A 57671-nucleotide genomic window follows, 5' to 3' on the forward strand; every position below is an offset into this window, starting at 1 on the left:
ATCTCACCGGTATCAAAAACCCGTCAAAAAGGGAAGAAAAAGAAGAAAAACATAAATCTAAACCAGTCCAAGAAACAGAGCGTCAGCTTTGTTTGTTTAACGTGTCATGAAAAAGAGGAAATTCCTTTAAGTGTTGTAAGGGACTTTGACTTAATGGACGATGGAGATCCAACCACTCCCCCGATGTTTTCATGCGAAAAATGTGGTGGACGAATGTATCCGGAATATTATGAGGGAGTACATGGCATAAAGTACAGACTATCGGATATTCTCTAAACAAAAAAGGACCGGGCGGTTTTTGCCCGGTTTTTCTTATGGAAAAAAAGCTATTGCCTTTGCTTGCGGCTTGGCACTCGCCGGGCAATCCTTTATATACTCCAGGGAAAAAGTAGTTTAATATGGAGGGAGAAATGATTTTACAGAGGAGTTTTGGTTGATATGCACTGGCATTTTATATTGCTTCTTATCCTGACGGCTGCGACATACCAGCTTGGATTTGCCCGCCGGCTTCCGCTGCTTAAAACTGTCATTGTGTACTTTGCTCTGTTGATTGGCACGATCCCGTTAGCCATTCTTGATGCGCTGGGTCTCCCGATGATTCCTGCGCTTTCTGTGGCCATTGTTATCCTGCTTGTCGCCCGCTACCGGGCTAAAATGTCCGGCAGTGAATGGCAGAGAGAACAGTAACCCGTATGATTTGGTTAACTCCTGTTAACTGTGAAACCGGCGTCTGGCGTCTGGGCAAGGAACGGAAGTCATACAGTGAGGATTTTTTAGAGAAAGTAATAAAGAGGATGCGCGTGATTCATCCGCGGCTGCTCCCCTTTGTAAAGGGGAATACACTACCGGATGACCCGGATGAAGCCGGGGACACGTGTGGTGGAGCCGAAGCTTTTGCTTTATCACTTGAAGGTGATATTGTTTTTGATAGGAAGAAGAATAGGAGGGGTGCGGATGCCGATTGAAAACGCTTTGCTTAATTATTTGCAGATTAAAATAGTGGCCGATGCGCGTCCCGACGACACCGCGGCACGAAATACGAGCGATTTCTTTTACTCGATACTTGTCGAAGATCACAAATTGGAGGCGCTGGAGTATACCCGTGATGATACGATGTACCATGTAAGGTATACGGCTGGCGGGAAACAGAAGACCCGGTTTTTGGACCGTCTTGCTGTTGAACAGCTGTTGGCCTCGATTCAAGCTGAACCGCGCTACGGGGAATAAAGATAACGAGCATGCATACTATTCAAATGCCAGGAGGGGTTCTCATGTGGGTACGAAATTATATGACGCGCAACCCTATCGTTGTATATAGGCATCATACCATTCGCGAAGCTGCCTCCCTCTTGCTGGAGAAGCGTATTGACGGGCTGCCTGTTGTCGATGAATCCCATAAACTTATCGGTCTGATAACGAAGTCACACGTGTTTCGGGCGCTTAAAAATCACCTCCCGGAAAAGACACCGGTTGAACAGTTGATGCAGTCGCGACTTGTGACGTTGTATGACGACCAGCAGATTTATGAAGGGTGGGATGAAGAGCTCCAGGCCGGGCGGCTGCCTGTCACAGATCGGGCAGGCAAGCTTGTGGGAATTCTCACCCGGACGGACATACTGCGGGCGTTTGAGGATCAGACACAAAAGACGATCTCACAACTGGACGCCATTTTACAGTCCACGTATCATGGAATCGTCGCTGTTGATCTGAACGGACGATTCCTTTCCATTAATCAGGCGGCGGAGCGCTTGCTTGGGATTGACCAAAAAGAAATCATTCTTAAGCCAATTACCGAACTGGTTTCCGCCGGTCCACTGCTGTCTCTGCTGCTGTCTCCGGAAAAAAAACAGATGGTACGCCTCGATTACCTCGAACGCAAACTGCTGGTTAACCATACCCCGATCGTTACCGATGAAGGAGATAAAATCGGCATGGCCAGCGTCATGCAGGATATAACGGAACTTGAGGTGATTTCTACTGAGTTGAGCGCGGTTCAAAAACTGAACCGTGAACTTGACACAATTATTGAATCCTCTCATGACGGGATCGTTGTAACAGACCAGCATGGTATCATCCGTCATTTTAACCAGGCATTCAGCCGGATGACAGGCGTTCCTGCGGCCGAGGCCATCGGGCAAAAGGAAGAGGAGCTTGAGAAGAGAGGCATCATCTCACAGGCCGTAAGCAAAATGGTTATTCAGCAGCGCAAAAGAGTGAGCGTCATTCAGAATGTCTCAACCGGAAGTGTGCTGCTCTCAACCGGGACGCCTATTATCGACGATAAGACGGGTGAAATTCTGCAGGTTATTATGAATTGCCGCGATTTAAGCCAGCTCAACCGAATGAAAAGGGAGCTTGATGAAGCTAAGGAGCTTTCTGAGCGCTATCATTCGGAACTGGCAGTGCTGAGGGCGCAGCAGATGGGGCTTGATGGCATTATCGCCGAAAGCGAAGAAATGGGCAATATTATTCAGATGTGTATTCGAATTGCCCAGGTGGACACTTCCGTCCTCATTCTTGGTGAATCCGGCGTTGGAAAAGGTGTGCTGGCCAAAATGATTCACCAGCGGAGCTCACGCGCCACTGGACCTTTTATTTCCATTAACTGTGGGGCGATTCCGCCTAATTTGCTGGAGTCTGAGTTGTTTGGTTATGCACCGGGAGCTTTTACGGGTGCTCAGCAAAAAGGTAAACCAGGTTTAATCGAACTTGCGGATCAGGGGACCCTATTTCTCGATGAGATTGGGGAGCTGCCTTTTGACTTGCAGGTTAAATTCCTGTCGGTTCTACAGGAGAAATATGTCACGCGGATAGGAGACGTTAAAGAACGAAGCGTAGACTTCAGGCTGGTGGCGGCAACAAATGCCAACCTTGCGGAAAAAGTCAAACAAGGTACATTTCGAAGAGATTTGTACTACCGGATTAACGTCGTTCCGGTGGAAGTCCCTCCTTTGCGCAAGCGAAAAGAGGACCTGTTTCCGATGATTCAATTCTTTTTGGATAAATTTAATAAAAAACATCATTTACAAAAGCGAATGTCCTATAATGCGTTAGAGCTTATGCAGGATTATTCATGGCCCGGAAATGTCCGTGAATTAGAAAATATAATTGAGCGGTTGCTTGTGACGACATTAGATGAAGTCATTGCGGAACACCATTTGCCTCCATATATTTTGGAAGCGGGCGAAGCATCCGTCCTGGCCCCGGATTTCGACCAGAGAAAGGCTGGAGTAAGCGCTGAATGGGCGCACCACCCGGGTTCCATTGAAACAAAAGAAGAGGAAAAAGCGCGCCTCACCGAGCTGTATACGCGGTACAACAGCACAAGAAAAGTAGCCCGAATTCTTGGAGTTCATCAATCCACCGTGGTGCGGCGGCTAAAAAAATACGGAATTACTGCTCAATAACAAAAATCGAAAATCGATCCAACAGCGATCCGATATCGATGCAATATCGATGCGTTTTCGATGCGTTTTCGATGCAGTAATGATGCATGATGCATATAAAAAACATCTCTTTGAAGCCCGTACTGCTTTATTGGCGGCTTTTTGTTATGTTGGTGGCTCTGAACATCCCTCGAAATTCTGGCACGGTCTTTGCAAGGATAAAGAAGCAGAATAAAGAGAGAACTACCGCAGTGCATGTATATATAAAACAGAAATCATACATGTTATTTTAAAAAGAAAAAAGTTCGTGGTAAGAGTGGAGTCTAACCTAAAATGAGCGGACGTAAGAACGCTGCGGTAGTACATTACCCTTTATTCTCAAAATTAATGTTGTCGTTCACCCGGGTACATTGTAGAATAAGAGTATCCCAGCCCAGCATAAGGGAGGTTTGCTTATGGCAGAAGTTGTAGCACAATCTCTTAACCCAGAATTACTTTCTTTTCTGCAAAAAGAGCGGTTTGTTATGCTTTCTACCATTACCAGCCAAGGGGTGCCTTATGTCAGCGCCGTATCATGGGTGTATGCGCCGAATGCGTCCAGAATTGTGATTGCCGTGGACAGTAAATCGCATATTTTGGAAAATGTTGAGCGGAACAGCCATGTTGTCGTTACGGTTTTCGGCGCTGGTTCTGTGTATTCCGTTTTGGGAACAGGACATATTAAAGTCGCCCGCATGGAGAATATGCCTTTAAAATTATCGTTACTCGAAATTACAATTCATGAAGTACGCGACGTTATGTTTTACGGCTCACGTTTGTCTGTAGAGCCTCAGTATGAAAAGACATACAACGTTTTTGCCGCTGAAAAGCTCGATGCGCTTGTAATGGAAGCGTTAAAAAATGCCTAGTCGTTTGACCGGGCATTTTTTTGTTGTTTTCTTTATTTTGCGTTACATTCTATCAATTTCCATTACCTGCCGTTTTCCGGACGCAGCTGCTTTGAACGTGTGTCTTTCGGCATTTGGGGAACGATCCGGCCTGCGATATCAGCAAGCTCCTCAGCGAATCCAGCCAGCGGACGGCCGCGCCGTATGTCCGCGTTCATTTCTCTTATCCGCTGGACAATGTCGGCATCAGCTGTAACAAGGGCGCGCGCGCCCTGCGGATCATCTTTTAGGGCTTCGGCTACAGAGTACTTAATCGTACCGACACGGGATCTGTCCAGGTCGGCCGGTACATCGATGCCCACGATCGCAATTTTTCCATAGACGATCGCGGTTGCTCTTTTTACATTCGGAATTTTTGTCGCAAGAGAGGCCAGGCGGTTAGCGGTTGTTTGCGGGTCCTGTGGTTTTGGTTGTTGCGGAGCCGTTTGCTGAACTTTCTGGGTTTGGGCTTTTTTTCCGGGAGATGCCCCCTGTGAAGAAGACTTATTTCCCAGATTACACGCTGTCAGTGAGAAAATTAGCAGTAGCAGACAAATCCATTTCAACGTTAACACCATCCTTTTTCGGATATGGGAAAATACACATTTCCCACACATAGAAGTACAACTAATGCCAGCATGAAAGGCAAAAGCACCAGTCATGTTTTGTAAATAGTTTGTCTCAAGGCTGGCGCCATCATACCCAATTCTTTCTTCTAGATTCTTTTTTGTGACATACACTAACAACAAACATTCAACAACGTCATACAGTATAGTAACAGCTATACATACCAGGGGAGGCGAGACATTGAAAAAAATCTATGTCTTAGACACGAATGTATTATTACAGGATCCTCTAGCAATTTTTTCATTTCAGGATAATTACGTTGTAATTCCTGCTATTGTTCTGGAAGAAGTGGATTCGAAGAAAAGATTTATGGACGAGATTGGGCGTAATGCCCGCCATGTGGCCAGATTGCTGGATGGGCTGCGTGATAAAGGGCGCCTTCATGTTGGTGTACTGCTGGATAATGGCGGCGAGCTCAGAGTTGAGCTCAATCATCGTTCTTTTTCACAAATGCAGGATTTATTCCTTGATATGACAAATGACAATAGAATTTTGTCTGTTGCGATAAATTTGCACAGAGAAGAGCAGGCGAAAGAAACTCCGCGGGCTGTCGTGCTTGTAAGCAAGGATGCTCTGATGCGTGTCAAGGCGGATGCACTAGGTCTGCCTGCGGAAGATTTCCTCTCGGACCGTGTGGTTCACGAATTCTCAAACCTATATAAAGGATTTACAACGATAAAGGTGCCTGTGGATGTCATCCATGAATTTTATGGGCGAAACGAACTAATCGTCAGCCAGCACTTTCCCAATCAAGCCTATTTTCCGAACGAGTTTATCATTCTAAAGGATGAATTGGGCAGCTCATCTTCCGCGATCGGCAGGGTAAGCGGAAGCGGGAAGCATATTATTCCTCTGCATTTTGGCGATGAGATGATCTGGGGGGTAAAGCCGCGAAACGCCCAGCAGAAAATGGCGCTGGAGCTTTTGATGAGTAAGGACATATCGCTTGTCACGTTGACAGGTAAGGCGGGAACAGGAAAAACACTTCTATCGCTCGCCGCGGGGCTTATCCAGACCGAGGATGAACATGCCTATAAAAAGCTGCTGGTGGCGCGTCCGATTGTTCCACTGGGCAAAGATATCGGCTATCTCCCCGGGGAGAAAGAAGAGAAACTACGCCCGTGGATGCAGCCCATTTACGATAATCTGGAGTACCTGTTTAATACGAAAAAGTCGGGGGATCTCGGCAAGATACTGGCAGGTCTTGGAAGCATCCAAGTAGAGGCGCTTACTTATATCCGTGGGCGAAGTATTCCGGAACAGTTCATTATTATTGACGAAGCACAGAATTTAACGAAGCACGAAGTGAAAACGATTTTAACCCGGGTTGGCGAGAACAGTAAAATTGTGATGATGGGTGATCCGCAGCAAATTGACCACCCATACCTTGATGAAGTGAACAATGGGTTAACGTACGTAGTAGAATTATTTAAAAATCAAAAGATGGCGGGCCATGTGAATCTGGAAAAAGGCGAACGTTCTTCCCTTGCCCAACTTGCCGCCGATTTATTATAAGCAACAGGCACGTTTTTCGTGCCTGTTTTTCTTTTTCTTTTCATGGTAAAATAAAGAAAACTTGGCTAGTGCTAAGGAGGGTTCTTTTCTTTTGAATATCCATACTTTTCAACTGGGACCGCTTCAGACCAATTGCTACATAATTGCTAACTCTGAAACGAAGGAAGCTCTGATTATTGATGCCGGGATGAGTCCCGGTGAGCTTTTAGACGCGGCCGGACCATACACGGTGAAAGCGGTGCTGTTAACCCATGCACATTTTGACCATATGGGAGGGCTGGAGCAAATACGGAATAAAGTAAAAGCGCCCGTCTATATTCATCCAAATGAGCAGGAATGGTTGGGAAACGCCGATTTAAACGGTTCGTCGAGATGGCCGATGATAGGCGGAGCAATGACCGCTCAACCTGCCGAACATGAACTTCATGACGAGGACGTACTGGAACTCGCCGGCTTTACCATCCGGGTGATGGAAACGCCGGGGCACTCACCGGGAAGCCTTTCTTTTTTAATTGAAGATCATGTGTTCAGCGGGGATGCCCTGTTCAACCGCTCAATCGGGCGTACAGACCTGCCAGGCGGCAATTATGAACAGCTTATCACAAGCATCCACGATAAACTAATGGAATTGCCGGATGAAACTTCTGTGCACCCCGGACATGGGCCCGCAACAACGATTGGTGAAGAAAAATTATACAATCCTTTTGTTTCAGGAATCATGGGATAAAAAAGCAAAGAAAAACGTTGTCACATTTTTTTCACAAACAGGCAAATTAACTACTACATCCAACCTGTAAATATTGATAAAGTGGTGACTAGAAGAATATAGAAATACAGCAGGAATTGAATAAAAAGGAATGGTGAACAATGTTAATGGGCCTATCTCTAGGGACTTGGATGCTGATTACCGTTATGATTGCTTTCTCCGGTTCAGCTATTCTTATGTGGTTCGCTGCCAGAAACAATGGACAATTCGAAGATGTGGAAGGAATCAAGTATCGGATGCTGGAAGATGGAGAGTACGATATTCCGCCCTCACAACTAAAAGAATAGAAGAAGCATACTCCAATCGAGTATACTTTTTTTTCTAAGCAAAAGCGATATTAAATTTGTGACATTTTGCGACATAAAGTGTATGATTAGTAAGAGTACGATTATGAGATAACGCATGGAGTGAATACCAATGAACAGAGGCCATCATGTTAAACCGTTTGCCTGTGAAATGGGGGATTTAGATACGAACTCCAATGGACCCCCTGATAAAAAAAACGATCAGTATGCGCACCATGTTCATTTGCTGCGCGTGCTTAATCAATTAAATAACTCGATTGCGGAAATCAACGATTTAGAACAGGCTTTCCGGGAGATCGTGCGCACAATTAAAAGTGAAATTAATTTTGGTACATGTATTTCCCTGTTTGAAGTGGAAGAGAAAAATTTGCAGGTGTGGATTGATTCGGATCGCCACGAGAGCCGTTACTGCTATGTTCTTCCTGCCGATGCGATTGAGCGCCGCGTATTCGAGGCGGGAAGGGGAGAAATTTTTTATCCGAAACGCAGTTCTCTTAATGTGACGCTGCTGCCCCTGCAGGAATACCCTACCCTTTTAATTTTACCCATTAGTTATAAAAAAAAGGACTTAGGCATTTTGTATGTTTACCACACTCAAGAAATTGAGATTCCGGATTATATTGCCGAGTTTCTTACGCAGATTGCCAACAGAATCGGAATCGCTGTAAGCAATTGGTATCAGCTTCAGGAGTCGCTTTATAAAACGAAAAAATTAAAGGTTCTGCATAAGATTATGTCTGCAGCAACCGATGTTGATACGAGTACGGATGAAGTCATCCAGACCTCGGCGATTGAAATCGCTAAAAGTCTTGATTTTTCCCGTATTATTATCGGGCTTGTTGATGGAAAAAGCGGCTCTATCAGAATCGCCTGTGCAACGGCTGATTATCCGGAAAAATGGGCCGATTCTCTCACTTTAAACTCGCTTGATGATCTGCGGCATGTTGAGGCCTTTCATGCCGGGCGACCGATTGTCATTCATGATGGACAGCGCGACCCGCGCTGTGCGATGGTAGCCGGAGAAATTGGTTTGTACAGCAATGTAACCGTTCCGATTATGTATAAAGATGAGCCTCTTGGTGTGATTTATGCTGACAACTGTGACTATCGCAGATTTCAGGATATTCAGCTGGAATTCCTTATGGTTATTGCGAATCAACTCGGTATGGTGATAACAAACCACCGGCAGTTTGAGTATATCAAAATGCTTGCGATTACGGATGGTTTAACCGGTCTTCATACAAGACAATATTTTAACGAACGCTATAATGAAGAATATTCGTTGTGCGTTCGCCATCATCTTAACGCATGCCTCATTATGATCGATATTGATGACTTTAAAAAAATCAACGATACCTACGGGCATGTCATGGGGGATAAAGTTTTGGTAAGCGTTGCTCACATGCTGAAAAATCAGGTGCGCAGTTGCGATATTGTAGCCAGATACGGCGGAGAGGAACTCATCGTTTTGCTCCCGCAAACAGAGCTGGAATCTGGTCTCTTAATTGCGAACAGAATACGGGAAAGCTTTAACGATTTGCCCTTTGATTTTAAAGTTACAGCCAGCATCGGCGTGGCGGCCTTTCCAGACCACGCGAATGGACCGGAGGATTTCCTTATGGTAGCGGATGATGCCATGTACAGGGCCAAACATGAAGGGAAAAATCAAATTCGTATCGCGAATGGAACCCGGTAAAGCGGGTTTTTTTGTATATGAAGAAAGGGCGAGTGGCCTTTAGAATGTATGCAGATGAAAAAATAGCACCGCTCTCGGGGGAGAGAGCGGTGCTGGGGGGAGGTTTAGAAATTCAGAAATTAAGAACAAAATGGGTTGGGAGTTAACTCCCTGACCTATTGATATGGGATGGTTTAAATATATAATAAAATGATTTATATACTATGTCAATAGTGAAAAGAAGAATTTATGATAATTTTGAAATGCCTTCGCTAACTGCTTAACTTTATCGAGCGTTCTTCTATGACATCCTCTCTCCACTTGAATGGAGAAAGGATGTCATGAGGCGAAAAATCAGGTATAGTATAGAAAAATCAATGTACAGGAAGGGTGGAGGGGCTATGAATCAAGCGCATACGCTCATTAAACAAACGATCCGCCAATCGCAGGCTGGTTATATTCCATTTCGTCAATTTATGGAGTTGGCATTATACTCACCGGGTGGATATTATCAGCAGCAACGCGCGAAAGTAGGTAAGGCAGGCGATTTTTATACGAACGCTTCAGTCCATGCTGTGTTTGGCGCGACCATTGCTGAAGTAATCGCGAAAATGCTGTCTTCCTTAGAGGCCGGGAGTCCCCTGTATGTAGTAGAGATGGGAGGCGGCCCGGGAGAACTGAGCGGACAAATTTTACATAGCTGGCAGCAGAACGGCCTGCCCGTTAGCAAGTTGGAATATATTATGATCGAGACAAGCGGCTACCATAAAAAGCTCCAGCAGGCAAGGCTGGAAGCTTTCGCACAGTGGCTGCCCATTCACTGGTTTGAAAGTATTGCGGAGGCGCGAAAGCACCTGCCCTGCCTTACGGGAGTTTGCTTTTCTAATGAACTTCCTGATGCGTTTCCTGTCCATCTCATAGAACGGAAAAATGGACGGTGGATGGAGGTGTGTGTTACCATCGAAAATGATGCCTTCACGGAAGTAACCACTGAGATTATCAACCCCGAATTACTCGCCTATTGTGAGCGTGAACAAATTCCCGGGATCGAAGGATACAGGACGGAAGTAAATCTGGAAAGTATGAAGTGGATGAAAGAAGTGGCGGACTGGCTTTCCGAAGGATACAATATCATAATTGATTACGGATATACGCGGGAAGAATTATATGCGCCTTCAAGAAGGGGTGGAACGCTCCTCTGTTACCGCGAACACCAAATCAGCGAGGACTTGTATGAGCACGTCGGTGAACAGGATATGACTTCCCACGTTAATTTCTCTGCGCTTATGGAAGCCGGTGAAGAAAAAGGGCTGCGAACCCTGTCTCTGGATTCCCAGGGGGATTTTCTAGTGAAAGCAGGAATTTTGGAGCGTCTCCAGGCTCACGATGGCGGAGACCCCTTCCGCAACGAAGCGGCCAGACGAAACCGTGCGATTCGACAGTTGATTATGCAGGAAGGAATGGGTGGAACGTTTAAGGTGCTTGTTCAGCAGAAATAAAACATACGTGAGATGCGACGAGTCCGGGAAGCACGGGCTGTCCGTGCTTCCCTTCCGTTTGGAGGCGGCCCGAAACATCTGGATGGGTGCGAATTGAATGTTCCGTTTTTATTTTTTGTGGGGTTTCTGGCAGAACATCATTCTTATCTTCTCCCACTCCGATGCCGCTTGCCACAGGAAAAAAGAAACAACAAACAGATTTCGATGCATCTGCGAACGTTTTCTTTTATCTGCTAACCCGGTATTCAATTTGATTCCAGCCAATTTTTTGTTTCTACATACTTTTCCTGCCCGATTGTCTCCATCCTTGAACTACCCGGATGTTTCGGGCAGGTCTCCATTTTTTTGAAACACGGACAGTCCATACTTCTCCGCAAGGGAAGACCTCGCAAAAAATAAAAATGCTCCATTGCATTGCCCGCCATGGCTTGGGTTTACGTTCGTGCATGCTCATACGATGCCGGACAATGTAAGAAGGAGAAGGGTTCAAGGGATCAAAAAAAGGTGCCATGGGCACCTTTTTTCGTTATGTTATCTGTTAGTCTAAATGATGTTGTGGCTATCCCAGGTATGTAGATACATACTGGAGCGTTGACAAAGCACTTTCGTTCACACTCGTAGGATATTTTCCGAAGAATGCGTAGAACATAAAACCTGTAAAAGCAATTAATAAATAGGCCATGAAAAATGTCATATACGCTCTCTCGGAAAGCTCGATAAAGCTCAGTGCCAAAAACATGCCGGTTTGTGCAAAGAATAAAACGGCCATTACCTGAAGATTCCCCCATAATGCCATCAGAGCCGTAACCAGGCAGAAAAAAGCTAAAACGCGGTACATACGTGCCATTTCTGAACGTCCCCTCCTTCGTACTATATATTTATATATATCTAATAAATCTATGATTTATTATAGTTCAGTAGTCTGGACATGTAAACGCAATCGTTTGACTTAAAATTGAACGTTTTATACGGACTATTCCGGGAGCCGAAGCATTGTGTAGTCGCAAGAACGGCAGCCGGCCATGATGGAGTTCTCTTCGAGCAATTGGACGTCCGGGCCAAAATATGATTCAAACATTCCCATAAGTAAAGCATGGTGCATTTGACAAATCGCATCCGGGTTTTTATTGGCTGATTCCTTAAAGGTGCAGTTATGAACTTTAAAACGAAGGGTACGTTCATCCACATATTCGATTTGCGGGTTTAGCCCCTGGGCAACGATAAGCCGTTCGATTGATTCCACGCGATCCTCCATGGACATGCCGGATAGGTCGGTTCGTTCCTTATCCAAGGCCTGTTTAGCCGCTTCCTGGCCAAAACGGCGCCCCATTTTATTTAATCCCTTCTGTCCCGCATCTCCTAATGAAAGAAGTGTATCAATAGCGATCTCGGCCAACAGCTGGTAATCACGGGGTGGAAATTGTAAGCTGACAACCTGGTCGGACAGGGAATACAGGCGGGACGGCCGTCCTCCTTTCCCGGTCTTTTCTGAAGCCGAATCAAGTAAATCAACATCTTCCAACTTTGTTAAGTGGAGGCGTGCCACGTTAGGATGAATGTCGAATTCATCGGCAATCTCTTGCACGGTAACAGGACGATGCTTGGTCACAACGTATTGATAGATTGAAAAACGAGTGGGGTCGGCAAGGACGCTCGTTAATTTCAATGTTTCGTTTTCCATAAAAAACCACCCCTCAATTCTAAATATCTGGTGTTAATTATAGTACAAAAGAGGGAAACGGTAAATGAAACTTTTGTAAACACTATTGACATAGAAATAAGTACAATAATATACTTAAAGCAAAAGAATTCGTTCGCCTACATAAATGAACAAAAATTTGAGGAGATGAACGGGATGAGTTCTCATCTTACATTTTTTACGTACCCGAGTTGTACTTCATGTCGAAAAGCGAAGGCTTTCCTAAAAGAAAACGGGATTGATTATGAGGAGCGCCATTTGTTTAAAAATCCACCGTCTGTTAATGAGCTTTTGGATATTGTAAAAATGACTCATAACGGTATGGATGATATTCTCTCTACTCGGAGCCGCACATTTAAAGAGCTTGGCAAAGATATCGAAGACATGACGGTTTCTGAGCTGCTTGAAATGATCAGTGAAGAACCCCGGTTGCTGCGCCGTCCTATCATTTTTGACGGGGAGAAGCTCATTATCGGGTATAATCATTCGGCTATGAAAGAATTGCTAGCTTAAACGTATATATTAAGTTTTTAAGATAAGCCGACGGGTTTGAACCTGCCGGCTTTTTTCTTTAGTGCTACAATATTTGTGAAAATATTTTTACTGTACATTCATTTTCAATGTAATATATATGTAACCAGCATATAATGCCGTTTACTTGTTTACGTTAGTTTCGCCGGAGGGAGGTAATGTGGGTTGTTTCAGGAGCAACAAAACGAATTAAAGAATATAAACAGGAACAAAAAGGACCTTATGATAAGCAGATTAGCTTCTATCGGCCAAATATCAGCCGGGATTGCTCATGAGGTGAAAAATCCTTTAACATCGGTGAAAGGGTTTCTACAGATGCTAAAAGAGGAAGCACCGCATAGGTATTTAGATATTGCCGCCTCGGAATTAGAACAGGCGCTGTCTACTTTACATAATTTATTACAAGTATCAAAACCTGATCTCGATGATGAACCTTATGTCCGAATTAATCTTTGCTCGGAATTGGAGTCGCTCATTTATTTGTTTCAGGATCAATCGTATCGGATTCAGGTAAAAAAATTTTTTTCAGATACCCATGAATCGATTTTCGGAAAAAGAAGCCAATTAAAAAGGGCTTTTTTCAATGTACTTAAAAACGCTTTTGAAGCTATTCCTGAAACCGGAGTGATTACGCTGGAGCACTATCGTTCCGGCCCTTCTGTTTATATCACGATAAAAGACACGGGAACGGGCATTTCTGAGGAAAAACTTCACATGTTAGGAACCCCATTTTTTACGACAAAAAACGAAGGGACAGGCATGGGGCTAACCCAGGTTTTTTCCACCATTTATCAGCATGGAGGCAAAATTAATGTAGAAAGCAAAGAAGGGATGGGCACCACATTTGTAATTGAGTTTCCTATTAGTGTTCAACAACATAGAGGAGTGATCGATTTGAATCTACAATATGAAGGAACCCCGAATTTTAAGGAGTTTTATTCGTTAAATAAAGATCGCCTGAATAAGCTTATTGAGATGCAAGGCAAAGAAGTCTTTGGGAATTTAGAAGATTTTGATGAATCGTTTGTCCATGAAGCCGCCTACAGTATCGTTGAGGTTATGAATGAAATCAATGAAATCAATGAAATCAATGAACACGCGTTTATAGTACTCGCCAAAAAGCATGGGGAGAATTGGGCCAAGCATGATTTTACCCTTCTTCTAAAACTTGAGTGGTTTCAAATGTTGCGCAAACTATATTGGGATTTTCTTTACAACTACCACAAAAATACAGAATTCAGCATGCAAGATTTTTTTGAATTGGAGAGAAAGATTAATTTTAATTTTGACTCTTATATTAAACATTTCGCTTCCAGTTTTTCAGCTTATAAAAACAAAGTGATTGAATCTCAGCGCGAAGTCATTGAAGATCTGGCAGTGACCGTAATTCCGCTATCAAAATCGATGGCGATACTGCCGATCGTGGGTACGGTTGATACCTACCGGGCGAAAAAAATTCAAGAACATGCTATTTTACGCATTTCCTCTTTAAAGTTAAAAAGAATTATTATTGATTTATCCGGTGTGGCATTCATAGACACAAGCGTAGTCACACATCTGTTTCGTATTGTAGAAGGCATCAGTTTACTTGGGTGTAAAACCGTTCTATGCGGGATTCGTCCCGAAATCGTTAATACGCTTATTGAGTTAGGGATTTCCTTAACGGAAAAGATAGAAACGGTGGGAACTTTACAACAAGCCCTTGAGGAATACAGCCTTACGGGAGAACCGTTACATGAGAAATGATGTATGTGTGTGGTATAATGAGCCGTAAATAGACGGTAAGGGAGATTTAGATGTTGTATGCTGCTGGGACATGGGGGGTAAAACGTTTCGCACTGAGTCCTATCCTCTTTATAAGGCAACCCGGGCGCAGCCGCCCGATGAACTAATCTCACAGTAATATCAAACGATTGAAGGGATAGTGGCATGCCTGCAAGAGGTACCCGCCGGCATCCGAAAAAATTGGATCAGAGATGGACATGCTTCACCTTTCAAGAAGCCTTGCCACCATGAGGCTTATTGGCTAATAACAGGCAAATGTGCGCAGTACATTTGCCTGCCGAAGACGGAAAGAAAATAACCGACCGCGAAGGAGAAGTTCATGAATACGATTTTGCTGGAAAAAAATGCGGGCATTGCACTTGTCACATTGAACCGGCCCGAAGTAAGAAATGCAGTAAGCCTGGAGATGACGGAAGAACTCGATCGTTGTCTTGATCTGCTGGCGTCAGATCCGGAAGTGAAGGTTGTGATTTTTACAGGCGCCGGAGACAAGGCATTCGTATCAGGAGGCGACCTGGAGCAGTTTGGAACGGTCCGAACGAAAGATAAGTCTTACCCTATGCTTATGCGTGTGTCACGCTTGCTGAGCAAGATTGACCGTTTTCCCAAGCCTACCATTGCTATGATCAACGGCGTGGCCATAGGGGGAGGGTGTGAATTTGCGGCCTCCTGCCGCTTTCGGATGGCAAGTGAGGAGGCGCGTTTAGGCTTTGTGCAAATTGGCATGCATATTATTACGGGATGGGGCAGCGGCACCCGGTTAATGGAGAAGATAGGAACCAACAGGGCGTTACAGTTGTTGCTTACGGGAGAGATGATAGATGCGAATCGCGGTCAGGAAATCGGTTTTATTGATAGTGTCCATCCTCACAGCCGGTTAAAAGAAGAGGTTCTTCTCTTTGCCGGGAAGATAGCCGGGCAGCCTCTTTCCGGCATTGAAGCTTATATGAAAATAGCGAAAATGGTGGATGCAAAACTTCCCGTTGAAGTTTGTATCGAAGAGGAAGTTGATATGTGTTCAAACCTGTGGGGTTCGGACGCACATTATGGAATTGTCCAGAAGTTCCTCAATAAAAAGTAAGAAAACATTTATTTACTCCGTTTAAAGGTGATAGCGTGTGGCTATACTATTTTACTAGAAAATCATTCTATGAATTCTAGTAAGTGCATACCATATGGGATAACAGGTAAAATAGCATCGTTAAACGGAGGGATTTAAAATGACAGCAACGCGTCAGGATGCATGGACAGCCGATGATGATTTGCTGCTGGCAGAGGTAACACTGCGCTGCATCCGCGAGGGTAGCACGCAGCTTGCAGCATTTGAGGAAGTAGGACAGCGCCTGGGCCGGACAGCGGCCGCCTGCGGTTTTCGCTGGAACAGCGCGATTCGTAAAAAATATGAAGCGGCGATTCAGATTGCCAAGTCACAGCGCCAACAGCGGAAGAAAATAAAACCAAAAACCATGGAAAGTGTTACGATTGCGATTGAGGACCCGGATTTTACCAGACAAGACGAGAAGGAAGTGGACGTTTTCACCGCTCAATTTCCCTCTACCCGCAACCTGGATCTTGAAGAAGAATTATCTTTTGATGTGGTGATCCGATTCTTGCGCAGCCAGAAAGATGCGCATAAACGTCTGAAATCTTTCGAAAAAGAATTAGCCGACAAAACGCAGGAAATTGAGCTGTTGAAGCAGGAAAATGCAAGAATGAAAGCAGAATTATCCACGATCCAAAATGACTATCAAGTAGTAAATGACGACTATAAAGCTTTGATTCAAATTATGGATCGGGCTAGAAAAATGGCGTTTCTTGTTGATCAAGAAGAAATAGATGACAAGCCTCGTTTTAAAATGGATGCTAACGGCAACCTGGAACGCGTGGATAACCGGTAAAGAAAACCGGTAAAGAAAACAGAGTGGTGTTTTTGTGACCCGAAGACCCCGGCAGACGCATAGCTGCCGGGGTCTTTTGTTGGTTTAAAAGCGAAAAAGAGCGGCTCAAAATTAAAAATTTAAAGACAAAGGAATTTATAGAGCAGCGTAGAAATAAATTAAAGTAGTGTAAAAATAAATATGGATAAAAAACTAGCTTTCTTATACGCGCAAAGGAGGTTAACATGGAAATCAAAACCGTACTCATTGCGAACCGTGGAGAAATCGCACGAAGAGTGATACGAACATGCTGCCAGCTTGGTATCCGTACTGTTGCTGTCTATTCGGAAGCGGACGCTTCTATGCCTTATGTTCATGAAGCGGACAAGGCCGCATTGATTGGGCTTGCCCCCGTGTCACAGAGTTACTTAAATATCGATGCGATTATCAAGGCCGCTAAAGAACATAAGGCGGACGCTATTCATCCGGGGTACGGGCTTCTTTCGGAGAATGCCGGCTTTGCCAGACGCTGTCAGGAAGAAGGGATTATTTTTATCGGACCCGATGCGGCAGTTATGGAAGAAATGGGAGATAAAATACGGGCTCGAAAAAAAATGACGGATGCAGGTGTACCGGTTGTACCCGGATATAACGGGAACATTCCAACGGTAGAGGACGCGTGCAAAATTGCCGGGGAAATCGGGTATCCCGTGATGTTAAAAGCAAGCGCGGGCGGAGGCGGCATCGGCATGCAAATTTGCTATACTGATGAAGATATTGCAAAGGCTTTCCTGTCCGCCAAAAGCCGGGCTAAAGCATATTTTGGCAATGATGATATGTTTATAGAGAAATATATTGAAAATCCGCACCATATTGAGGTGCAAATTGCCGGCGATGTACACGGAACCATCGTTCATCTATACGAAAGAGAGTGCTCCATCCAACGCCGCCATCAGAAAGTGATTGAGGAAAGCCCGTCTCCTTTTTTGGATGCAGCGGTGCGGTTGTCCATTTGCAGCGCGGGAATTAAAGCTGCACAAGCTGTTAACTATACGGGAGTAGGTACCGTTGAATTTATAATGAACGGCGATAAGGAATACTTTTTCCTTGAGATGAATACCAGGCTTCAGGTAGAGCATCCGGTAACGGAAGGGATTACAGGAATCGACCTCGTTGCGCTTCAGTTAGCGATTGCAGAAGGGAAAGCGCTGCCATTTTCGCAGGAGGAAATAGCCGCATGGGGCCACGCGATGGAATTGCGCATTTACGCCGAGGATCCCGTTACGTTTATGCCTTCCCCGGGCAAAGTGACGGATTACCGCGTTCCGCAGGGAGCAGGAATTAGAGTCGATGACGCGATTAAAGCAGGGATAACAATCACACCGTTCTACGACCCGATGATTGGAAAGTTAATCGTGACCGGGGAAACGCGCGAGGACGTTATTAACCGGGCGTCCGCTGCGGTTAAAGAATACAAAGTGGAAGGAATTAAAACGAATCTTTCCATGCTTGGCAATGTGCTTGAAAATCAAAAGTTTAGAGATGGAATTTATACGACCCGGTTTGTGGAAGAAATGAAAAACCGATCAAACGCTTAGAAACGCTTAGAATAGAAAATTATCACGTTACAGGAGGAATACATGATGAAAAAAGTAGTGGCAAGTATGGCTGGGACGGTTATTAACGTGCTGGTTGGTAAAGGCGATAGCGTACAGGCAGGACAGGATGTGGTTATGCTTGAATCGATGAAGATGGAAGTTCCCATTTCAGCGGAAGCAGCAGGCCAAGTCGTATCTCTAAAAGTCGGTGCCGGGGATTTTGTTAATGAAGGGGATGTACTGCTTGAGATTGAATAGGAAGGAGGCGCGGGGATATGGCACAATGGAGGTAAGTCTGTATGAAGTCGGTCCGCGCGACGGCCTGCAAAATGAAAAGGAAATTATCCCCACTTCTCTTAAAACCGAACTGATTGAGCGATTAGTCAGCTCGGGTCTAAAGAAGATAGAAACAACTTCTTTCGTTCATCCAAAATGGATTCCGCAGCTTGCAGATGCATCGGATGTGCTGCACCAGATAAAGCGAAAAAACGGAATTGTTTATAGTGCGCTCGTTCCCAATATGAGAGGGCTGGAGAGGGCGCTTGAATCGGGACTTACCGAAATCGCCGTATTTATGTCTGCAAGTGAAACCCATAACAAAAAAAATATTAATAAGTCGATTGCAGAGACATATCCGGTGCTGCGTGAAGTAGTGGAAGCGGCGCTTGCAAAGAATATAAAGGTGAGAGGGTATGTTTCCACCGCTTTCGGTTGTCCGTATGAAGGAGAGGTTTCTCCTGCTGCCGTTATACAGGTGACGGAAGAGTTGCTCCGGATGGGCGTTTATGAAGTGTCGATTGGCGATACAATCGGCGTCGGTCATCCACGGCAGGTTAAAGAAGCCTTTACTGCGCTTATTGGGCAGTGCGGCGCAGAACGGATCGCCGGCCATTTTCATGATACGAGGGGAATGGGTCTTGCCAATGTGTATGCGGCACTCGAAGCAGGGGTCCGCACGTTTGACAGTTCGATTGGCGGACTGGGCGGCTGTCCGTATGCACCGGGAGCATCCGGAAATATATCAACGGAGGATGTCACCTATATGCTGCATGCGATGGGGATCACAACGGGTGTTAACCTGAACGAACTTGTAAAAACAGGCGAATTTATGGAACAGGTGCTCGGCCGGCCGCTTCCTTCCAAGGTGCTGGCTGCAATGAAATCCAAACAAAAGGGAGGAGAAAACGAAAATGAGTACACCGGATGTTAAAGCAAGCCTGGAGCAGCAGTTGCAGGAGAGAATCGAACACATTCATCAAGGCGGCGCGGGTAAATATCACGAGAAAAATGCGGAGCAAAATAAGCTGTTTGTTCGCGATAGGCTGAGGCTGTTGTTTGATGATGAATTCCAGCTGGAAGACGGAAAATTCGCCAATTTTATGGCGGGAGACCTCCCGGCGGACGGCGTAGTAACAGCAATCGGAAAGGTGAACGGCCAGACGGTATGCGTCATGGCAAACGACTCAACCGTAAAGGCGGGGTCGTGGGGTGCGCGAACCGTTGAAAAAATTATTCGAATTCAGGAAACGGCGGAAAAAATGCGTGTTCCGCTCATTTATCTTGTGGACTCGGCCGGCGCGCGCATTACAGACCAGATTGACATGTTTCCGGGCCGGCGGGGGGCGGGCCGCATTTTTTATAACCAGGTAAAATTGTCGGGCATGATTCCTCAGATATGCGTGCTGTTTGGCCCGTCCGCCGCAGGAGGAGCATATATTCCCGCGTTCTGCGATATTGTCATCATGGTGGAGGGCAACGCGAGCATGTACCTTGGTTCACCGCGGATGGCGGAGATGGTAATTGGCGAAAAAGTTTCGCTGGAGGAAATGGGCGGTGCCCGCATGCACTGCTCGGTTAGCGGATGCGGGGACGTACTGGCGGCTACCGAAGAAGAGGCCATTGAATCGGCCAGAAATTATCTCTCTTATTTCCCCGGTAATTATCAGGAAAAGCCGCCGGTGCGGGAAGCAAAACCAGCCAAAGCGGGGCGTTCTGTCGAAGAAATCATTCCGACGAACCAAAATGCGCCCTTTAATATGTATGAATTGATCGATGCCCTCGTGGATGAAGGTTCCTTCTACGAGATGAAGAAGCTGTTTGCTGCTGAGATCATAACGGGCTTTGCCCGAATGAGCGGCAAGCCGGTCGGGCTCATTGTAAATCAGCCGCGGGTGAAGGGTGGCGTGCTGTTTGTTGATTCGGCAGATAAATCCGCTCGCTTTATTACTTTGTGTGACGCGTTTGGCATACCGCTCATTTTCTTAGCCGATGTTCCAGGATTCATGATCGGGACAAAAGTAGAGAGAGCGGGGATTATCCGTCATGGGGCCAAAATGATTTCAGCGATGTCGCAGGCGACGGTTCCTAAAATTTCAATCATTGTACGCAAGGCGTACGGTGCGGGGCTCTATGCGATGGCCGGCCCGGCTTTTGAACCGGACTGCTGCCTGGCGCTGCCGACTGCCCAAATTGCAGTAATGGGGCCGGAAGCTGCAATAAACGCAGTATACAGCAATAAAATTAACGCGATCGAAGACCCGGAGCAGCGCCAGGCTTTTGTCGTGGAAAAGAGAAAAGAATACCAGGAGGATATCGATATTTATCGTCTGGCTTCTGAGCTCATTGTTGACGGAATCATTCCGGGCAGCGAATTGAGGGATGAGTTAATCGGACGGCTTCAAGTCTATGAGAATAAACAATTGATTTTCAGCCACCGTAAACACCCGGTATATCCGGTGTAACTCCTGTAGGCGTTTTCGATTTCCGACTAATATGTTATGATCAGGATATCGAATTGAACGAAGGAGTACACGTATGATCAATTCCTTTCAGAAGCGAATTCTAGCGGCAGCCAATAAAATTTTTATCGATAAAGGATACCAAAATGCGGATATGCGCTCCATTGCAAAGGAAGCCGGGATTGCCGTCGGAACGATTTACAACTATTATCCGAATAAAGCGGTGCTGTATCAGGATATTCTTAATGAAAAATGGCAGGATTTAAGCTCATCAATCATTGCCATTACGGAGGAACCGATTGAACCCATTGAAAAATTGAGCACGATTACCGGTCTTTTATTTCAATTTATCGGGCAGCAATTGAGTATATGGAATGAAATTGTGGAGGATCCGAACCGCTCGGAAATGTGCAAGGACGAAGGACGCCGCGCTTCTGAGCTTGCCCATCAGCAGTTAAACACTTATATGTGCAAGGTGTTTACGGAGTTAGGCCTTACCGGCGATCTGATGGAACGGCATATTCTGATGTACGAAGCTGCTGTCACGTATCTGGGAAAATACTTTTCGCACGAAATGGAGAAAAATCGCCAGTATATTATGCTGTTGATGGAAAAGATGATGCAGACTTCATGAAGGAACGGGCATACCCCGTTTTCTTTTTTTTTATTTAAAAGCTATACTGTATATAGTAAGTTAGTTACTAAATTTTATTAACTGGCAGTTTCAAGAATAAGAGGGGGAACGTTAGGTGCGCGTTGAACAGTTACAGCTTCCTTTAGCGCAAAAACTATCGCATGATTATGTGCATGATTTTTCTAAAGTCAAATCTTTTTATACATACTCTCCTTACGAGGAGGCAAGCTTTAAAAAACGTCTTGACTGGCTGGCCGGCCACCCGGTAGCCCATCGCACACAGCTCGTGGAAGGGCTGCGGGGCTACAATTTCGAGATCGGAAATGACCATCCGCGTGTAATGGAAAATATCGAGCGGCTGTACGGAAACGATACGTATGTTGTGATTGCCGGGCAGCAGGCGGGGATTCTCACCGGACCGCTTTATACCATATATAAAGCCATGACGATTTTGCAAACGGCGAAGGAACAGGAAAAGAATCTGGGCATTCCTGTCGTTCCCGTATTCTGGATCGCCGGAGAAGACCATGACTTTGATGAAGTGAACCATGTGTATACGCAAATAGGCGGAGAAGCAGAGAAAATAAAACTGAACATGGAACCGGTGGACCGGAAATCGGTTTCCCATTTGGACGTTCCACCTGAAACTTTGCGGAATTTTATTGAAACGTTCTTTAATGGACAAATTCAAACGGAACATACAGCAGAGTTAAAACGGCAATTATTCGGGCTGGCTGAAACGTCCCCAACGTTGACGGACTTCTTTGCGCGAATCATGGCCTGGTTTTTTGGAAACCAGGGCCTTATCCTCGTTGATTCGGCATCCGGTTTTATGCGTGAACTTGAAAAAAAGGGATTTTCCCGCGTTATTCGGTATAATGAAGAAATCAATACATGTATTTTTCAGCAGAGTGAGCGGCTTATAGGGGAAGGCTACCATAAGCAGGTGGAAACGACAACCGATAACGCCCAATTCTTTCTCTACCGTGAGGGAAAACGGATGGGCGTGGAACGTCTGCCGGATGGAACGTTTCAGACACGCGACGGCAAAGAGCGGTATTCACCCAAGCAATTGCTGGCCTTACTGAAAGAGAATCCTCAGCAGTTCAGCGCCAATGTTGTAACGCGTCCCCTGATGCAGGAACTGATTTTTCCTACGCTCGCCTTTGTCGGGGGACCGGGCGAAATTGGCTACTGGGGGATGTACCGGAATTATTTCGAACTTCTTGAACTGGAACTGCCCGTAATTTTGCCGCGCGCCACATTTAGTCTCATCGATAGAACCGTTCAGAAATATATGGATAAGTATAAGCTAACGGTAGAAGATGTATTCTTCTCGCTGGCTGAGAAGAAAGCAGATGCCCTGAAAGCGCGGGACACTCTGGGGATTGACGAAAGATTCGAGCAGGTGAAGAGTGAAATTGAGCACTTGTATAAACCTCTCATGGGAGAGCTTACACAGATTGAGAAGGGGTTAAGCCATCTTGGGGAGAAAAACCTGAAACGGATACTTGACCAGGTAAGCTATTACGAACGAAAGGCGCGTGAATCGTTCGCCAACAGGCATGATGTACTGCTTCGCCAGTTCGGCCTGATCGAAAACAGCCTGTTTCCAATGGACAAACCCCAGGAACGTGTTTACAATATATTTTGTTATCTCAATAAATATGGTATGGATTGGTTTACAGAGTTAATAGGGCATTCTTACAGAGTAAACGGGTATCATACCATTGTATGGATCGATTAATTCCAAGCAGGGAGGATAAAAAATTGAATACAGTGAATCAAAGTATCGTTCGGGACATGAACCTGGCGCCAAACGGACATTTAAAAATTGACTGGGTAAAAGAGCACATGCCGGTGTTAAACCGTATTCGTGAACAGTTTGAGAAAGAACAGCCGTTTAAAGGCTTAAAAGTGGCGATTTCCCTTCACCTGGAAGCGAAAACGGCTTATCTGGCGAAAGTGGTGCAAGCGGGTGGAGCCGAAGTAACCATTACAGGAAGCAACCCGCTCTCTACACAGGATGATGTGGCGGCTGCTCTTGTTGAAGACGGCATTACTGTATTTGCCAAATACAATCCGGATCCGCAGGAATACAAGGAACATCTTATCAAAACGCTTGAAACAAAACCTGACCTTATCATCGATGATGGAGGAGATCTTGTAACGATCCTCCACTCGGAAAGACCCGACCTTGCCAGGCAAGTGCGCGGTGGCTGTGAGGAGACAACGACAGGGGTTCTTCGCAATCGGGCGCTTGAAAAATCCGGGAATTTAACGTTCCCGATGATTGCGGTGAATGATGCGTATTGTAAATACCTGTTCGACAACCGATACGGCACAGGGCAATCCGTATGGGATGGCATCAACCGTACGACAAACCTTGTCGTCGCCGGTAAAACGGTCGTTGTTGTCGGATATGGCTGGTGTGGCCGCGGGGTGGCTCTCCGTGCGAAAGGGCTCGGTGCCAAAGTTATCGTTACCGAAATCGACGGCATTAAAGCGATTGAAGCGTATATGGACGGGTTTGAAGTGATGCCGATGATTGAAGCGGCAAAACACGGGGATTATTTTGTAACAGTGACAGGAAACCGCGATGTCATCCGCGGCGAACATATGGCTGTCATGAAAGACGGGGCCATTCTGTCTAATGCCGGCCACTTCGATATCGAAATTAACAAACCTGAACTGGAGGAACTTTCAACGTCGAAGCGGACCGTCCGCAAAGACATTGAAGAATTTGTCAGAAAAGACGGGCGCAAAATTTATCTGCTCGCTGAAGGACGGCTGGTGAATTTGGCGGCAGGGGACGGCCATCCGGCTGAAATCATGGATATGACGTTTGCGCTGCAGGCTGTTTCTCTTGCATATATCAATGAAAAGTACAAAGAGATTGGCAAGAAAGTTTTAAATGTACCTTATGAACTAGACGATAAGGTAGCGCGTTTGAAACTGGAAGCGCTCGGTATAGGGATAGACACATTGACGGAGGAACAGCAGGCATACTTAAACAGTTGGAAAGAAGAATAGGAGATTTTCAGGAGTGTCGAATGGGCATTAGTGCCCATTCGACATTTTTTTTAATCATGATTATTTTCTTCTTCGCAAAAAATCCTATTTTTTATTGAAGGATTTTTTTTTATAATCTAGAATAACCTAAACGTGGTGGAAAGTGGGGCAAAGTGGAGGCCAGGGGTAGAATGGTGGGGTGAAGCGAAATGTTTATGGGGGAATACCAGCATACTATCGATGAAAAAGGCCGCTTAACCATTCCCGCCCGATTTCGTGAAGAGCTTTCCGAGAAATTTGTAGTCACCCGTGGACTGGATAACTGTCTCTTTGTCTATCCGTATGAAGAGTGGAAAACGCTGGAGCGCAAATTAACATCGCTTCCGTTTACACGCTCCGACGTCAGGGCCTTTACACGGCTTCTCTTTTCCGGTGCCACTGAATGTGTGCTTGATAAGCAGGGAAGAGTAAATATACCCGCAACCCTGCGCAAACACGCCCGCTTGGAGAAGGAATGCATTGTGGTGGGGGTTTCAAGCCGTGTGGAGATATGGAGCGAAGAAGTATGGGAGACATACTGCGCTCAGTCCGGCGATTCTTTCAATGAAATTGCCGAGAAAATTGTCGATTTTGATCTATAGGTATTTTTAGTGGGAGGAAGAACGATGTTCCATCACATCACTGTATTGCATCAAGAAGCGGTAGATGGGTTAGCGATTAAGCCTGAAGGGATCTATGTTGACTGCACGCTCGGCGGAGCCGGTCACAGTTCATTAATTGCTTCCAAACTAACGGGAGGTGGACGTTTAATTTCGATCGACCAGGACGAGGTGGCTCTGGAGGCGGCGAAAGAAAAACTTGCTCCTTATATGAATGTTGTCACACTTGTGAAAAGTAATTTTCGACATATTAAACAAGTGTTGGAGAATTTACATATTGTAAAAGTTAATGGCGTTTTGTTCGATTTAGGTGTATCCTCGCCGCAGCTTGATGAAGCGGAACGCGGCTTCAGTTATAATGCAGATGCGCGGCTCGATATGCGAATGGACCAGGAACAGCCGCTGAGTGCATACGAGGTTATAAATGAGTGGCCGGAAGAAAAGATAGCCAACGTCATTTTTACTTATGGGGAAGAGAAATTTTCCCGCCGCATCGCGAGGCAAATTGTGAAACAGCGTGAAAGTGAGCCGATTCAAACGACAGGCGAACTGGTTGACGTAATTAAAAAAGCGATTCCGGCTGCTGCCAGAAGGACAGGTCCCCATCCGGCAAAGCGGACATTCCAGGCGATACGCATTGCGGTCAACGATGAATTAAACGCGTTTCAGGAGGCGTTAGAAGATAGTATAGCCCTGCTGGCACCGGGGGGAAGAGTTAGTGTGATTACATTCCACTCGCTTGAAGACCGGATTTGCAAGCAGACGTACCAGGACTACAGCCGCGGGTGTACATGCCCGCCCGATTTTCCAAAGTGTGTGTGCGGGAATCAGCCTATGATAAAAATTATAACGAGAAAACCGATGATGCCAGGTGAAAACGAACTTGCAGAAAACCCGAGAGCTCGGTCAGCAAAGCTTCGCATTGCTGAAAAGCTGCCATCGGACAGGGAGGGATAAGGTTTGAAATCATACAACCAAGGGAATCTTGCAACCAGCATCCAACAAAATCCAAAACGCAAACAGAAAATATCACAGAAGAAACGGGTGACTGTTCGTTACGGGATCAGCGGCGCGGAGAAATTGACGTACTTTTTTTCTATCCTGTTCCTGGTGGCACTATGTTTGCTGATAACTGCGCGTTATGCTCAAATTTCAAGCTATAATTTCCAAATGATAAAAATGCAAAAAGAGATAAAAACGCTCACGGAAGCAACGGGAGAACTAAGGGTACAAATTGATACATTGAGTCGGCCTGAACGAATTCAGCAGATTGCGGAAAAAATGGGATTGACAAGCAACGACAGTACCGTCCGTGTGGTCAAATAGAATCCCTCGTTTGTAGGAGGAAATAAGAGATGTTAAAGAAACGAATTGTCTGGCGCACGTTATTTTTGGGAGCGGGGTTTACGCTTCTCTTTTTTTTGCTTATTTTGCGTTCCTATTGGATTCAATCGGTCGATAGGCAATTTTACCTTGTGAAGGCAAAGGCTACTTGGGAGAGAAGTGACGCGATTATTCCGAAGCGCGGGGAAATACTGGATCGAAACGGGAAAGTGCTGGCTTACACTGCGAAAGCCTATACGGTGTTGGCCCGCTTGAAGCCCTATTCTAACGATAGCAAGAATGATCGCTACGTAAAGGATCCGGATGGAACAGCTGCAAAACTGGCGCCCATCCTTAACGTAACGAAACAATCTCTGCTGACAAGGCTTACGGATACGACACACGCTCAGGTTGAACTTCGGCCCGGTGGGTGGAAGATTTCAAAAGATGTAGCGGATAAAATTGAACAGCTTAAGCTGCCGGGAATCACGTTATATCCTGATTCCAAGCGCTATTATCCATTCGGTGAAGTCGCTTCGCATATTCTCGGCTATACAAATCTTGACGGCCAGCCGATGATGGGAATTGAAAAGGCGGAGGATAATATTCTAAAGGGCGAAAAAGGCAGCTTTACCATGAAAATCGATAAAAACGGAAACCAGCTGCCAGATGGTGTAGAATCGTATAAATCGGCTGTTGATGGAAAGGATGTCGTGCTTACCATCGACCAGCAGATTCAAAGCTATCTGGAAGAAGCATTGGATAACATCACGGCTCAATATAAGAGCACAGGCGGGATAACTGCTATCGTGGAAAATCCGCAAACCGGAGAGATTCTCGCCATGAGCAGTCGTCCTACCTACAACCCGAATTCGTACTGGAACGGCACAGGTGGGTTTAGCGATCTGGCGATAAATAAAAACTATGAACCCGGATCGACCTTTAAAATTGTGACGCTGTCGGCGGCGATTCAAGAAGGATTGTTTAATGCAAATGATACGTATATGTCAGGGACGTATGACAAAATAAAGGGAAGCGCACCGATTAAAGACCATAACGATGGCGCCGGTTGGGGGCGTATTACGTTTAGGGAAGGGGTCAAGCGCTCCAGTAACGTAGCGTTTGTCATTCTTGGTTATGAACGACTACAGAAACAAAGATTGTTCTCTTATATCCGCAAATTTGGCTTTGGCGCACAGACGGGAATTGAACTGCCAGGTGAAGAAAACGGAATTCTGAACTTTTCCCATCCGTACCCGCGCGATGTCGCATCGATGACGTTTGGGCAGGCGATCGATGTAACAGCGATGCAGATGGTCGCCGCGGGGGGAACGGTGGCAAACGGCGGAAATTTAATGCAGCCCTATTTGATTAAAGGAACACGTGACCCGAATACCGGTCAAATGATCAGCACCAAACAACCCCATGTCGTACGACGGGTCGTATCTGAGGATACCGCTAAGCAGGTGCGTGATCTCTTAGGTGCTGTCGTTAACGAAAAAAATGGTACGGGACAGGCCTATGCGATTCCTGGCTATGAGGTGGCGGGGAAAACCGGAACGGCACAAGTTATGGGGAAAGGAGGATATATGCCTGGCCAATATATTATCTCTTTTCTCGGGTTCGCACCGAAAGACAACCCCAAACTGTTAATGTATATCATGGTCGATCGTCCGCAGGTTGACAATCAGGAAACGGCAGCTAAATCCATTACCGCACCGGTCTTTAAATCCGTGATGGAGAAAAGCCTGCAGTATTTGAAAGAGACACCGGATGCGACGAGCGGCAAAACGATTACAGTAACAGACAATAAAGATGCAACGGTAACCATGCCACCGACGGTAGGGGAAAAGGTAGAGGATGTGAAAAAATCGCTGGGAGTGAGCGGCTTAACGATCGAAACACTTGGAAATGGTCCGACCGTTGTCGGGCAATATCCGAAAGAAGGGGAAGAGCTTTCAAAGGGTGATAAAGTCTATTTGCTTACCTCGAAAGGGGCAGTTAAAATACCTGATTTAACCGGGAAAACACTGCGGGATGTAATGGAAATTTCCAGCCTAATCGGCGTTACGGTTTCGGGTGTGCAAGGAGAAGGGTACGTTGTTTCGCAAAATCCTGCGCCTGGCGTGACGATCAGGCAGGGGGATAGCCTGGCGATTGTGCTGGCCCCTAAATCACAGGTGCCTCCCTCTTCTTCGCCGGCAGATACGAATGCACCTGCTGCACAACCGCAGCCGTCTGTAAAGAAAACCGGTAAAACGAGCAACCCGCAGGTGAATCAAACAAACTAAAGAAAGCCTGTTCTATCTCTTTCCTTGTGCGAATAGGGTTACATTGAGAATACTTTCGCATAAGGGGGAGACTGGAACTTGCGTGTATCAGGAGTCACGGTTAGACGCCGTATTTTCATCGCATTATTGATCGGTGTATTTTTATTTGCCCTTCTCATCGCCCGCCTTGGCTATGTTCAGATATGGAAAGGTAATACTCTGAGCGAAAAAGCGCAGAAATTGTGGAGCCGGGATATGCCTTTCGAAGCAAAGCGGGGCCGCATTTATGACCGGAACGGGACTGCTCTGGCTTATAACATAAGCGTCCCGTCTATTATGGGGATTCCTGTCCAGATTAAGGATCCGGCTGGCACCGCGAAAAAGCTGGCTCCTGTTCTAAAGGTCAGTGAACAGGATATCTATAAAGCCATTACAAAGCGTACTTCGTTAGTACGCGTACCGGGCGGGCGCAGAGTTTCCCAGGCAGTCGCGGACCAGGTACTCGCCCTGAATTTGCCTGGAATCCATGTGGTGGAAGACTCCCGGCGTTTTTATCCGCGGGGTGCGTTTGCTTCCCATATTCTCGGTTTTACCGGAGTGGACAATCAGGGTCTGACTGGCGTAGAAAAAGTGTATGATAAGAAACTGATGGGAACCGACGGCCATATTTCATTTTATACGAATGCCAAAGGCGAGATGATGCCCGGATTAAGTGAAGAATTTACACCACCGAAAGACGGACTTGATTTACACCTTACGATTGATGCCAACATTCAAACCATTCTCGAACGTGAACTTGACCAGGCGATGACTGTTTATCAGCCGGAAGATATTATTTCCATCGCCGTATCGCCAAAAACGGGTGAAGTTCTCGGAATGGCCAGCCGGCCTACGTATGACCCGGGACATTACAAAGACTATCCGTTTGAAACACTAAACCGGAACCTGCCTATTTGGAAAACGTACGAGCCCGGCTCTACATTCAAGATTATTACGCTGGCTGCAGCTCTGCAGGAGGGGAAGGTTAATCTCGATAAAGATACGTTTGACGATCCCGGTTATATAAACGTAGCCGGTGCCATTCTCAAGTGCTGGAAGCGCGGCGGCCACGGGCACCAGACGTTTCTCCAGGGCGTTGAGAATTCCTGCAACCCGGGATTTGTCATTCTCGGGCAGCGGGTGGGCAAGGAGCGCCTCTTTCACTATATTCGCCAATTTGGATTTGGCCAAAAAACAGGTATTGACCTAATGGGTGAAGAAAATGGATTGCTCTTCAATTTAAAAAGAGTAGGGCCTGTCGAACTGGCAACGACATCGTTCGGACAGGGTGTTTCCGTGACACCGATCCAGCAGGTGATGGCCGTATCCGCTGCGATAAATGGCGGAAACCTGATGAAGCCCTATCTTGCGAAATCGTGGATCGATCCGGAAACAGGCAAAACGGTCGAGGTGAACCAGCCAAAATTGGTTCGCCGCGTCATTTCTCCCCAGACATCGGCCGAGGTGCGGCGGGCGCTTGAGAGTGTTGTCGCCAATGGTTCGGGCAGGAATGCTTACATCGACGGCTACCGGGTCGGCGGAAAAACGGGGACTGCGCAGGTGGTGGAGAACGGCGTTTACTCCAGCAGCAAGCATATCGTATCGTTTATCGGGTTTGCACCGGCGGATGATCCGCAAATTATCGTTTATACAGCCGTTAACAATCCAAAAGGCATCCAGTTCGGGGGCGTTGTGGCTGCACCTATTGTCCGAAATATTTTGGAATCTGCGCTGCCATATCTGAAAGTTCCGAAGCGCACGGGCCAAATGGTAAAAAAATATCAGTATCCGGATAAAAAAGTCCTGCAAGTTCCTAATTTTGTAGGTCTGGACCGTAAAGAAATGGGAAATAGTGAGTACACTTTCCCACTGGACGTTGCCGGAAAGGGAGATAAAGTCATATACCAGTCACCGCAGCCGGGAGAACGGGTGGAGGAAGGAACAAAAATCCGCGTCTATCTGGGTGACAAATAAGGCAAAGAGCATTAAAATGAATGCGGGTGTTTATTCTATATAAGTAAGAGGCGGGAATGCCTGCCTCGTTACGGGAAGAAGGGAGAATCTACATGCAGCTAGATGCGTTGCTCGCATTTCTAATAAATTCCCGCTGCGTTGGAAATGCAAATATTGAAATCACCGGACTACAAATAGACTCCCGGAAAATAGAGCCCGGCAATTTATTTATTTGTTTGCCGGGTTTTGCCGTAGACGGTCATGATTATGCGGAGCAGGCGGTAGCGGCAGGTGCAAGCGCCGTTGTCGCCGAGCGCGGCATCAGCGTGAACGCCACGACTGTTTATGTCCCGGATACAAGAAGGGCGATGGCGATCCTTGCCGATCGTTTTTACGGACAGCCTACACACCGGATGAAGGTAATCGGTGTTACCGGGACCAACGGAAAAACGACAACGACACACCTTATCCAGAAAGTGTTGAATGATGCCGGTCATCCTGCCGGAATTATCGGAACGATTGAAATGCGAATGGGACAGGAAGGAAAGCCGGTAAAAAATACGACACCCGAAGCGGTGGATCTGCAGCAGGCGTTTCATTGGATGGCAGAACAGGGAGCGGAGTACGCGGCCATTGAGGTATCCTCCCACGCACTCGATATGGGAAGAGTGCGCGGAGTCCGCTTTACAACCGCCGTTTTTACAAACCTGACGCAGGATCATCTCGATTACCACGTCACGATGGAAAAATATCGCGATGCAAAAGGACTGCTATTTTCTCAGCTTGGCAATGAATATGATAAGGACCAAATGAAATACGCCGTGCTAAACAGCGATGATGAAGCGAGTGACACATACGCACGCATCACTTCAGCACAGGTGATTACATACGGGATTTCCTCCCGGGCGGACGTTATGGCGCGCAATATCTCCATATCACCGTCCGGGACCAGTTTCACCTTGGATACGTTTGCCGGTAGCGTTCCGCTTCATTTAAAGATGATCGGCAACTTTAACGTGTACAATGCCCTTGCCGCAGCGGCGGCCTGCCTGGCGGAAGGAATCTCTCTCGAACAGATTAAGCGAAGCTTAGAAGAAATGGAAGGCGTCCGCGGGCGTTTTGAGCGGGTTGACGGGGGACAGGAGTATACTGTCATCGTCGACTACGCGCATACGCCTGATAGCCTGGAAAGTGTGTTACAGACCGTCCGTGATTTTGCGAAGCGGGACGTATATTGTATCGTTGGCTGTGGTGGAGATCGCGACCGGACAAAACGGCCGATTATGGCGCGGGTAGCTGCGGCTTACGCCGACCTGGCTGTGCTGACTTCAGACAATCCGCGCTCAGAAGACCCGGAAGCGATCCTGGCAGATATGATGGCCGGGCTTGCGGATGTACCTGACCGGAAATATGTAACGATGGTGGACCGCAGGGAAGCGATCCGGTACGCCATCGGGCAGGCAAAGCCCGGAGACGTTATTATCATAGCGGGCAAAGGCCATGAAACGTATCAGATTATTAAAGACCGCGTACTTCACTTCGATGATAAAGAAGAGGCCATGCTCGCGATTAACGAAAGAGAAAAGTAGGGTGAGATAGAAAGGAGGCAGGGGAATGTTGGTCAGAATTTTATTCTTTTCCATTGCCGCGGCTTTTCTCATTGCTGTCGTGTTAGCACCTCTCTTCATCCCCATTCTTAGGCGCTTGAAGTTTGGCCAGGCAATTCGGGAAGAAGGTCCGAAAGGTCACCAGAAAAAAGCCGGGACACCGACAATGGGCGGAATCATTATTTTGCTCGCGCTTACGTTTACCGTAGTCAAATTTGCCAATCAGTCGGTGGAAGTATTCTTATTATTGTTTATTACGCTTGGGTACGGTCTTATCGGATTTTTAGACGATTTCATTAAAATCATGCGCAAGCGCAATTTAGGCCTTACAGCCAAACAAAAGCTCATCGGCCAATTGCTGATTGGCGGTATATTTTATTACGTGTATATCAGGAGCGGATTTCCTACAACGATTTCCATTCCAGGTACGAGAATTGGAATTGACCTCGGATTGATGTACCTGCCGCTTGTCATTATTATGACACTTGGTTCCTCGAACGCTGTCAACCTCACCGATGGCCTCGACGGGCTGCTGGCGGGTACGAGCGCCATTGCATTTAGCGCGTATGCCGTGATCGCCTGGGTGAACAGCCAGATGGACATTGCCATCTTCTCGGCGGCGATTGTCGGTGCGGTGTTAGGTTTTCTGGTGTTTAATGCCCATCCGGCGAAGGTATTTATGGGGGATACCGGGTCGCTTGCCCTTGGGGGTGCTCTGGCGGGTATCGCAATCCTCACGAAAACGGAAATTCTGCTTGTTATTATCGGCGGTGTATTTGTTGTCGAGACACTGTCCGTTATTATCCAGGTACTGTCTTTCAAAACACGAAAAAAACGGGTATTTCGCATGAGCCCGATTCACCACCACTACGAGCTTGGCGGCTGGTCCGAATGGCGGGTTGTTGTTACGTTCTGGCTGGCGGGATTGGTGTGTGCGGGTCTTGGGGTATATATTGAGGTGTTAAACTAATGTCCATAGAAAAAGGTAAAAAATATAGCGGAAAAAAAATAGTGATTCTTGGCCTGGCCAAAAGCGGCGCGGCTGTCGCAAAGCTTGTGCAGCGGTGCGGGGCAGAGGTCATTGTCAACGATAAAAAGAGCCGGGAAGAATCACCGGAAGCGGCGGAACTTGAAAAATTGGGTATTACGGTGATTTGCGGAGAACACCCGGAAGATTTGATCAATCAAACGATTGACCTCGTTATTAAAAATCCGGGAATTCCTTACTCAATTTTACCGGTTGAAAAGGCGATATCCCTTGGCATTCCGGTCGTGACGGAAATCGAAATAGCATATGAACTGTCCGATGCCCCGATTATTGGCATCACAGGGTCCAATGGAAAAACGACGACAACAACACTTGTCGGAGAGATTTTACATAATGGCGGCCTTTCCCCGGTTGTCGCGGGCAATATCGGTACGGTACTCAGCGAACAGGCAGTTTCTGTAAAATCTGACCAAATCCTTGTCGCTGAATTAAGCAGCTTCCAGTTAAAAGGAACCCGTGCGTTTCATCCGGCGATAGCCTGCCTTTTGAATGTATATGACGCCCATCTTGACTACCATAAAACGAAAGAAGACTATATACATAGCAAAATGAAGTTGTTTGCCAATCAGTGTCCGGAAGACGTTGCCGTGCTTAATTATGACAATAATGTATGCCGCATGGCTTCCAGGCAGATAAAATCCACGCTTCTCTGGTTCAGCCTCGGCGAGCCTGTTGAGCAGGGAAGTTATATCGACAACGGTTTTGTAATGTGGAAACGCCCTGAGGCCGGTTCACTCGCCGAACGTATGGCTCATACGCCTCTGATCGAGAAAATCATAGCGGTGGATGACATTGCACTGCCGGGGTCGCATAACCTGGAAAATGTGCTGGCATCCGTATGTATTGCGAAAGCCGCAGGAGTGGATGCAGAGAAAATCGCCGGTATACTCCGGACATTTACAGGGGTCGAGCACCGTCTTGAATTCGTGACGGAGGTGGAAGGCGTTAAATATTACAATGACTCAAAAGCGACGAACCCGGAGGCGGCCACCCGCGCGCTGCGCGCATTTTCGGCGCCAATTGTGCTGATTGCCGGGGGGCTTGACCGGGGCATTGACTTTAAAGAACTCGTTCCTGTTTTTTCGGAAAGGGTAAAGGGAATCATCGTATATGGTCAAACGGCGGAAAAATTATCCGCGCGAGCCCGTGAAGCAGGGATTAATAATATCAAGTGCGTCGATACTGTTACTGATGCGGTTGCGGCTGCTCACCTCATGGCTCAAGCAGGAGATATTGTTCTTTTGTCGCCGGCATGTGCAAGCTGGGACATGTACAAATCGTTTGAAGAGCGGGGAAGCATGTTTAAGCAATCTGTGCATAAGCTTAAAACAAGCCGGTAGTTCGTCCGCTTTGTCCTTGTTTTCTTTATCAGGTGATCACGGCGGAACCGGTTAATCCAGTTACGGTAGAGGTGTTCTCCTTGACAAAGACCCGTTCAACTCCTGATGTTATGATCATTGTTGTAACATTTATTCTATTAGCGGTTGGCGTCGTGATGGTTTATAGTTCCAGCGCCGTTGTCGCGGCACAGAAAGGCGACCCTTTCTTTTTCACCAAACGGCAGATGATTTTTGCCGGTCTGGGAATTATTACTATGTTTATAACGATGAACGTTGATTACTGGGTTTGGAAAAGATGGGCAAAGTCAGGGCTTATCATTTGCTTTGTTCTGCTTGTTGTGGTTTTGCTTATCGGACGGGAAGTCAACGGTGCGAAGAGCTGGCTCGGGGTCGGAGCTTTCGGCATTCAGCCGGCTGAGTTTACGAAGCTGGCCATGGCCGTTTTTCTTGCCAAGTGGCTTTCCGATAATCAAAAAGAAATCGTTTCTTTTACAAAAGGGCTCGTTCCGACTCTTGGCATCATCTGCCTTGCTTTCGGCATGATCATGCTGCAGCCGGATTTAGGAACGGGCACGGTGCTGCTTGGAACATCAGTGTTAATGATTTTTATTGCCGGGGCGAGAATGCAGCATCTCCTTGGACTGGGGTTGCTCGGAATTATCGGTTTTGCAGGCCTTATCCTGGCCGCCCCTTACCGAATGCAGCGAATTACCGCTTTTATCGACCCATGGCAGGATCCGCTAGGCAAAGGCTATCAGTTGATTCAGTCCCTCTATGCGATAGGTCCCGGAGGAATTATGGGGCTGGGGATCGGGATGAGCCGACAGAAATTCCTTTATCTTCCCGAACCTTATAATGATTTTATTTTTTCGATTCTTGCCGAAGAGCTGGGTCTGATCGGCGGTACAACTGTGCTTTTACTGTTCCTGCTTTTGCTTTGGCGGGGTATGAGGGTGGCTGTTACGGCACCCGATTTATTCGGCAGTTTGCTTGCCGCAGGCATTGTTGGAATGGTTGCAATTCAGGTGGTCATTAACGTAGGAGTTGTAACCGGGTTGTTTCCGGTGACCGGCATTACGCTCCCGTTTTTAAGCTATGGTGGCTCCTCTCTCACCTTAATGCTAACAGGAATCGGTGTTCTGCTTAACATTTCCCGCTATTCAAGAGCATAGCGGGAAATTTGCAGTTAAGAAGACTATGATTGGAGTGGTGGTAGATAGATGAAGATGGTAATCAGCGGGGGAGGAACCGGAGGGCATATTTATCCTGCGCTCGCTCTTGTGAAAGAAGTCATGAGCCGGGAACCCGATTCAAAGGTTTTGTACATCGGGACACAGGAAGGATTAGAGGCAGACCTTGTTCCAAAGGAAGGGATCCCTTTTCAGTCGGTTTATATTACCGGCTTTAAACGGAGCCTTTCCTTTGATAATGTAAAAACGATCTGGCGATTTATTAAGGCAACCCGCCGCGCTAAACAGTTGATTCGCGATTTTAATCCGGACGTCGTCGTCGGGACGGGCGGCTATGTTTGCGGCCCGGTTGTCTATGCTGCTCACTCGATAGGAATCCCGACTCTTATCCATGAACAAAACGTGATTCCCGGCTTAACCAATAAATTTTTATCCCGATATTCGAACTGCATTGCTGCCAGTTTCTCGGGTTCGTCTTCCTATTTTCCAAAAGAGAAAACGGTGGTAACGGGTAATCCGCGGGCTACAGAGGTAGCTCAGGCGGATGGCAGCAGAGGCCGTCAATCATTAGATTTGCCGACGGGCAAAAAATATATTCTCATTGTCGGCGGCAGCCGGGGGGCGAGGGCCATTAATGAAGCGGTAGCAGACATGATTCCGATGATGGCTGAACATCCGGACTACTTTTTTATCTATGTGACGGGCGAGATCCATTATGAGAAAGTCATAGAGGACATCCGCGCGTCAAAACCTGCCAATCTGCTGGTGCGGCCGTTTATTTATAACATGCCTGAAGTGCTGGCGGGGATCGATTTAATTGTCAATCGGGCGGGAGCTTCGTTTTTGGCTGAAATCACGTCGCTCGGCCTGCCTTCCATTTTGATCCCTTCCCCTTATGTAACGAACAATCACCAGGAAAAGAACGCGCGCTGGTTGGAAAGCCAGGGTGCAACTCGGGTGATTCTTGAATCTGAGCTGTCCGGCAGCAAACTGCTGTCTTCGATTGACGCAATCCTGCGGGACAGCGGTACGGAACGGCACATGCGCGAAGCATCCAAATCACTTGGCCTTCCTCATGCGGCCACACTTGTTTATAATCAATTAAAATCAATTGCGAAGGGTTAAATGTAACACTGTAGCGTTTAAGGGCATACGTTATTCTAGGCACGTGACCCATTGGCTTCAGTGTGAGGCATTCGAAAAGGAGGTTCTCGCTTGCAGAAACTGACCAAAGAGCTGATCGAGGCGAATATCGGAACAGTACTTACAAATGAACCGCTCGCTAACCATACAACCTGGAAAATTGGCGGTCCGGCGGATATCCTGATAGAACCTACAGATAAAGTGGCGCTTTCCCGCAGTATGAAAATCGTTCATAAGTATCAGGTACCGTGGCAAGTGCTTGGCAGAGGTTCCAATGTGCTTGTGCGCGATGGAGGAATACGCGGTGTAGTGTATAAGCTGGCAAACGGATTCAGTCATCTGTCTTTTCAAGATGATGAGGTGTACGCGGGTGCAGGTTATTCATTTATCCGATTGGCGGTGATGGCAGGGAAAGAAGGGCTAACGGGCCTTGAATTCGCCGGCGGTATTCCAGGTACTGTTGGAGGGGCTGTCTATATGAATGCCGGGGCGCATGGATCCGATGTATCACGTATTCTGAAATATGCTGAAGTGTTGCTTGACAATGGAGAGGTGATGCAGATGACACCTGAGTCTCTGGCCTTTAGTTATCGGACGTCTGTGCTTCAAAAAACAAGGGGAATTGTTACAGAAGCCGTGTTTAAGCTTGCACATGGGGATCGAAAGGAAATTGCGCGCCAAATGGCTACGCATAAAGATCGCAGACGCCTTACGCAGCCCTTAACGATGCCGTGCGCCGGAAGTGTGTTTCGCAATCCACCGGGGGATCATGCGGGCCGCTTAATTGAAAGTTCGGGACTAAAAGGCTTTACTTTGGGGGGGGCTCAAGTATCGGAAAAACATGCCAATTTCATCGTCAACCGCGGCAATGCTACCGCACAGGACGTCCTTAACCTGATGGAACACGTCATGGATGTCGTGGAAGAAAAGTTTCACGTGAGGCTTGTTCCGGAAGTACTGGTGGTGGGCGAGGGGTAAACGGAGGTGAAAAGTTGGATACATTCGCAATCAAAGGTGGTGTTCCTCTATACGGCGGGCTGCGCGTGCAAGGAGCCAAAAACGCGGCGCTGCCGATTCTTGCCGCAACGATACTAGCGGGAGGGAGCTATACCATCTATGATGTACCCCATCTCTTAGATATTAAAGTTATGCTCGAAATTCTATCTACGCTCGGGGCAACGTATGTTCATAAAGATTCAACGGTCCATGTGGACACAACAAATCTCACATCCGCCTATATACCACACGAACTAATGGGCCAGATGCGTTCATCGATTTTTCTGATGGGACCGCTGCTCGGACGCTGTGGTGAAATTGTATTGTCACGGCCGGGTGGGTGTGCGATAGGTGAGAGAAGAATTAATCTCCACTTTAAGGGATTAGAAGCACTTGGAGCGACCATTGTAGAGGAAGAAGGCTTTATTCATTGCAAGGCTGATAAATTAAAGGGCAACGCTGTTTTTTTAGATTATCCAAGCGTGGGAGCAACTGAGAATATAATGATGGCAGCGGTTCGCGCAGAAGGAGAAACCATTATTTACAACGCGGCTCGGGAGCCTGAAATTGTTGACCTGCAGAATTTCCTGAACCAGCTCGGTGCCCGGGTCCGCGGGGCCGGATCGGATACGATTGTCGTCAGCGGAACCAAACACCTTCATTCGATTGATTACAAGGTCATTCCTGATCGGATCGTAGCGGGAACCCTCTTGCTGGCTTCCGCGATTACGAAAGGTGAAATCGAATTGCACAATGTGAATCCGCAGCACATGATTTCACTTCTTGATATTACCGGGCAATGCGGTGTTGAAATCGAATATGCCCATGATATAATGAAAGTAAAGTCGAAGAAAGATTTTAAGGCAATTAATCGGATTGTTACAGCTCCCTATCCCGGTTTTCCTACAGATATGCAGGCTCAGACTATGGCATTCCTGTCTGTTGCTCAGGGCTGCAGCATTATAAAAGAGACTGTCTTTGAGGGAAGATTCAGGCATGTCACCGAGCTCAACCGTTTGGGAGCGGACATTTATGTGGATTTAAACACTGCGTTTATCCGTGGAGTACCAAGGCTGTCGGGCGCGACCGTGGAAGCAACGGATTTACGGGCGGGTGCGGCATTGATTATTGCCGCTCTGGCTGCCGAAGGAGAAACGAGGGTAACGGAAGCATACCATATAGATCGCGGATATGACACGATTGAAAAACAATTTTCCTGCCTGGGGGCTCGAATTACACGGATGGAAAACGACTCTTTTCATTCAACAGGTATATGATTTACATGGAGCGGCATATCTAGCGTATGCCGCTTTTCTAAGTTTTTGAAGGGTAATCCGGAGGATAACGGTATGGCACAAATAGAAAAAATCCCGCATTTACGTGAGGAAAAGCGAAAAAAAAATACAAATCGGGCACTGCTGACTCTGCTGTTTTTATTTTTTATCGTAATGCTGCTCATTCTCTTTTTTCGCTCGTCGATCAGCAAATTGCAGGAAATCACCGTGACGGGAAACCAATATGTGACCAAAGAAGAAGTTATTAAAAATTCGGGGCTTGCCTATCAGATGCAGTTCCTATTTATTGATAAAGAAAAAGTGGCCAAGTCGATTCTTGCTGCGCTGCCGGCCATAGAAAAGGTAGACGTAAGCAAACAGTTCCCGGGAAAAGTAGAACTGCTTGTAAAGGAACGCCGACAGGTGGCTCTTATTATGGAGAAGGATGGTCATTTATATCCGATTACCGATAACGGGGTTGAATTGAAAGGCCGTCAAATCTTTGCGGAAATGGGTGACAAGCCAATCGTTCGATCCTGGGATCAACCTGCGCTTCTGCCTCAGCTTGCAGAAGAACTGACAAAAGTAAATCCAGCCGTCGACCAGCTTATATCGGAAATTCGTCTCGCTTCGCAAAAAGACGAGATGGGGCGCCTCGTGCTCTACATGAAAGACGGATATGAGGTACATACGACCCTCCAGAACTTTTCGCAATATATGGAATGGTATCCTTCCTTTGTAGAAAGTTTAAAAAAGGAAGGAAAAACAGAAGGAATTATTAATCTATCAGAGGTGAAATATTTTGAACCCTACCCACAGCAGCCCGCACAGCCGCATGGAAAGCCGCAGCAACAAAGTGACAACCAAGCTAAAAGTCCGTAGGATTCACGTGTATTTTACCCTGGTGCTTCTCGTTTTTGGATTTATTGTTGCGTATTCGTTTCAATTTACGAGAAATGAATTGAAAGATTCATCTGTCAGCGTGGATAATGAATGGGACAAGAAGGTGGCTTTAAATGAGAGGATTATCCATGAAAAGGAAAAGAATGCGGAACTCGCGGACAGGCTGGAGAAGATAAGAGAACAAGTTAACAAAAAAGAAAAAGACTTATCGGCACGGCAGCTTGTTTCTCAACAAACGGTACGCCAATTGGATACGCTGCGGATGCGGGCCGGATTGGTGCCCGTTATAGGCCCGGGTGTGACGGTTACGCTTGCTGACAGCAAAAATGCCCGCACCATGACAGACGTCGCCAACGGAATTGTCCATGACAAGAACATCCGCGATGTAGTTAATGAATTGTTCGCGGCCGGAGCGGAAGGCGTTTCGGTAAACGACCAGAGACTCGTAACGAATTCTACCGTTCGCTGCGTGGGACCCACGATTATCGTGAACGACACCAAGCTGGCGCCGCCATTTGTCGTACGGGCGATTGGCAATAAAGATACGCTGATGACCGCTCTGGAAATGCCCGGCGGTGTCATTGATGTATTAAAACAGAGAACGGTTGATGTACAGGTCGTCAAATCGGATAAAATTGAACTTCCCGGTTTTATAGGCGAAACGAAAGACGCATCCTCCGCCGGAAATCCCGGGTAGAAAGGGGTAAACTCATGAAAAATAATCGGCAGGTCCCATTCATAATCACAATAATTAGTATTATCATTGGGTTCATGTTAGCCATTCAGTATCAGTCTAATAATACTACCCACGCTGCGGAAAATCAGGATGTGACCCAGTTGCGTCAGGGTCTGCAGAAAGAAATGGAACAGCACCAAAAGCTGTTGGGTGATATTGATAAATATGACCACTTACTCTATGAATATGATGCATCGATGAGTGAGGGTGATAGTTTAAAAGTTATTCAGGATGAACTGGATCGCATTAAAAAGGACAGTGGATTTTCGGAGATGAAAGGCCCGGGAATTGAGGCTTCCATCGATGAGGGGTCTGTCCGCACAGGCAATAACGACGGAATCCAGTCGCCGGTAAATGACGAGGATTTGCTCGATCTCTCAAGCATGCTGTTCTCAAACGGTGCGAAGGCAATATCCATTAATGGCCACCGTATCATCAACACCACCTCAATCCGCCTTGTAGGAGAGACGATTCAAATTGATACGCACCCGATTAGTATGCCCTATGTCGTTAAGGCGATTGGGGAGCCGCAAAGCCTTGAAGCTGCTTTAAAACTTCCTCTTGCAGACGGAGCGTCAATGGAAGATTGGTTCCAATTTTTAAATAAACGTTTTACTGTGAAAAAAATGGACGATGAGATTGTTCCGGCCTATGATGGGGAAATGAACGTACACTATATGAAGCCGGTCGAAAAAGGAGCATCGTAAGGTTATGTGGCTACCTATATTAGGTTTAATTATCGGGGTCGTACTTGGCTTATCCTTTGAGTTTCAAGTCCCTGAGGAATACCGTAATTATCTTTCTATTGCTGTGCTGGCTGCGCTTGACACCGTTTTTGGGGGAATTCGGGCGTATTTGCAAAATTTCTTCGATATCAAGGTGTTTATGTCAGGCTTTTTCTTCAATACATTGCTCGCAGCGGGTCTGGCTTTTCTCGGCGTATACATGGGAATCGATTTGTATCTTGCCGCTATTTTCGCGTTTGGTGTGAGGCTTTTTAACAACATTGCCGTCATCCGCCGCATCCTCATCGGTCGCTGGTTTGGGGATAAAGAAGACGATACAATATTGTAACACATTGAACTAAAAAATTTATTGCTGAAAAAAAGGGAAACCACATGTTGTGTGGAAATAGAAATGATAGAATACCTGTGCAGTTGCACAGTGTTTGAGGGAGGTGCCAGAAATTGAACAACAACGATTATATTATCAGCCTAGATATCGGTACATCCAAGGTTAGAGTAATCATTGGAGAAATCAATGGGGGAACCATTAATATTTTAGGTGTTGGGATCTCCGACTCGCATGGGATTAAAAAAGGTGCGATTGTAGATATTGATGAAACCGTTCAAGCCATTAGAGATGCAGTTAGCCAGGCAGAAAGAATGGTAGATATATCGATTAGCCAGGTGATTGTAGGAATATCTGGTAACCATATTCAATTGCAGCCGAGCCGGGGTGTTGTTGCCGTATCGAGTGAAAATCGTGAAATTGGCGATGACGATATTGAGCGGGTAATGAAAGCAGCCCAAGTAGTAGCGATACCTCCTGAGCGAGAAATTATTGACGTTGTTCCCATTCAATTTATTGTTGACGGCCTCGGCGAGATTAGTGATCCACGAGGGATGATAGGCGTGCGTCTTGAAATGGATGGGACGATTATAACGGGTTCTAAAACCGTCATACATAATCTTGTACGATGTATAGAACGAGCCGGTTTGTCCATTGCCGGAATGTTTCTCATGCCGCTGGCAGCCAGTGAAATTGCTCTTACGAAGGATGAAAAGAATCTAGGTGTAGTGCTGCTCGATATCGGTGCAGGGTCTACAACGGTTTCCGTCTTTGAAATGGGCACGCTCAGTGCGTTTTCCGTTCTCCCTATTGGCGGTGACTATATTACAAACGATATCGCGATCGGTTTTCGAACTACTTCCGAGGTGGCCAAGCAGGTCAAGACGAAGCATGGATGCGCGCTTGTTGATGATGCCAGTGAAGATGAACGCTTTAAAGTGAAGCGAATCGGCAGTGATGTTGAAAAGGAATTTTCTCAGGTTGATTTGGCAAATGTTATTGAGCCGCGGGCAGCGGAGATTTTTAACCTCGTAGAAGACGAATTACTGACACTTGGTTATGACACAAATATACCGAACGGGTTTGTGTTAACGGGGGGAGTTGCGAATATCCCGGGTTTGTTAGAGCTTGGGCGTGAGGAGTTGCGTGCTCCTGTGCGGATTGCCCTTCCCGACTATATTGGTGTTAGAGATCCTTCCTATACAACCGGAGTGGGATTAATTAAGTATGCGTCAAAGTACATGCAGCAGTCTTCACACCAGCTAGAAGCGAAAGCAGGTCCGGCGAAAAGTGTAAGAAAACAAGCGCCGGTGAAAGCAGCCCCGAAAGAACCGAAAGAAAATGGTGGAATGTTTGACAAAGTGAAGAACTGGTTCAGTGAGTTCATTTAGTACTGTTTGCATGATAAGTGAGGGGGACTTTAATACATGTTGGATTTTGATTTAGAAATGGACACGCTTGCGCAGATAAAAGTGATTGGTGTGGGAGGCGGTGGAAGCAACGCCGTGAATCGCATGATCGAAGGTGGGATTCAAGGCGTTGAATTCATCGCTGTTAATACTGATTATCAGGCGCTTAATCTTTCGAGAGCACAGCATAAATTACAAATTGGCGGTAAATTGACGCGCGGACTCGGAGCGGGTGCCAATCCGGAAGTCGGAAAGAAGGCTGCAGAAGAAAGCAGAGAGCAGATTGAAAATGCTCTGCGCGGTGCGGATATGGTTTTTGTGACAGCCGGAATGGGAGGCGGCACCGGAACAGGCGCTGCCCCTGTCATAGCGGAAATTGCGAAGGAAATCGGAGCGCTCACCGTTGGAGTCGTAACCCGCCCGTTCACGTTCGAAGGAAGAAAGCGAGCGCTCCAGGCGGAAAACGGAATTTCTTCCCTTAAAGAAAAGGTGGATACGCTCATTGTTATCCCGAATGACCGTTTACTGGAGATTGTGGACAAAAATACCCCGATGCTTGAGGCGTTCCGCGAAGCGGACAATGTGCTGCGCCAGGGAGTTCAGGGGATTTCCGACCTGATTGCCGTGCCTGGACTTATCAATCTGGACTTTGCGGATGTAAAAACCATAATGACCGAGAGAGGTTCCGCCCTCATGGGAATCGGAATTTCGACAGGGGAGAATAGAGCCTCAGAAGCTGCGAAGAGGGCGATCTGTAGCCCGCTGCTTGAAACTTCAATCGACGGGGCGCGCGGTGTGCTAATGAACATCACGGGCGGAGCAAACTTAAGTCTGTATGAAGTGAATGAAGCCGCAGATATTGTAGCATCGGCAGCCGATGCGGAAGTAAATATGATATTCGGTGCCGTTATTAATGAGAATTTGAAGGATGAAATTGTAGTCACCGTTATTGCGACGGGTTTTGAAGATGCGCAGCAGCAGGTGAACCGTCGCCCGCAGCTCCAACATGCAGGTTCAAAAAATGTACCAAGGCAGCAACCGCAGCAGCCGGTACCGCCGGATGATGTGCCTCGTATCGATCCCCGTCCCACTGTAACGGGAAGCAGCGAAAATAACCCTGATTTGTATAATCTCGATATTCCAACATTCCTGCGCAACCGTCGCCGCAAAAAGTAAATCATGCACAACATAAAAGCCAGTATCTTTAAACCAAGATGCTGGCTTTTATGTTGTGTCATGGCCGACGTAAAATCTCACTCGCAGACCTCCTGATGTTTCGGGCCGCCTTTAAGCGGAAGAATCAATTAAATTGGTTTATTCTCCGTGGTTTAGCTTTGCTTTATCCGCAGCGCCTTCTATTTGGCTGTGGTCCAAAGCAGCTTACGTTTGGGGTGCGGAAGCAGCAACCTATGCAGCCGTTATCATGCAAGCAATTGGTGTCATTCTGCCAGTTATGATTCCGAATGTCCTTTGCGCATTGATCGGCTCTATTTTATTTGGCGGAACCTTTATGGGAATTACTACGCTTTCTCTTTCTATCGGAAGACAATGCGCTCCAGAACGTGGAAGCAAAATTATTGGGAATATGACCGCGATGTTCAGTATCGGCCAAATTATTGGACCGATCGGGGGAGGGGCGTTAGCTGCTGTGCAGCATTCGTATTCTACTGCGCTGCTGCTTTCAGGAGGTTTGTTGGTTGTAGCGGTGGTAATGCTTTGGTTCAGCAATACTCGGTCCCAAAAATGATTGGTCCCAAAATAAAAAGGGTTATTCTTTTTACGATTGTTTATAAAAAGAATAACCTTTTTCATTTTGGAGGTAGCGCTCATTCTAAGGTTGATCGGCATGTGGCACTACCCCGTTATGAAAAACCAATAATCTAGATTAGTGGATAACTCTGAACATAACGCGGGTTAAAGTAATATGGTGGTCTAGGCCCTATTTTTGGCATTGGCCAGGTGTGATCAGAGTCATATAACATCACTACTTTTTCCTCTGAATAGTTCTGTAACAAAAGCATTACTTCTGGGTTAAATTCGAACTGCAAAAGGGTAGCCTCCTTAACATTTTTTTCAACACTTTACTTTATTCAAACCTCTTCAATATGGAGCCAGTACCGATTAGCGTATGAAAAGTGACACAACGCTTTGCAAATTTACATTCCTAAAATGGTTTTGCAGATTTAACCTTCTCTTTTTGGAAGCAGGCACTGCGGTAGCCTTTCAAACATAAGGTAAAAAGAAATTTATTTCTCCAGGAGGTTTACCATGAAACAAAACTATAAAATGCATCAGATGGATCAAATGTATCAAGCGTATCAATTAGACCAAATTCAGCAAATGCAACAAATGTTTGAAGCCCAAATAGCTCAACCATATCCGCTATACCCTAATTATGGGAAAATAACACGTTACAAGGAAATCCCGATTAATTTACCAGAACAACGTCAGCTCCGCCATCCCGGTGTGGAAGGACTAATGGTACCCCGGCCGATTATTGAAAATCCAAACTATAGAGGAAGCGGGAAATTAGTAGGAAAAGTTGCACTCATTACAGGCGGTGACAGCGGTATTGGGGCAGCTGTAGCGATTGCATTCGCTAAAGAAGGCGCTGATGTGGCCATTGCTTTTTTAGATGAGTATGAGGATGCAAATCGAACAAAAATGAGAATCGAACAACTCGGACAATGTTGTTTATTGATGCCGGGTGATTTGCGAGACAAGGGGCAATGCGTTGCGATTGTCGAACAGACATTGCAGACGTTCGGACGCCTCGATATTCTCTGTAACAACGTTGGTATCCAATTTCAACAATTAAGCTTGCTTGACATAACTGATGAACAATTCGACGATACATTTAAGGTAAACATATACTCTCATTTTTACACAACCAGAGCTGCGCTTCCTTATTTAAAGCCGGGCAGTTCCATCATTGGTACTTCCTCCGTGGTGACATATATAGGCGAGAAACAAATGATTGATTACACAGCCACAAAGGGCGCTATTGTAGGTTGGACACGTGCCCTGGCCAAAAACGTGGTAGATAAAGGCATCCGGGTCAATGCCGTCGCTCCGGGCCGAATCTGGACTCCGCTCATTGCGGCAAGTTTCTCCTCAGACCAAATCGCTGTATACGGAGCCTTTAATCCAATGGAACGGGTGGCTCAGCCATTTGAACTCGCGCCAACATTCGTCTACCTGGCTTCTGATGATTCACGCTTTGTTACTGGTCAAGTGCTTCACGTTGACGGCGGAGAATCCACACATTCATAACATAATGTTATTATACTTTTCTTGCTTCACAGTTCAACATGACAACCGAGAAGTCCCGAAATGTAAAAAAAGACCGAGTAAATATACTTCGGTCTTTTCGCTTTCGATACATCACGCGAAGTTTGTCTAAAAATATTCACATAAATTGTCTTTATTTTTCATACGATTTAGAGATCATGCTTTATCTTTATGTGTGATAATGGAAACGCGAGGGTATGAAGGGAGGCCTGTATGGAATGTGACGATCTACGCAGATGTTATTTTCGCCGTTAATCTATTGATTGACTATATGCTGCTTGCTGCCACGGCCTATATCCGCAGGGTACCCTATAAAAAATGGCGTATGGTGGCCTCTTCTACCTGCGGCGCTATGTATACAATTTTTATTTTTTTTCCGCCCTTATCATTCGCTTATACGATTCTCGCGAAATTTATTTTTTCATGCATGATGATCTGGCTGGTGTTCGGGCGAATCCGGGTGTGGGGATTTGTTCAATTGCTCGTTACCTTTTACTTCATTTCTTTTTTTATCGGGGGTGGCCTTTTTGCCCTTCATTTCTTTTTACAGGGGAAAAGCCAACTGGTTAATGAAATTATCGTGACTCATAGCGGATCCGCATCATCTGTAGCAGCCCCGACATTTCTTTTACTGGTCATCGGATTTCCTGCCATGTGGTGGTTGACAAAAAAGGGATATCGCTCAGTGGAAGCGTCCAGGCAGAAAGATGTGCAGTATGTTGAATTTACCGTCGAAATAAATGAATATACGTTTTCCTGCACGGGATTTATTGATACGGGCAATCAGCTGCATGACCCGCTATCACGTACACCCGTCAGTATTGTGGAGCTTTCCGTTCTGGAAAGTATACTGCCAGCGCAGGTAACTGCGGCGGTTAAGGCAGATGATTTATCTGCCTTCGATTTATCAATGGTTGATGAAGGTTGGCTGCCGCGTATGAGGCTCATTCCGTACCGTACCGTTTCGGCTCAGATGAGATTCTTGCTGGCCATACGTCCAGACCAGGTTATCGTGAAGACAGGGGAAGAGACATATCATACAAAAATGTTTATTGGCCTGCGAACAGGTTCACTAGCATCAGATGGAAGCTATCAGGCGGTCGTTCACCCGAAAGCGCTGATACACAAAAAAGCTTCGTGAAAAATAAACAGGGCCATTGGAGGGAAAACATGATAGTAAAACTAAAACTGACGTTCATGGTAATGTGGTATAAGTTCATGATGAAGATGGGTGTAAAGGCGGAAGAAATTCATTATATTGGAGGGAGTGAAGCTTTACCCCCGCCGTTAAACAGGGAAGAGGAAGAATTCCTGCTTGGCAAACTGCACACAGGTGATGCAGCTGTACGGGCAATGCTGATTGAGCGCAATCTCCGTCTCGTTGTGTATATAGCCCGAAAATTCGAAAACACAGGAATCAATATTGAGGATCTTGTGAGCATAGGAACGATCGGCTTAATTAAAGCGGTCAACACCTTTGACCCGGAGAAAAAAATCAAGCTTGCTACATATGCGTCCCGCTGCATTGAAAATGAAATTCTGATGTTTCTCCGGCGAAATAGCAAGGTAAAATCAGAAGTATCGTTTGATGAACCATTGAACATCGATTGGGACGGAAATGAATTGCTTTTATCCGACGTGCTTGGCACAGAAAACGATATTATTTATCGCGACCTTGAAGAGCAGGTCGATAAGAAGCTGCTGTATAAAGCGCTTGAAAAACTTGCCGACCGGGAGCGCGTAATTATGGAAATGCGCTTTGGCTTGAACGGGGAAGAAGAAAAGACGCAAAAAGACGTGGCAGATCTGCTTGGAATTTCGCAGTCGTATATCTCACGGCTTGAGAAGCGGATTATCAAGCGCCTGCAGAAGGAATTTAATAAAATGCTGTAATGTATCTATTGTCTGATGATTCTAAAGGGATTGACTGGAAGCTCCGCTGCATAATTTTCCCCTCCCAGGAGATACTTATCTGTAACGCTGGCTCCTTCAGGAGGGAAAGAAGTGACACGTAATAAGGTAGAAATCTGCGGAGTAGACACATCCAAATTACCCGTGTTAACCAATGCAAAGATGCGGGAGCTATTTGTTAAATTGCAAAGTGGGACATACGCAGCAAGAGAACAATTGGTAAACGGCAACCTGCGGCTGGTATTAAGCGTAATCCAGCGATTTAATAACCGCGGGGAATATGTGGACGATTTGTTCCAGGTTGGCTGTATCGGGCTGATGAAAGCCATTGACAACTTTGATTTAAGTCAGAATGTGAAGTTTTCTACGTATGCCGTTCCCATGATTATTGGAGAGATACGGCGGTATTTACGGGACAATAATCCAATCCGGGTGTCCCGCTCCTTGCGCGATATCGCGTACAAGGCATTGCAGGTTCGTGATTCATTAACGAATAAGAATTCACGCGAACCAACCATTTTTGAGATTTCCGAAGCGCTCAATGTGCCAAAGGAAGATGTCGTGTTCGCACTGGACGCCATTCAAGATCCGGTCTCCCTTTTTGAGCCGATTTACCAGGACGGCGGTGATCCTATTTTTGTTATGGATCAAATTAGTGATGACAGGCATAAAGACAGCCAGTGGACTGAAGAAATAGCGTTGAAGCAGGCGATGTACCGCCTCACTGATCGGGAAAAATTAATATTATCGATGCGATTTTTTGAAGGAAAAACACAGATGGAAGTTGCCGAGGAAATCGGGATTTCCCAGGCTCAGGTTTCACGTCTGGAAAAAGCAGCCATCGTACAAATGCAAAAATATGTGCAGTAAAGAAAACTTGGCTAGCGCCAAGCCACAGGCGCAGGCGATAGCCTTAATAGCACTTATGTGTGTAGGAAAGTATAACTTTCCTACACGCTAAGAAAAAACGGGTGTGAAAAAACGCGCTGGAGCCTTTTCTCACCCGTTTTTTTACTGATGAATTTATCACTTTCTCTTACTTGCCCATATATTGATTAAAAATGGCGTCATACTTACCGTTTTGCTTGACGGCAGTCAGACCTTTGTTAAGCTTGTTTAACAATTCGGTATTGCCTTTCTTGACGGCGATGCCGTACGTCTCCGGTTTTACAGAAGGGTCTTCCACAATTTTTACCTGTTTTAAATTTAGCTGATTCACAAATTTTTTAATAACGGCATTATCAGCAATAACGGCTTGAATGCGCCCGTTTTGTAGATCATCGATCGCTCCGGCAATCTCTTCATAAGCTTTGAGCCCGGCATACCCTTTGCCAAACGTATCTTCCACAAGGCTGGCCCCCGTTGTGCCGGATTGCACACCGATTAATTTTCCTTTTAAATCTGTGACTTTTTTAACGGAAGCGGCAGGGCCATTTTCTTTAACAAGAATCACCTGTTTAGCGGTAAAGTAAGGACTTGTAAAGTCAAACGATTTTTTTCGGTCATTTGTAACCGTAATACCGGCGATACCAATTTGAACCGAACCGTCTTTTAACCCGCTCATCATGCCGTCCCAGCCGGTGTTTTTTAGTTCAACGTGAATATGTTGGGATGCGGCAATTGCTTTAATCAGATCCATATCAAAACCAACAGGGTCACCTGTTGGCGACAAAGATTCGAACGGGGGGAAAGATGCATCGGTGCCGACTACCAGAGTATCCGCTTTGCTTGAGGACGCATCACCTGCGCTGCCAGCCGTGTTTTTTGCTCCGCCACAACCGGCAATTGTCAAAAGCAGTATAGCTATGAGTAAAAAGAGAGATATTTTTTTCATTTAAATCTTCCTCCTTAATTTAAGAGCAAACTATTAAATGTTTACATATAAAATTACTTGAATAAGTATACAGCGGTGTTTTTTGATTGACAAGCGGATTTTTTCTAAAATACTTTTAGGACATTTCTTAAAATTTATACATATACTAAGGGTAAGGCGGGCTAAAAAAGCGGGGTGTGAAGGGTGATTAAAATATCCGAATTCCAAACGAAGGATGTTGTTAATATACAGGATGGAAAAAAACTCGGGCAAATCTCTGACTTGGAAATCAATTTAAAAGTTGGCCGGATTGAAGGGATTGTTGTACCTGGAAAAGGGAACGGAAAGTTCTTTGGGCTGTTCGGCGGAGGAGAAGAGATTGTCATCCCCTGGCGTAATATCGTAAAAATCGGTACTGATGTGATCCTGGTGCGTCTCGATGAAACACTCGTTCAACTGAGGCCGGAGAAGGAAGGATAAGCGTTTGGCAGGCACGGAGAGGGCGGCAGTTTTTCTTTCCTTATAGATATGATAATGGTAAGATGCTAATAAGGAGGAGAGAGATGGAGCCGTTTACGTTACAAAAGGAAAGTTTGCACTTATCCCGCTGGGAGTCTGTGTGGCCTGAACTGACAGCCGGATTCTCGACTCGCCATCACGGGATAAGCGCCGGAGAATACGCAAGTTTAAATTGCGGGCTTCATGTAGGAGACCGTGCTGAAGACGTAATAGAGAACCGGAGAAGATTGGTCGAGTCCAATGGTTTTCTTTTTTCCTCATGGACGTGTGCCGACCAGGTACACGGGAACTGTGTAGTACAAGTTACGGAGCGTGAAGCCGGGGCCGGACGGGAGGCGCTGGAAGACACCATTACCGGCACGGACGGATTGGTAACGGATTGCCGCAATATTTTTCTTGCCGCCTTTTACGCGGATTGTGTCCCGTTGTTTTTTTATGCGCCGGCTCACCATGTGATCGGGGTGGCCCATGCAGGCTGGAAAGGAACCGCCGCAAACATAGCGCACAATATGGTAGGCGAAATGAAACGGATCTGGGGAATCTCAGCATCGGAGATTTATGCGGCGATTGGACCGTCCATCGGGCCCTGTTGTTATGAAGTAAACGATGTCGTTGCCGATAAAATTAAGGATATATTGGGAGAAAAAGCACAAAGTGTGCTTCAGCCTGTAAAAACGGATAAGTATATGCTAAATTTACAGGAAACCAATCGAATTTTGCTTCTTGAAGCAGGAATTTCAAATTCCCGCATCGAATTGAGTCAACTATGTACAAGTTGTCGCACCGATTTGTTCTTTTCCCATCGGAAAGAAGCAGGAAAAACAGGGCGCATGACAGCGTTTATCGCGTTGAAAGAGGGGTAAAAATACGTTGTCATATATTGATGAAAATTTTCAACTGGTTCAGGAAAATATAAAAAAAGCGTGTGAAAAAGTGCAGCGTTCACCTGACGTGCAGATTGTAGCGGTCACAAAATACGTGTCGCTGGAAACAACCCGGCTGGCGCTGGCTGCGGGAATTCAGCACCTCGGAGAAAGCAAGAGCCAGGATGCCATCGCTAAATGGAAGGCGCTTGGGGATCAGGCTGTCTGGCATTTTATCGGACACTTACAAACGAATAAAGTGCGGGATATTATTGGTAAATTCACGTATGTTCATTCGCTTGACCGCTATTCTTTAGCTGCTGAGCTGAGCAAGCGCGGCCAACAAATACAAGCTGTAACCCGGTGTTTTGTCCAGGTTAATATATCGGGGGAAGAGTCCAAACATGGGATAAAACCGGGGGACGCCGCTTCTTTTATTCGGGAAATCAACCATATGCCGGCTATCGAATTGGTTGGCTTGATGACGATGGCGCCTTATGTGTCGGACGCCGAGGAAACACGCTGGATTTTTCGTTCGCTGCGCGAACTTCGTGATGAGCTTCGACAAGAATTTCCGCAGATTCCTTTGACTCATTTAAGTATGGGAATGTCTAATGATTATCAGGTAGCTGTGGAAGAAGGAGCTACCTTCATTCGGCTGGGTTCCACACTTGTCGGTGATGAGCGAAACTAAATTCTGTGAAAAAGGAGAACGGGTAAAATGGGCGTAGTTACAAGGATCAAAGATTTTTTCGGGATCGGCAGTGACGAATATGTCGAAGAAATTATCGAAGAACATTACGAAGAAGAACCGGAAGAGTCGTATATCCGGCCCCGGAAAGGCAAACAGGATAATGTAGTGAGCCTGCATGCATTGAAGGAGCAAAATCCGCGTGTGATGTTAATCGAGCCGAAGTCTTACGATGAGGTCCAGGACATCGCCGACCATATTCGTTCAAGGCGTGCGGTCGTGGTCAATCTCCAGCGCGTGACACCCGAGCAGGCTAAAAGAATCGTTGACTTTTTGAGCGGAACCGTCTACGCGTTAAGCGGAGCTATGCAGAAAATCGGCTATGGGACCTTCCTTTGTGTGCCTGAGCATATGGAACTCCAAGGCCATATTACGGAATTAATGTACGAGGATAAAGGCTTATGAAAACCGAGGTGAAGAGATGGCACAATTCATTGGGTTGATCCAAATTTTGTTTGAAATATACAGCTATATGATTATTATTTATATTCTAATGTCCTGGGTTCCTCAGGTGCGTCAGACGTCTATCGGACAAATACTGGGACGTCTGGTTGAGCCTTACCTGTCGATATTCCGCAGAATCATTCCACCGCTTGGCATGATTGACATTTCGCCGATTCTTGCCTTTTTCGCCTTGCGATTTGCTGAGAACGGCCTGATTACTGTTATTTCGTATATTTATGGAATGGCTGGATAGCGATGAGTTTGTTTGATCATTTTAGGCAGGAAGAGCGCCCCTTTGTCGAACGTGTCCTGGAATGGACGGAGAGAGTGCGGAATCGGTACGAGCGTATTCAAACCGATTTTTTAGATCCGCGCCAGGCTTTTATCGTCCAATCATTGGCAGGCCGCGAAGCAGGGGTTTTTTTCATGCATTTTGGCGGATATGCGGAAGCTGAACGAACGAGAGGCATGCTTTACCCTGAATATATGGAGCCAACGGAAGAAGACGTTGGACTTGCGCTGCTGAACGTCACAGGCAGCAACCGGTTGCTGCCCCTGGAACATCGAGATTATCTTGGTTCGCTCCTCGGATTGGGCATTAAACGCGAGAAATTCGGGGATATTCTTGTTCACCCACAGTGCGGCCAGCTTATCGTTGCCGCAGAGATTGCGGATTATGTGCGGCTCCATATGCACCAGGTGCACCGCGTCAATGTTGTCGTTGAAAACATTCCACTCTGCGAAATTCAGGTTCCGGCTCAATCGTTTCGCCGCCTTTCTTTTACGGTCCAATCGCCCCGACTGGATGCGATAGTCAGCGATGTATACCGCATTTCCCGGGCGAAGGTGTTGTCACCCATCCGGAACGGGCGCGTGAAAGTCAATTGGCGGGAAGTGAGCGACCCATCTCTGTATCTCGCCGAAGGGGATGTTGTATCCTTTAAAGGGTTTGGCCGCTTTAAAGTGACCCTGCTGGGAGGGGAGACGAAAAAAGGCCGGGTCAGGCTTGAAGTTAGTGTGTACGATTGAACAATTTAAATGACTGGGGCGGCAGGAAATATGTTATCTTTTGTCGAACAATACTTCTTTAAAGAAAACTTGGGCTAGTCAGCCGCACGCAGGCACGGGCAGCCTTAGAAAACGGGAGGTGCATTTCGGTGTCCCTTACACCACTTGATATTCATAATAAAGAATTCAGCCGTTCATTCCGTGGATATGATGAGGATGACGTGAACGAATTTCTGGATCAGATTATTAAAGAATTCGATTTGCTGTTAAAGGAAAAGCGGGAACTGGAAGAACGTATAGCCGAGCGAGATAAGAAAATTGCTTCCTTTGAAAATATTGAAGACACGCTGAAAAAGGCGATGTTCGTAGCACAGGGGACGGCAGATGAAATGAAAAGCAATGCCCGTAAAGAGGCAGAGTTGATCATAAAAGAAGCCGAAAAAAATGCGGATCGCCTCATTAATGAAGCGCTCGCCAAATCACGCAAGTACGTGCGCGAAGTGGAAGAGTTAAAAAAACGTGCCGCGGTCTACCGTACCCGGTTCCGCTCCATGCTGGAAGCACAGCTTGAAATGCTGGACAATGGAGATTGGGAAAATTTCGAACGCCTCGAAGAAGGTTTTGCGACGAGTGTAGAAGATTAAAATACATAAGTAAAGGTATAAAAGATTGACGGTTCGTTAAAAATTGTTTTATACTTTTTGAGATACGAAAGATTTAAGGGATACGATATATACGTAGCCTTCTCGTCCCGTTTGGGTAGGGGAGGCTATTTTCTCATTTTATAACATCTGTAGGAGATGAAGGACACATGGACTATGGTAAGACATTAAACCTGCCAAAAACGGAATTCCCCATGCGGGGAAACCTGCCGAAGCGCGAGCCGGATATCCAAAAATGGTGGGATGAAACCGATATTTACTCGAAAGTCCAGGAGCGTACAAAGGGCCGCGAGAAATTCATTCTTCATGACGGGCCGCCGTATGCGAATGGCGATATTCATATCGGCCACGCTTTAAACAAAGTACTGAAAGATTTTATCGTGCGCTATAAATCGATGGCAGGCTTTGATGCACCTTATGTTCCCGGCTGGGATACACATGGGTTGCCGATTGAGCATGCGATTATTAAAAATGAAAAAATTGACCGCCATAAAGTCGGCGTTGTGGAATTCCGTGAACGCTGCAAAGAATATGCCCTTACGTTTGTAGAAAAACAAAAAGGCCAATTTAAACGGCTGGGTGTCCGCGGTGACTGGAATGACCCTTATATTACTTTAAAGCCGGAATATGAAGCCCGCCAGATTCAAATCTTCGGCGAAATGGCGAAAAAGGGTTATATCTACAAAGGCTTAAAAGCCGTCTACTGGTCTCCTTCTTCGGAAACGGCACTGGCGGAAGCCGAGATTGAGTACAAAGATAAGAAATCCGCATCGATTTATGTGGCGTTCCCCGTAGTGGACGGGATCGGGAAGCTAAACAAAGGGGATAAAGTGGTGATCTGGACGACCACCCCGTGGACCATTCCTGCTAACCTCGCCATTGCGATTCACCCTGAATTCGAGTATTCCCTCGTGCAGGTAGGCGACAGCAAATTTTTAGTTGCCTCCGGTTTATTAGAAAGTGTGGCCAAAGAAATTGGCTGGTCGGACTATCATGTAGTCTCGACGTTTAAAGGCGGGGACCTTGAAGGTGTCGTCTGCCGCCACCCGTTCTATGATCGCCCGTCTCCGCTGCTGCTTGGCGAGCATGTAACGTTGGATGCCGGTACAGGTTGTGTGCATACCGCTCCCGGACACGGAGAAGAAGACTTTAACCTCGGCCAGAAATACGGCCTTGATGTGCTGTGCCCTGTTGATGAAAAAGGGATGATGACCAAAGAGGCGCCCGGGTTTGAAGGGGTGTTTTACGATAAAGCTAACAAGCTTATTACGGAAAAGCTGGAGGAAGCAGGAGCCCTACTTCATCTCGGCTTTATCACCCACTCCTATCCGCATGACTGGCGATCCAAACAGCCGGTTATCTACCGTGCAACCGAGCAGTGGTTTGCCTCGATTGACGGGTTCCGTGAACAAATGCTTGAAGCGATTAAAGATGTGAAATGGGTACCGCAGTGGGGCGAACAGCGTCTTCATAACATGATAGCCGATCGCGGTGACTGGTGCATTTCCCGCCAGCGGGTGTGGGGGGTGCCGATCCCGATTTTCTACTGCCGCGATTGCAACGAGCCGCTGATTAATGATGCCACGATTGGGAAGGTATCGGACATTTTCCAGCGGGAAGGATCTTCCGCCTGGTTTGCCAAAGAGGTGGATGAACTGCTTCCTGAAGGCAGCATATGCCCGAAATGCGGCGGCAAAGAGTTCCGCAAAGAAACCGATATTATGGACGTATGGTTTGACTCCGGTTCAAGCCATGCAGCTGTTCTTCGTCAGCGGGAACAACTGGCTTGGCCGGCAGACCTTTACTTAGAAGGTTCGGACCAATACCGCGGGTGGTTTAACTCGTCGCTTTCAACGGGAGTGGCTGTATACGGCCAAGCGCCGTATAAAAGCGTATTAAGCCATGGCTTCACCCTTGACGGGGAAGGACGGAAAATGTCCAAGTCGATCGGAAATGTGGTCGTTCCGAAGGATATTATGGATAAATTGGGTGCAGACATTCTGCGCCTGTGGGTAGCTTCCGTTGATTACCAGTCCGATGTCCGCATTTCCGATAACATCCTGACACAAATTGCCGAAGTTTACCGTAAAATTCGCAACACGTTCCGCTTCCTGCTCGGAAATCTGGAAGGATTCGATCCGGCAGCGGACCAGGTACCGTTCGAACAGTTGGAGGAACTCGACCGCTACATGATGATTAAAATGCAGCACGTTATCGATAAAGTGCGTAAAGCGTATAACGAATACCAGTTTCATACCGTCTATCATACGATTCATAACTTCTGTACGATCGATTTAAGCTCGTTCTATCTTGATATTTCAAAAGACCGGTTGTATGCGGATGCCACGAAATCGGCGGCCCGCCGTTCCGCACAGACGGTTATGTACACGATTCTTAGCGATCTGGTTCGTCTCGTGTCGCCGATCGTTCCGCATACTGCGGATGAAGTATGGCAGTATGTGCCGGGCAGGCAGGCGGAAAGCGTGCAGCTGGTGGATATGCCTGAGTCCAAGCAGGATTATTTCAACGCCGGTTTGGAAGCAAAGTGGGATGCTCTCGTCGAGATTCGCGATGAGGTATTGAAAGCACTCGAAGAGGCGCGCCGCGAAAAAGTCATCGGGCAATCGCTAGCGGCTGCACTGGATCTATATCCGACGAAAGAAACAGAGGCAACCTTGCAGAACTGCGATAATCTTGAAGAGTTGTTTATTGTTTCCCATGTCACCATGCATACACCATCTGAACAGGCGCCTGCGGACGCCGTGCAGTTGGAAGGGCTGGCAGTGAAGGTTACTCCTGCGGAAGGGGAAAAATGTGAACGCTGCTGGATTATTACCCTGGAGGTAGGGAAAGATAAAGAACACCCAACCCTTTG

The 57671-nt window shown here is 46.5% G+C and carries 57 protein-coding genes and 1 pseudogene (1 of these 58 running past the window's edge); 54 read left to right on the top strand and 4 right to left on the bottom strand.

Annotated elements, in window-relative coordinates:
• The 6 genes from H525_RS27745 to H525_RS0100030 form a co-directional block, all read left to right on the top strand.
• A partial coding sequence (locus H525_RS27745; RefSeq protein WP_211236945.1) for a hypothetical protein occupies positions 1-276 on the top strand: 276 nt, incomplete at its 5' end.
• A gap of 162 nt (positions 277-438) precedes the next feature.
• The gene (locus H525_RS22300; RefSeq protein ID WP_051330693.1) at positions 439-687 is read left to right on the top strand and encodes a YlaH-like family protein; all 249 of its coding nucleotides are present in this window, start codon (positions 439-441) and stop codon (positions 685-687) included.
• Entirely contained in the window at positions 669-965 is a 297-nt protein-coding gene (locus H525_RS0100015; protein ID WP_155837018.1) for a hypothetical protein, read from the top strand. Before H525_RS22300 ends, H525_RS0100015 begins: the two co-directional genes overlap by 19 nt.
• On the top strand, positions 955-1227 hold the full coding sequence (locus H525_RS0100020; protein ID WP_027414465.1) for a hypothetical protein: 273 nt from the start codon (positions 955-957) through the stop codon (positions 1225-1227). The genes H525_RS0100015 and H525_RS0100020 overlap by 11 nt, the downstream gene beginning before the upstream one ends.
• Before the next feature lie 44 nt (positions 1228-1271).
• Complete coding sequence (locus tag H525_RS0100025; RefSeq protein WP_027414466.1) at positions 1272-3407, top strand: sigma-54-dependent Fis family transcriptional regulator; 2136 nt, start codon at positions 1272-1274, stop codon at positions 3405-3407.
• Positions 3408-3841: 434 nt separating this feature from the next.
• The gene (locus H525_RS0100030) at positions 3842-4294 is read left to right on the top strand and encodes a pyridoxamine 5'-phosphate oxidase family protein (RefSeq protein ID WP_027414467.1); all 453 of its coding nucleotides are present in this window, start codon (positions 3842-3844) and stop codon (positions 4292-4294) included.
• A gap of 62 nt (positions 4295-4356) precedes the next feature.
• On the opposite strand, the gene H525_RS0100035 is transcribed toward H525_RS0100030, so the two are convergent.
• The gene (locus H525_RS0100035; protein WP_245590369.1) at positions 4357-4887 is read right to left on the bottom strand and encodes a YhcN/YlaJ family sporulation lipoprotein; all 531 of its coding nucleotides are present in this window, start codon (positions 4885-4887) and stop codon (positions 4357-4359) included.
• 232 nt (positions 4888-5119) lie between these two features.
• Here H525_RS0100035 and H525_RS0100040 point away from each other — a divergent pair, with 232 nt between their 5' ends.
• From H525_RS0100040 to H525_RS0100065, 5 genes are all read left to right on the top strand, one after another.
• Entirely contained in the window at positions 5120-6454 is a 1335-nt protein-coding gene (locus H525_RS0100040; protein ID WP_027414469.1) for a PhoH family protein, read from the top strand.
• Between the two features lie 91 nt (positions 6455-6545).
• Entirely contained in the window at positions 6546-7181 is a 636-nt protein-coding gene (locus H525_RS0100045) for an MBL fold metallo-hydrolase (protein WP_027414470.1), read from the top strand.
• A 146-nt stretch (positions 7182-7327) separates the two neighbouring features.
• Complete coding sequence (locus tag H525_RS0100050; RefSeq protein ID WP_162142457.1) at positions 7328-7507, top strand: cbb3-type cytochrome oxidase assembly protein; 180 nt, start codon at positions 7328-7330, stop codon at positions 7505-7507.
• Between the two features lie 130 nt (positions 7508-7637).
• Positions 7638-9221: a sensor domain-containing diguanylate cyclase gene (locus H525_RS25265; RefSeq protein ID WP_027414472.1), complete on the top strand. Its 1584-nt coding sequence runs from the start codon at positions 7638-7640 to the stop codon at positions 9219-9221.
• Positions 9222-9601: 380 nt separating this feature from the next.
• Entirely contained in the window at positions 9602-10699 is a 1098-nt protein-coding gene (locus H525_RS0100065) for a class I SAM-dependent methyltransferase (RefSeq protein WP_051330694.1), read from the top strand.
• A 559-nt stretch (positions 10700-11258) separates the two neighbouring features.
• On the opposite strand, the gene H525_RS0100075 is transcribed toward H525_RS0100065, so the two are convergent.
• Both H525_RS0100075 and H525_RS0100080 read right to left on the bottom strand, forming a co-directional pair.
• Entirely contained in the window at positions 11259-11546 is a 288-nt protein-coding gene (locus tag H525_RS0100075; RefSeq protein WP_027414475.1) for a DUF2626 family protein, read from the bottom strand.
• A gap of 126 nt (positions 11547-11672) precedes the next feature.
• The gene (locus H525_RS0100080; RefSeq protein ID WP_027414476.1) at positions 11673-12380 is read right to left on the bottom strand and encodes a helix-turn-helix transcriptional regulator; all 708 of its coding nucleotides are present in this window, start codon (positions 12378-12380) and stop codon (positions 11673-11675) included.
• A 174-nt stretch (positions 12381-12554) separates the two neighbouring features.
• On the opposite strand from H525_RS0100080, the gene H525_RS0100085 reads away from it, so the two are divergent.
• The 35 genes and pseudogenes from H525_RS0100085 to sigG all read left to right on the top strand — a co-directional run bounded on the left by H525_RS0100085 (position 12555) and on the right by sigG (position 49606).
• On the top strand, positions 12555-12911 hold the full coding sequence (locus tag H525_RS0100085) for a Spx/MgsR family RNA polymerase-binding regulatory protein (RefSeq protein WP_027414477.1): 357 nt from the start codon (positions 12555-12557) through the stop codon (positions 12909-12911).
• Positions 12912-13094: 183 nt separating this feature from the next.
• A complete protein-coding gene (locus tag H525_RS22310) occupies positions 13095-14675 on the top strand; it encodes an ATP-binding protein (protein WP_051330695.1) in 1581 nt (526 codons plus the stop codon).
• 52 nt (positions 14676-14727) lie between these two features.
• Positions 14728-14829 (top strand): annotated as a pseudogene (locus tag H525_RS29115) (5'-3' exonuclease); the annotation flags it as partial.
• Between the two features lie 204 nt (positions 14830-15033).
• Positions 15034-15795 carry an enoyl-CoA hydratase/isomerase family protein gene (locus H525_RS0100095; RefSeq protein WP_027414478.1) on the top strand — a complete coding sequence of 254 codons (762 nt, stop codon included), beginning with the start codon at positions 15034-15036 and terminating at the stop codon, positions 15793-15795.
• A 139-nt stretch (positions 15796-15934) separates the two neighbouring features.
• Positions 15935-16612, top strand: coding sequence for an RsfA family transcriptional regulator (locus H525_RS0100100; RefSeq protein WP_027414479.1), 678 nt, complete (start codon positions 15935-15937; stop codon positions 16610-16612).
• A 230-nt stretch (positions 16613-16842) separates the two neighbouring features.
• A complete protein-coding gene (locus H525_RS0100105) occupies positions 16843-18189 on the top strand; it encodes an acetyl-CoA carboxylase biotin carboxylase subunit (protein WP_027414480.1) in 1347 nt (448 codons plus the stop codon).
• Between the two features lie 42 nt (positions 18190-18231).
• On the top strand, positions 18232-18447 hold the full coding sequence (locus H525_RS0100110; protein WP_081413154.1) for an acetyl-CoA carboxylase biotin carboxyl carrier protein subunit: 216 nt from the start codon (positions 18232-18234) through the stop codon (positions 18445-18447).
• 25 nt (positions 18448-18472) lie between these two features.
• The gene (locus H525_RS0100115) at positions 18473-19399 is read left to right on the top strand and encodes a hydroxymethylglutaryl-CoA lyase (protein ID WP_027414482.1); all 927 of its coding nucleotides are present in this window, start codon (positions 18473-18475) and stop codon (positions 19397-19399) included.
• A complete protein-coding gene (locus H525_RS0100120; protein WP_027414483.1) occupies positions 19380-20930 on the top strand; it encodes an acyl-CoA carboxylase subunit beta in 1551 nt (516 codons plus the stop codon). The genes H525_RS0100115 and H525_RS0100120 overlap by 20 nt, the downstream gene beginning before the upstream one ends.
• Positions 20931-21003: 73 nt before the next feature.
• Positions 21004-21561, top strand: coding sequence for a TetR/AcrR family transcriptional regulator (locus H525_RS25270; RefSeq protein WP_051330696.1), 558 nt, complete (start codon positions 21004-21006; stop codon positions 21559-21561).
• Positions 21562-21676: 115 nt separating this feature from the next.
• The gene (gene bshC, locus H525_RS0100130) at positions 21677-23308 is read left to right on the top strand and encodes a bacillithiol biosynthesis cysteine-adding enzyme BshC (RefSeq protein WP_027414484.1); all 1632 of its coding nucleotides are present in this window, start codon (positions 21677-21679) and stop codon (positions 23306-23308) included.
• Between the two features lie 23 nt (positions 23309-23331).
• Positions 23332-24594, top strand: a complete 1263-nt coding sequence (locus H525_RS0100135) for an adenosylhomocysteinase (protein WP_027414485.1) — start codon at positions 23332-23334, stop codon at positions 24592-24594.
• A 188-nt stretch (positions 24595-24782) separates the two neighbouring features.
• Positions 24783-25214, top strand: a complete 432-nt coding sequence (mraZ, locus tag H525_RS0100140) for a division/cell wall cluster transcriptional repressor MraZ (protein WP_027414486.1) — start codon at positions 24783-24785, stop codon at positions 25212-25214.
• A 24-nt stretch (positions 25215-25238) separates the two neighbouring features.
• Complete coding sequence (gene rsmH, locus H525_RS0100145; RefSeq protein ID WP_027414487.1) at positions 25239-26189, top strand: 16S rRNA (cytosine(1402)-N(4))-methyltransferase RsmH; 951 nt, start codon at positions 25239-25241, stop codon at positions 26187-26189.
• 3 nt (positions 26190-26192) lie between these two features.
• Entirely contained in the window at positions 26193-26558 is a 366-nt protein-coding gene (gene ftsL, locus H525_RS0100150; protein ID WP_027414488.1) for a cell division protein FtsL, read from the top strand.
• Between the two features lie 29 nt (positions 26559-26587).
• Positions 26588-28846 carry a penicillin-binding transpeptidase domain-containing protein gene (locus tag H525_RS22320; protein WP_051330697.1) on the top strand — a complete coding sequence of 753 codons (2259 nt, stop codon included), beginning with the start codon at positions 26588-26590 and terminating at the stop codon, positions 28844-28846.
• Positions 28847-28924: 78 nt separating this feature from the next.
• A complete protein-coding gene (locus tag H525_RS0100160; protein ID WP_027414489.1) occupies positions 28925-30838 on the top strand; it encodes a stage V sporulation protein D in 1914 nt (637 codons plus the stop codon).
• Between the two features lie 92 nt (positions 30839-30930).
• Positions 30931-32406: a UDP-N-acetylmuramoyl-L-alanyl-D-glutamate--2,6-diaminopimelate ligase gene (locus H525_RS0100165; protein ID WP_027414490.1), complete on the top strand. Its 1476-nt coding sequence runs from the start codon at positions 30931-30933 to the stop codon at positions 32404-32406.
• 25 nt (positions 32407-32431) lie between these two features.
• Entirely contained in the window at positions 32432-33394 is a 963-nt protein-coding gene (gene mraY, locus H525_RS0100170) for a phospho-N-acetylmuramoyl-pentapeptide-transferase (RefSeq protein WP_027414491.1), read from the top strand.
• Positions 33394-34812 carry a UDP-N-acetylmuramoyl-L-alanine--D-glutamate ligase gene (gene murD, locus H525_RS0100175; protein ID WP_035099467.1) on the top strand — a complete coding sequence of 473 codons (1419 nt, stop codon included), beginning with the start codon at positions 33394-33396 and terminating at the stop codon, positions 34810-34812. Before mraY ends, murD begins: the two co-directional genes overlap by 1 nt.
• 80 nt (positions 34813-34892) lie before the next feature.
• Entirely contained in the window at positions 34893-35984 is a 1092-nt protein-coding gene (gene spoVE / locus H525_RS0100180) for a stage V sporulation protein E (RefSeq protein WP_027414493.1), read from the top strand.
• A 48-nt stretch (positions 35985-36032) separates the two neighbouring features.
• Positions 36033-37127, top strand: a complete 1095-nt coding sequence (gene murG / locus H525_RS0100185) for an undecaprenyldiphospho-muramoylpentapeptide beta-N-acetylglucosaminyltransferase (protein WP_027414494.1) — start codon at positions 36033-36035, stop codon at positions 37125-37127.
• 90 nt (positions 37128-37217) lie between these two features.
• Positions 37218-38123, top strand: a complete 906-nt coding sequence (gene murB / locus H525_RS0100190; RefSeq protein ID WP_027414495.1) for a UDP-N-acetylmuramate dehydrogenase — start codon at positions 37218-37220, stop codon at positions 38121-38123.
• A 14-nt stretch (positions 38124-38137) separates the two neighbouring features.
• The gene (gene murA, locus H525_RS0100195; protein WP_027414496.1) at positions 38138-39418 is read left to right on the top strand and encodes a UDP-N-acetylglucosamine 1-carboxyvinyltransferase; all 1281 of its coding nucleotides are present in this window, start codon (positions 38138-38140) and stop codon (positions 39416-39418) included.
• 72 nt (positions 39419-39490) lie between these two features.
• Positions 39491-40297, top strand: a complete 807-nt coding sequence (locus tag H525_RS0100200) for a cell division protein FtsQ/DivIB (protein ID WP_027414497.1) — start codon at positions 39491-39493, stop codon at positions 40295-40297.
• Entirely contained in the window at positions 40272-41015 is a 744-nt protein-coding gene (locus tag H525_RS0100205) for a DUF881 domain-containing protein (RefSeq protein ID WP_027414498.1), read from the top strand. The genes H525_RS0100200 and H525_RS0100205 overlap by 26 nt, the downstream gene beginning before the upstream one ends.
• A gap of 14 nt (positions 41016-41029) precedes the next feature.
• Positions 41030-41761: a DUF881 domain-containing protein gene (locus H525_RS0100210; protein ID WP_027414499.1), complete on the top strand. Its 732-nt coding sequence runs from the start codon at positions 41030-41032 to the stop codon at positions 41759-41761.
• Between the two features lie 4 nt (positions 41762-41765).
• Positions 41766-42128, top strand: coding sequence for a small basic family protein (locus H525_RS0100215; protein ID WP_027414500.1), 363 nt, complete (start codon positions 41766-41768; stop codon positions 42126-42128).
• 113 nt (positions 42129-42241) lie between these two features.
• Positions 42242-43516, top strand: a complete 1275-nt coding sequence (gene ftsA, locus H525_RS0100220) for a cell division protein FtsA (protein WP_027414501.1) — start codon at positions 42242-42244, stop codon at positions 43514-43516.
• Positions 43517-43552: 36 nt separating this feature from the next.
• Positions 43553-44710, top strand: a complete 1158-nt coding sequence (gene ftsZ / locus H525_RS0100225) for a cell division protein FtsZ (RefSeq protein ID WP_027414502.1) — start codon at positions 43553-43555, stop codon at positions 44708-44710.
• Positions 44711-44843: 133 nt separating this feature from the next.
• Positions 44844-45281, top strand: coding sequence for a YbfB/YjiJ family MFS transporter (locus tag H525_RS0100230; protein ID WP_027414503.1), 438 nt, complete (start codon positions 44844-44846; stop codon positions 45279-45281).
• Between the two features lie 548 nt (positions 45282-45829).
• Positions 45830-46807 carry an SDR family oxidoreductase gene (locus tag H525_RS0100240; RefSeq protein ID WP_027414504.1) on the top strand — a complete coding sequence of 326 codons (978 nt, stop codon included), beginning with the start codon at positions 45830-45832 and terminating at the stop codon, positions 46805-46807.
• A gap of 238 nt (positions 46808-47045) precedes the next feature.
• Positions 47046-47966, top strand: a complete 921-nt coding sequence (gene spoIIGA / locus H525_RS0100245; RefSeq protein ID WP_027414505.1) for a sigma-E processing peptidase SpoIIGA — start codon at positions 47046-47048, stop codon at positions 47964-47966.
• Between the two features lie 29 nt (positions 47967-47995).
• The gene (gene sigE / locus H525_RS0100250; protein WP_027414506.1) at positions 47996-48718 is read left to right on the top strand and encodes an RNA polymerase sporulation sigma factor SigE; all 723 of its coding nucleotides are present in this window, start codon (positions 47996-47998) and stop codon (positions 48716-48718) included.
• 111 nt (positions 48719-48829) lie between these two features.
• Positions 48830-49606, top strand: coding sequence for an RNA polymerase sporulation sigma factor SigG (gene sigG, locus H525_RS0100255; protein ID WP_027414507.1), 777 nt, complete (start codon positions 48830-48832; stop codon positions 49604-49606).
• Positions 49607-49772: 166 nt separating this feature from the next.
• Here sigG and H525_RS0100260 read toward each other — a convergent pair whose 3' ends face one another.
• On the bottom strand, positions 49773-50570 hold the full coding sequence (locus H525_RS0100260) for a basic amino acid ABC transporter substrate-binding protein (RefSeq protein ID WP_027414508.1): 798 nt from the start codon (positions 50568-50570) through the stop codon (positions 49773-49775).
• A gap of 183 nt (positions 50571-50753) precedes the next feature.
• Between H525_RS0100260 and H525_RS0100265 the strand changes: the two genes are divergently transcribed.
• The 8 genes from H525_RS0100265 to ileS form a co-directional block, all read left to right on the top strand.
• Entirely contained in the window at positions 50754-51029 is a 276-nt protein-coding gene (locus H525_RS0100265; RefSeq protein WP_027414509.1) for a YlmC/YmxH family sporulation protein, read from the top strand.
• An 83-nt stretch (positions 51030-51112) separates the two neighbouring features.
• Positions 51113-51931, top strand: a complete 819-nt coding sequence (pgeF, locus tag H525_RS0100270) for a peptidoglycan editing factor PgeF (protein WP_027414510.1) — start codon at positions 51113-51115, stop codon at positions 51929-51931.
• Positions 51932-51938: 7 nt separating this feature from the next.
• Complete coding sequence (locus H525_RS0100275) at positions 51939-52625, top strand: YggS family pyridoxal phosphate-dependent enzyme (protein ID WP_027414511.1); 687 nt, start codon at positions 51939-51941, stop codon at positions 52623-52625.
• A gap of 27 nt (positions 52626-52652) precedes the next feature.
• The gene (locus H525_RS0100280; RefSeq protein ID WP_027414512.1) at positions 52653-53087 is read left to right on the top strand and encodes a cell division protein SepF; all 435 of its coding nucleotides are present in this window, start codon (positions 52653-52655) and stop codon (positions 53085-53087) included.
• A gap of 16 nt (positions 53088-53103) precedes the next feature.
• Positions 53104-53379 carry a YggT family protein gene (locus H525_RS0100285; protein WP_027414513.1) on the top strand — a complete coding sequence of 92 codons (276 nt, stop codon included), beginning with the start codon at positions 53104-53106 and terminating at the stop codon, positions 53377-53379.
• 2 nt (positions 53380-53381) lie between these two features.
• Positions 53382-54155 carry a YlmH family RNA-binding protein gene (locus H525_RS0100290; protein ID WP_027414514.1) on the top strand — a complete coding sequence of 258 codons (774 nt, stop codon included), beginning with the start codon at positions 53382-53384 and terminating at the stop codon, positions 54153-54155.
• A 128-nt stretch (positions 54156-54283) separates the two neighbouring features.
• Positions 54284-54778 (top strand): DivIVA domain-containing protein, encoded by a 495-nt coding sequence (locus H525_RS0100295; RefSeq protein WP_027414515.1) that lies wholly within the window; start codon positions 54284-54286, stop codon positions 54776-54778.
• Between the two features lie 167 nt (positions 54779-54945).
• Positions 54946-57671 carry the 5' portion of an isoleucine--tRNA ligase gene (gene ileS / locus H525_RS0100300; protein WP_027414516.1) on the top strand. Its footprint extends 43 nt past the window's final position, so the window shows 2726 of its 2769 coding nt (coding positions 1-2726); its start codon is at positions 54946-54948; its stop codon lies off the right edge, out of view.

This window comes from Aneurinibacillus terranovensis DSM 18919 (assembly GCF_000430625.1).
GTDB classification, from domain to species: Bacteria; Bacillota; Bacilli; order Aneurinibacillales; family Aneurinibacillaceae; genus Aneurinibacillus_B; species Aneurinibacillus_B terranovensis.

What these genes read in the sequence shown, in the direction of transcription:
- H525_RS22300 (WP_051330693.1), top strand. Translation starts at nt 439, where the DNA reads ATGCACTGGCATTTTATATTGCTTCTTATCCTGACGGCTGCGACATAC.
- H525_RS0100015 (WP_155837018.1), top strand. Translation starts at nt 669, where the DNA reads ATGGCAGAGAGAACAGTAACCCGTATGATTTGGTTAACTCCTGTTAAC.
- H525_RS0100020 (WP_027414465.1), top strand. Translation starts at nt 955, where the DNA reads ATGCCGATTGAAAACGCTTTGCTTAATTATTTGCAGATTAAAATAGTG.
- H525_RS0100025 (WP_027414466.1), top strand. Translation starts at nt 1,272, where the DNA reads ATGTGGGTACGAAATTATATGACGCGCAACCCTATCGTTGTATATAGG.
- H525_RS0100030 (WP_027414467.1), top strand. Translation starts at nt 3,842, where the DNA reads ATGGCAGAAGTTGTAGCACAATCTCTTAACCCAGAATTACTTTCTTTT.
- H525_RS0100050 (WP_162142457.1), top strand. Translation starts at nt 7,328, where the DNA reads ATGGGCCTATCTCTAGGGACTTGGATGCTGATTACCGTTATGATTGCT.
- H525_RS25265 (WP_027414472.1), top strand. Translation starts at nt 7,638, where the DNA reads ATGAACAGAGGCCATCATGTTAAACCGTTTGCCTGTGAAATGGGGGAT.
- H525_RS0100065 (WP_051330694.1), top strand. Translation starts at nt 9,602, where the DNA reads ATGAATCAAGCGCATACGCTCATTAAACAAACGATCCGCCAATCGCAG.
- H525_RS0100075 (WP_027414475.1), bottom strand. Translation starts at nt 11,546, where the DNA reads ATGGCACGTATGTACCGCGTTTTAGCTTTTTTCTGCCTGGTTACGGCT.
- H525_RS0100080 (WP_027414476.1), bottom strand. Translation starts at nt 12,380, where the DNA reads ATGGAAAACGAAACATTGAAATTAACGAGCGTCCTTGCCGACCCCACT.
- H525_RS0100085 (WP_027414477.1), top strand. Translation starts at nt 12,555, where the DNA reads ATGAGTTCTCATCTTACATTTTTTACGTACCCGAGTTGTACTTCATGT.
- H525_RS0100095 (WP_027414478.1), top strand. Translation starts at nt 15,034, where the DNA reads ATGAATACGATTTTGCTGGAAAAAAATGCGGGCATTGCACTTGTCACA.
- H525_RS0100100 (WP_027414479.1), top strand. Translation starts at nt 15,935, where the DNA reads ATGACAGCAACGCGTCAGGATGCATGGACAGCCGATGATGATTTGCTG.
- H525_RS0100110 (WP_081413154.1), top strand. Translation starts at nt 18,232, where the DNA reads ATGATGAAAAAAGTAGTGGCAAGTATGGCTGGGACGGTTATTAACGTG.
- H525_RS0100115 (WP_027414482.1), top strand. Translation starts at nt 18,473, where the DNA reads ATGGAGGTAAGTCTGTATGAAGTCGGTCCGCGCGACGGCCTGCAAAAT.
- H525_RS0100120 (WP_027414483.1), top strand. Translation starts at nt 19,380, where the DNA reads ATGAGTACACCGGATGTTAAAGCAAGCCTGGAGCAGCAGTTGCAGGAG.
- H525_RS25270 (WP_051330696.1), top strand. Translation starts at nt 21,004, where the DNA reads ATGATCAATTCCTTTCAGAAGCGAATTCTAGCGGCAGCCAATAAAATT.
- mraZ (WP_027414486.1), top strand. Translation starts at nt 24,783, where the DNA reads ATGTTTATGGGGGAATACCAGCATACTATCGATGAAAAAGGCCGCTTA.
- rsmH (WP_027414487.1), top strand. Translation starts at nt 25,239, where the DNA reads ATGTTCCATCACATCACTGTATTGCATCAAGAAGCGGTAGATGGGTTA.
- H525_RS22320 (WP_051330697.1), top strand. Translation starts at nt 26,588, where the DNA reads ATGTTAAAGAAACGAATTGTCTGGCGCACGTTATTTTTGGGAGCGGGG.
- H525_RS0100165 (WP_027414490.1), top strand. Translation starts at nt 30,931, where the DNA reads ATGCAGCTAGATGCGTTGCTCGCATTTCTAATAAATTCCCGCTGCGTT.
- mraY (WP_027414491.1), top strand. Translation starts at nt 32,432, where the DNA reads ATGTTGGTCAGAATTTTATTCTTTTCCATTGCCGCGGCTTTTCTCATT.
- murD (WP_035099467.1), top strand. Translation starts at nt 33,394, where the DNA reads ATGTCCATAGAAAAAGGTAAAAAATATAGCGGAAAAAAAATAGTGATT.
- murG (WP_027414494.1), top strand. Translation starts at nt 36,033, where the DNA reads ATGAAGATGGTAATCAGCGGGGGAGGAACCGGAGGGCATATTTATCCT.
- H525_RS0100200 (WP_027414497.1), top strand. Translation starts at nt 39,491, where the DNA reads ATGGCACAAATAGAAAAAATCCCGCATTTACGTGAGGAAAAGCGAAAA.
- H525_RS0100210 (WP_027414499.1), top strand. Translation starts at nt 41,030, where the DNA reads ATGAAAAATAATCGGCAGGTCCCATTCATAATCACAATAATTAGTATT.
- H525_RS0100215 (WP_027414500.1), top strand. Translation starts at nt 41,766, where the DNA reads ATGTGGCTACCTATATTAGGTTTAATTATCGGGGTCGTACTTGGCTTA.
- ftsZ (WP_027414502.1), top strand. Translation starts at nt 43,553, where the DNA reads ATGTTGGATTTTGATTTAGAAATGGACACGCTTGCGCAGATAAAAGTG.
- H525_RS0100240 (WP_027414504.1), top strand. Translation starts at nt 45,830, where the DNA reads ATGGATCAAATGTATCAAGCGTATCAATTAGACCAAATTCAGCAAATG.
- sigE (WP_027414506.1), top strand. Translation starts at nt 47,996, where the DNA reads ATGATAGTAAAACTAAAACTGACGTTCATGGTAATGTGGTATAAGTTC.
- H525_RS0100260 (WP_027414508.1), bottom strand. Translation starts at nt 50,570, where the DNA reads ATGAAAAAAATATCTCTCTTTTTACTCATAGCTATACTGCTTTTGACA.
- pgeF (WP_027414510.1), top strand. Translation starts at nt 51,113, where the DNA reads ATGGAGCCGTTTACGTTACAAAAGGAAAGTTTGCACTTATCCCGCTGG.
- H525_RS0100280 (WP_027414512.1), top strand. Translation starts at nt 52,653, where the DNA reads ATGGGCGTAGTTACAAGGATCAAAGATTTTTTCGGGATCGGCAGTGAC.
- H525_RS0100285 (WP_027414513.1), top strand. Translation starts at nt 53,104, where the DNA reads ATGGCACAATTCATTGGGTTGATCCAAATTTTGTTTGAAATATACAGC.
- H525_RS0100290 (WP_027414514.1), top strand. Translation starts at nt 53,382, where the DNA reads ATGAGTTTGTTTGATCATTTTAGGCAGGAAGAGCGCCCCTTTGTCGAA.